The organism is Flavobacterium sp. AK-345 (assembly GCF_058310175.1).
The window spans coordinates 403700-461370 of the sequence record NZ_JBZEER010000003.1 but is presented as its reverse complement, the minus strand read 5'-3'; the positions used below and the strand labels follow the sequence as shown (position 1 = coordinate 461370).

54 protein-coding genes and 1 tRNA gene (2 of these 55 running past the window's edge) are annotated in these 57671 nt (G+C 33.2%); 27 read left to right on the top strand and 28 right to left on the bottom strand.

The features are described 5' to 3' along the window. Both AC4FQ3_RS08910 and AC4FQ3_RS08905 read right to left on the bottom strand, forming a co-directional pair. Nucleotides 1-395, bottom strand: partial view of a hypothetical protein gene (locus tag AC4FQ3_RS08910; RefSeq protein WP_491181626.1) — the 5' portion only. Its footprint begins 190 nt before the window's first position; only the first 395 of its 585 coding nucleotides appear in the window; the start codon lies at nucleotides 393-395; its stop codon lies beyond the left edge, outside the window. 67 nt (nucleotides 396-462) lie between these two features. Next, nucleotides 463-762, bottom strand: coding sequence for a hypothetical protein (locus AC4FQ3_RS08905; RefSeq protein WP_042563285.1), 300 nt, complete (start codon nucleotides 760-762; stop codon nucleotides 463-465). A gap of 130 nt (nucleotides 763-892) precedes the next feature. Between AC4FQ3_RS08905 and AC4FQ3_RS08900 the strand changes: the two genes are divergently transcribed. The 6 genes from AC4FQ3_RS08900 (at nucleotide 893) to AC4FQ3_RS08875 (ending at nucleotide 7282) form a co-directional block, all read left to right on the top strand. Continuing rightward, entirely contained in the window at nucleotides 893-1477 is a 585-nt protein-coding gene (locus tag AC4FQ3_RS08900; RefSeq protein WP_042563286.1) for an RNA polymerase sigma factor, read from the top strand. Nucleotides 1478-1479: 2 nt separating this feature from the next. Continuing rightward, nucleotides 1480-2199: a tetratricopeptide repeat protein gene (locus AC4FQ3_RS08895; protein WP_491181625.1), complete on the top strand. Its 720-nt coding sequence runs from the start codon at nucleotides 1480-1482 to the stop codon at nucleotides 2197-2199. A 119-nt stretch (nucleotides 2200-2318) separates the two neighbouring features. Continuing rightward, entirely contained in the window at nucleotides 2319-3971 is a 1653-nt protein-coding gene (locus AC4FQ3_RS08890) for a S41 family peptidase (protein WP_491181624.1), read from the top strand. A 312-nt stretch (nucleotides 3972-4283) separates the two neighbouring features. Next, nucleotides 4284-5063: a TatD family hydrolase gene (locus AC4FQ3_RS08885; protein WP_491181623.1), complete on the top strand. Its 780-nt coding sequence runs from the start codon at nucleotides 4284-4286 to the stop codon at nucleotides 5061-5063. Nucleotides 5064-5124: 61 nt separating this feature from the next. Continuing rightward, nucleotides 5125-6261 carry a 1-acyl-sn-glycerol-3-phosphate acyltransferase gene (locus AC4FQ3_RS08880; protein ID WP_491181622.1) on the top strand — a complete coding sequence of 379 codons (1137 nt, stop codon included), beginning with the start codon at nucleotides 5125-5127 and terminating at the stop codon, nucleotides 6259-6261. Further along, a complete protein-coding gene (locus AC4FQ3_RS08875) occupies nucleotides 6251-7282 on the top strand; it encodes an asparaginase (protein ID WP_491181621.1) in 1032 nt (343 codons plus the stop codon). The genes AC4FQ3_RS08880 and AC4FQ3_RS08875 overlap by 11 nt, the downstream gene beginning before the upstream one ends. Before the next feature lie 217 nt (nucleotides 7283-7499). On the opposite strand, the gene AC4FQ3_RS08870 is transcribed toward AC4FQ3_RS08875, so the two are convergent. Continuing rightward, a complete protein-coding gene (locus tag AC4FQ3_RS08870; RefSeq protein WP_491181620.1) occupies nucleotides 7500-8732 on the bottom strand; it encodes an MFS transporter in 1233 nt (410 codons plus the stop codon). Nucleotides 8733-8822: 90 nt separating this feature from the next. Between AC4FQ3_RS08870 and AC4FQ3_RS08865 the strand changes: the two genes are divergently transcribed. From AC4FQ3_RS08865 to AC4FQ3_RS08850, 4 genes are all read left to right on the top strand, one after another. Continuing rightward, on the top strand, nucleotides 8823-9698 hold the full coding sequence (locus tag AC4FQ3_RS08865; RefSeq protein ID WP_042563293.1) for a LysR substrate-binding domain-containing protein: 876 nt from the start codon (nucleotides 8823-8825) through the stop codon (nucleotides 9696-9698). 59 nt (nucleotides 9699-9757) lie between these two features. Continuing rightward, nucleotides 9758-9844, top strand: a tRNA-Ser gene (locus AC4FQ3_RS08860). A 214-nt stretch (nucleotides 9845-10058) separates the two neighbouring features. After that, nucleotides 10059-10418 (top strand): type II toxin-antitoxin system MqsR family toxin, encoded by a 360-nt coding sequence (locus tag AC4FQ3_RS08855; RefSeq protein WP_491181619.1) that lies wholly within the window; start codon nucleotides 10059-10061, stop codon nucleotides 10416-10418. Then, a complete protein-coding gene (locus AC4FQ3_RS08850; protein WP_491181618.1) occupies nucleotides 10415-11425 on the top strand; it encodes a type II toxin-antitoxin system antitoxin SocA domain-containing protein in 1011 nt (336 codons plus the stop codon). The genes AC4FQ3_RS08855 and AC4FQ3_RS08850 overlap by 4 nt, the downstream gene beginning before the upstream one ends. A gap of 55 nt (nucleotides 11426-11480) precedes the next feature. Here AC4FQ3_RS08850 and AC4FQ3_RS08845 read toward each other — a convergent pair whose 3' ends face one another. The 8 genes from AC4FQ3_RS08845 to AC4FQ3_RS08810 form a co-directional block, all read right to left on the bottom strand. Continuing rightward, nucleotides 11481-11987 carry a GNAT family N-acetyltransferase gene (locus AC4FQ3_RS08845; RefSeq protein WP_491181617.1) on the bottom strand — a complete coding sequence of 169 codons (507 nt, stop codon included), beginning with the start codon at nucleotides 11985-11987 and terminating at the stop codon, nucleotides 11481-11483. A gap of 79 nt (nucleotides 11988-12066) precedes the next feature. After that, on the bottom strand, nucleotides 12067-13026 hold the full coding sequence (locus tag AC4FQ3_RS08840) for a nitrilase family protein (protein WP_491181616.1): 960 nt from the start codon (nucleotides 13024-13026) through the stop codon (nucleotides 12067-12069). A gap of 70 nt (nucleotides 13027-13096) precedes the next feature. Beyond that, nucleotides 13097-13921: an AraC family transcriptional regulator gene (locus AC4FQ3_RS08835; protein ID WP_491181615.1), complete on the bottom strand. Its 825-nt coding sequence runs from the start codon at nucleotides 13919-13921 to the stop codon at nucleotides 13097-13099. 51 nt (nucleotides 13922-13972) lie between these two features. Then, nucleotides 13973-14401 carry an antibiotic biosynthesis monooxygenase family protein gene (locus AC4FQ3_RS08830; protein WP_491181614.1) on the bottom strand — a complete coding sequence of 143 codons (429 nt, stop codon included), beginning with the start codon at nucleotides 14399-14401 and terminating at the stop codon, nucleotides 13973-13975. Nucleotides 14402-14470: 69 nt separating this feature from the next. Next, the gene (locus AC4FQ3_RS08825; protein ID WP_491181613.1) at nucleotides 14471-15244 is read right to left on the bottom strand and encodes an AraC family transcriptional regulator; all 774 of its coding nucleotides are present in this window, start codon (nucleotides 15242-15244) and stop codon (nucleotides 14471-14473) included. A 91-nt stretch (nucleotides 15245-15335) separates the two neighbouring features. Continuing rightward, nucleotides 15336-16076 (bottom strand): SGNH/GDSL hydrolase family protein, encoded by a 741-nt coding sequence (locus AC4FQ3_RS08820; protein WP_491181612.1) that lies wholly within the window; start codon nucleotides 16074-16076, stop codon nucleotides 15336-15338. Between the two features lie 63 nt (nucleotides 16077-16139). Next, nucleotides 16140-16922 (bottom strand): DUF3050 domain-containing protein, encoded by a 783-nt coding sequence (locus AC4FQ3_RS08815; protein WP_491181611.1) that lies wholly within the window; start codon nucleotides 16920-16922, stop codon nucleotides 16140-16142. 86 nt (nucleotides 16923-17008) lie between these two features. Beyond that, nucleotides 17009-18187, bottom strand: a complete 1179-nt coding sequence (locus tag AC4FQ3_RS08810) for an acyl-CoA dehydrogenase family protein (protein ID WP_042563298.1) — start codon at nucleotides 18185-18187, stop codon at nucleotides 17009-17011. A 1510-nt stretch (nucleotides 18188-19697) separates the two neighbouring features. On the opposite strand from AC4FQ3_RS08810, the gene AC4FQ3_RS08805 reads away from it, so the two are divergent. Further along, entirely contained in the window at nucleotides 19698-20105 is a 408-nt protein-coding gene (locus tag AC4FQ3_RS08805; RefSeq protein ID WP_371197935.1) for a helix-turn-helix domain-containing protein, read from the top strand. A gap of 10 nt (nucleotides 20106-20115) precedes the next feature. Here AC4FQ3_RS08805 and AC4FQ3_RS08800 read toward each other — a convergent pair whose 3' ends face one another. Beyond that, entirely contained in the window at nucleotides 20116-20250 is a 135-nt protein-coding gene (locus AC4FQ3_RS08800; protein WP_491181610.1) for an rSAM-modified peptide, read from the bottom strand. 54 nt (nucleotides 20251-20304) lie between these two features. Further along, nucleotides 20305-20451, bottom strand: coding sequence for an rSAM-modified peptide (locus AC4FQ3_RS08795; protein WP_491181609.1), 147 nt, complete (start codon nucleotides 20449-20451; stop codon nucleotides 20305-20307). A 260-nt stretch (nucleotides 20452-20711) separates the two neighbouring features. Here AC4FQ3_RS08795 and AC4FQ3_RS08790 point away from each other — a divergent pair, with 260 nt between their 5' ends. The 10 genes from AC4FQ3_RS08790 (at nucleotide 20712) to AC4FQ3_RS08745 (ending at nucleotide 29474) form a co-directional block, all read left to right on the top strand. Continuing rightward, nucleotides 20712-22265 carry a vitamin K epoxide reductase family protein gene (locus tag AC4FQ3_RS08790; RefSeq protein WP_042563300.1) on the top strand — a complete coding sequence of 518 codons (1554 nt, stop codon included), beginning with the start codon at nucleotides 20712-20714 and terminating at the stop codon, nucleotides 22263-22265. 90 nt (nucleotides 22266-22355) lie between these two features. Further along, nucleotides 22356-22553 (top strand): hypothetical protein, encoded by a 198-nt coding sequence (locus AC4FQ3_RS08785; RefSeq protein ID WP_042563301.1) that lies wholly within the window; start codon nucleotides 22356-22358, stop codon nucleotides 22551-22553. Between the two features lie 52 nt (nucleotides 22554-22605). After that, nucleotides 22606-22785, top strand: a complete 180-nt coding sequence (locus AC4FQ3_RS08780) for a hypothetical protein (protein ID WP_042563302.1) — start codon at nucleotides 22606-22608, stop codon at nucleotides 22783-22785. Between the two features lie 39 nt (nucleotides 22786-22824). Next, nucleotides 22825-23043, top strand: a complete 219-nt coding sequence (locus AC4FQ3_RS08775; RefSeq protein WP_042563303.1) for a hypothetical protein — start codon at nucleotides 22825-22827, stop codon at nucleotides 23041-23043. Nucleotides 23044-23072: 29 nt separating this feature from the next. Continuing rightward, complete coding sequence (locus tag AC4FQ3_RS08770; protein ID WP_131494893.1) at nucleotides 23073-23321, top strand: hypothetical protein; 249 nt, start codon at nucleotides 23073-23075, stop codon at nucleotides 23319-23321. A 14-nt stretch (nucleotides 23322-23335) separates the two neighbouring features. Then, nucleotides 23336-23527 carry a hypothetical protein gene (locus AC4FQ3_RS08765; protein WP_042563305.1) on the top strand — a complete coding sequence of 64 codons (192 nt, stop codon included), beginning with the start codon at nucleotides 23336-23338 and terminating at the stop codon, nucleotides 23525-23527. A gap of 363 nt (nucleotides 23528-23890) precedes the next feature. After that, a complete protein-coding gene (locus AC4FQ3_RS08760; RefSeq protein WP_042563306.1) occupies nucleotides 23891-24070 on the top strand; it encodes a hypothetical protein in 180 nt (59 codons plus the stop codon). A 232-nt stretch (nucleotides 24071-24302) separates the two neighbouring features. Then, nucleotides 24303-26495 carry a peptidase domain-containing ABC transporter gene (locus AC4FQ3_RS08755; RefSeq protein ID WP_491181608.1) on the top strand — a complete coding sequence of 731 codons (2193 nt, stop codon included), beginning with the start codon at nucleotides 24303-24305 and terminating at the stop codon, nucleotides 26493-26495. 2 nt (nucleotides 26496-26497) lie between these two features. Continuing rightward, complete coding sequence (locus tag AC4FQ3_RS08750) at nucleotides 26498-27787, top strand: HlyD family secretion protein (RefSeq protein WP_463459148.1); 1290 nt, start codon at nucleotides 26498-26500, stop codon at nucleotides 27785-27787. Between the two features lie 43 nt (nucleotides 27788-27830). Then, nucleotides 27831-29474, top strand: a complete 1644-nt coding sequence (locus tag AC4FQ3_RS08745; protein WP_491181607.1) for a S41 family peptidase — start codon at nucleotides 27831-27833, stop codon at nucleotides 29472-29474. Nucleotides 29475-29527: 53 nt separating this feature from the next. Here the strand turns inward: AC4FQ3_RS08745 and AC4FQ3_RS08740 are convergent, their stop codons facing one another. The 4 genes from AC4FQ3_RS08740 to AC4FQ3_RS08725 form a co-directional block, all read right to left on the bottom strand. Next, on the bottom strand, nucleotides 29528-30235 hold the full coding sequence (locus AC4FQ3_RS08740; RefSeq protein ID WP_491181606.1) for a tRNA1(Val) (adenine(37)-N6)-methyltransferase: 708 nt from the start codon (nucleotides 30233-30235) through the stop codon (nucleotides 29528-29530). 142 nt (nucleotides 30236-30377) lie between these two features. Then, nucleotides 30378-30728 carry a four helix bundle protein gene (locus AC4FQ3_RS08735; protein WP_491181605.1) on the bottom strand — a complete coding sequence of 117 codons (351 nt, stop codon included), beginning with the start codon at nucleotides 30726-30728 and terminating at the stop codon, nucleotides 30378-30380. Nucleotides 30729-30865: 137 nt separating this feature from the next. Further along, nucleotides 30866-31390 carry a ribosome maturation factor RimM gene (rimM, locus tag AC4FQ3_RS08730; RefSeq protein ID WP_042563311.1) on the bottom strand — a complete coding sequence of 175 codons (525 nt, stop codon included), beginning with the start codon at nucleotides 31388-31390 and terminating at the stop codon, nucleotides 30866-30868. A gap of 15 nt (nucleotides 31391-31405) precedes the next feature. Beyond that, nucleotides 31406-31978: a 30S ribosomal protein S16 gene (locus tag AC4FQ3_RS08725; protein WP_042563312.1), complete on the bottom strand. Its 573-nt coding sequence runs from the start codon at nucleotides 31976-31978 to the stop codon at nucleotides 31406-31408. Between the two features lie 194 nt (nucleotides 31979-32172). Here AC4FQ3_RS08725 and AC4FQ3_RS08720 point away from each other — a divergent pair, with 194 nt between their 5' ends. Then, on the top strand, nucleotides 32173-32664 hold the full coding sequence (locus AC4FQ3_RS08720; RefSeq protein ID WP_491181604.1) for a DUF6252 domain-containing protein: 492 nt from the start codon (nucleotides 32173-32175) through the stop codon (nucleotides 32662-32664). 133 nt (nucleotides 32665-32797) lie between these two features. After that, nucleotides 32798-33157 carry an RNA-binding regulator gene (gene rbp, locus AC4FQ3_RS08715; protein WP_026982652.1) on the top strand — a complete coding sequence of 120 codons (360 nt, stop codon included), beginning with the start codon at nucleotides 32798-32800 and terminating at the stop codon, nucleotides 33155-33157. A 145-nt stretch (nucleotides 33158-33302) separates the two neighbouring features. On the opposite strand, the gene leuB is transcribed toward rbp, so the two are convergent. The 6 genes from leuB to AC4FQ3_RS08685 form a co-directional block, all read right to left on the bottom strand. Continuing rightward, nucleotides 33303-34364 (bottom strand): 3-isopropylmalate dehydrogenase, encoded by a 1062-nt coding sequence (leuB, locus tag AC4FQ3_RS08710; RefSeq protein WP_073394652.1) that lies wholly within the window; start codon nucleotides 34362-34364, stop codon nucleotides 33303-33305. A 104-nt stretch (nucleotides 34365-34468) separates the two neighbouring features. After that, a complete protein-coding gene (locus AC4FQ3_RS08705; protein ID WP_491181603.1) occupies nucleotides 34469-35989 on the bottom strand; it encodes a hydroxymethylglutaryl-CoA lyase-like TIM-barrel protein in 1521 nt (506 codons plus the stop codon). Between the two features lie 115 nt (nucleotides 35990-36104). Continuing rightward, nucleotides 36105-36701, bottom strand: a complete 597-nt coding sequence (gene leuD, locus AC4FQ3_RS08700) for a 3-isopropylmalate dehydratase small subunit (protein ID WP_026982656.1) — start codon at nucleotides 36699-36701, stop codon at nucleotides 36105-36107. 162 nt (nucleotides 36702-36863) lie between these two features. After that, the gene (gene leuC, locus AC4FQ3_RS08695; RefSeq protein ID WP_042563317.1) at nucleotides 36864-38258 is read right to left on the bottom strand and encodes a 3-isopropylmalate dehydratase large subunit; all 1395 of its coding nucleotides are present in this window, start codon (nucleotides 38256-38258) and stop codon (nucleotides 36864-36866) included. A gap of 525 nt (nucleotides 38259-38783) precedes the next feature. After that, nucleotides 38784-39704 (bottom strand): helix-turn-helix domain-containing protein, encoded by a 921-nt coding sequence (locus AC4FQ3_RS08690; RefSeq protein ID WP_491181602.1) that lies wholly within the window; start codon nucleotides 39702-39704, stop codon nucleotides 38784-38786. A 71-nt stretch (nucleotides 39705-39775) separates the two neighbouring features. Beyond that, entirely contained in the window at nucleotides 39776-40579 is an 804-nt protein-coding gene (locus tag AC4FQ3_RS08685; RefSeq protein WP_491181601.1) for an SDR family oxidoreductase, read from the bottom strand. A 328-nt stretch (nucleotides 40580-40907) separates the two neighbouring features. Between AC4FQ3_RS08685 and dnaE the strand changes: the two genes are divergently transcribed. Both dnaE and AC4FQ3_RS08675 read left to right on the top strand, forming a co-directional pair. After that, a complete protein-coding gene (gene dnaE, locus AC4FQ3_RS08680) occupies nucleotides 40908-45452 on the top strand; it encodes a DNA polymerase III subunit alpha (RefSeq protein ID WP_491181600.1) in 4545 nt (1514 codons plus the stop codon). A 178-nt stretch (nucleotides 45453-45630) separates the two neighbouring features. Then, nucleotides 45631-46602, top strand: coding sequence for an outer membrane beta-barrel protein (locus AC4FQ3_RS08675; protein WP_491181599.1), 972 nt, complete (start codon nucleotides 45631-45633; stop codon nucleotides 46600-46602). A gap of 282 nt (nucleotides 46603-46884) precedes the next feature. On the opposite strand, the gene AC4FQ3_RS08670 is transcribed toward AC4FQ3_RS08675, so the two are convergent. From AC4FQ3_RS08670 to AC4FQ3_RS08655, 4 genes are all read right to left on the bottom strand, one after another. Then, nucleotides 46885-47877: a Gfo/Idh/MocA family protein gene (locus AC4FQ3_RS08670; protein ID WP_491181598.1), complete on the bottom strand. Its 993-nt coding sequence runs from the start codon at nucleotides 47875-47877 to the stop codon at nucleotides 46885-46887. A gap of 456 nt (nucleotides 47878-48333) precedes the next feature. Further along, nucleotides 48334-50442 (bottom strand): prolyl oligopeptidase family serine peptidase, encoded by a 2109-nt coding sequence (locus AC4FQ3_RS08665; RefSeq protein WP_491181597.1) that lies wholly within the window; start codon nucleotides 50440-50442, stop codon nucleotides 48334-48336. A 131-nt stretch (nucleotides 50443-50573) separates the two neighbouring features. Next, complete coding sequence (locus tag AC4FQ3_RS08660; RefSeq protein ID WP_491181596.1) at nucleotides 50574-52781, bottom strand: TonB-dependent receptor; 2208 nt, start codon at nucleotides 52779-52781, stop codon at nucleotides 50574-50576. Between the two features lie 151 nt (nucleotides 52782-52932). Next, nucleotides 52933-53286 carry a hypothetical protein gene (locus AC4FQ3_RS08655; protein ID WP_491181595.1) on the bottom strand — a complete coding sequence of 118 codons (354 nt, stop codon included), beginning with the start codon at nucleotides 53284-53286 and terminating at the stop codon, nucleotides 52933-52935. A gap of 192 nt (nucleotides 53287-53478) precedes the next feature. Here AC4FQ3_RS08655 and AC4FQ3_RS08650 point away from each other — a divergent pair, with 192 nt between their 5' ends. Further along, on the top strand, nucleotides 53479-54213 hold the full coding sequence (locus AC4FQ3_RS08650; RefSeq protein WP_367891363.1) for a porin family protein: 735 nt from the start codon (nucleotides 53479-53481) through the stop codon (nucleotides 54211-54213). Here AC4FQ3_RS08650 and AC4FQ3_RS08645 read toward each other — a convergent pair. Then, complete coding sequence (locus AC4FQ3_RS08645) at nucleotides 54208-54813, bottom strand: hypothetical protein (protein ID WP_463459134.1); 606 nt, start codon at nucleotides 54811-54813, stop codon at nucleotides 54208-54210. The genes AC4FQ3_RS08650 and AC4FQ3_RS08645 overlap by 6 nt on opposite strands. A gap of 572 nt (nucleotides 54814-55385) precedes the next feature. Here AC4FQ3_RS08645 and AC4FQ3_RS08640 point away from each other — a divergent pair. Next, a protein-coding gene (locus AC4FQ3_RS08640) for a bifunctional UDP-N-acetylmuramoyl-tripeptide:D-alanyl-D-alanine ligase/alanine racemase (protein WP_491181594.1) crosses the window boundary here: on the top strand, nucleotides 55386-57671 show its 5' portion. Its footprint extends 183 nt past the window's final position; only the first 2286 of its 2469 coding nucleotides appear in the window; its start codon is at nucleotides 55386-55388; its stop codon lies off the right edge, out of view.

The window sequence follows — 57671 nt, the reverse complement described above, 5'->3', positions numbered from 1 at the left end:
GTTCTTTTAACGGTAATAATATCACCGGAGTTTACTAATACAGGCGTTATTGACTGGTAATCTAAAGTAGTTTGCGAAAAAGTATGTACTCCGCTATAGCTTGTATTTGCAGTTGTATTGATGACTTCCATAGTATAACCGCCGGTGTAAGTGGATGGATTTTGATATCCTACGCTGCAAATTTCTCCATTGGCATTAATCTGGATCGTATATTCATGCGTTTCCAAATCCATTGTTGTAAGGTCGTTATAGCCATTTGCAGCTGTAAAAGCATTTGTAATTAATGTAGAAACATAAGTTGTATCACATACATTATTTGTTGGGTTGTTGTCGTTATCACAGCTGCTTATTAAAGTTGCCGCAAAACAAAATATCAAAGTTTTAATTGTTTTCATGATTTCTAATTTTATAGTTTAGTAATAGATGTTTTTTGATGAAAAATTGTTACCCTAAATTTTTAATTTATTTCGAAAGACATTTTTCTTCAAATAAATTTCCGTCTTCATCAAGTGCGACTAGTATGTCTTTTTTCCGCGAAAGCGAAACAATTAAACAGATCCACACAACAGACCAAATTCCGAATGTGATAACTGTAAGGAAGAAATGAAACGGATGATTGATTTCTTTTTTTTCTTTGGATAAAACGGCATAAGGCAATTTTTCGTTATGCTCGATAATCACAAAACCGTTTCTGATTTTAGAAGAAAGGGTTTTATGAAATTGATCCAGATTTTTTTGATTTATTAATTGGTAACTTTCCATTTCTTTTAATTTTTAATTGTTTTTAAAAGAGTTTTATATTGCTATATCAACTTGATTTTATAATTGTTACCCCATTATTGAGAATTTATTTTGAGATTATTTTTACATTAGCTATTTAAAAGTTGTTTTTATGGGCAAAATCAAAATTCATCCCGATCAAAAATATATCGAAGGACTTGCGGCTAATAACTCGGCAATCATTCAGGAGATTTATAAAAAGTTCGTTCCCAAGGTTGTCTTTTATATAAAGAACAATTCCGGCGATCAGGATCATGCTCAGGATGTGGTTCAGGAAATCATGATTTTGCTTTTTAATCAGGCAAAAAACAAAACGCTGGAACTCACTTGTCCTTTTGATGCTTACTTTTTCTTGTTATGCAAAAGAAAATGGCTCAACGAATTGAAAAAAACATCTAATAAAGGGGTAACAATTCATGAAGATGTGGGATCTATAAATGAATGCGGAGTGGAATTGGTAGAGCAGACCGAACAATTTAATGAAAAACAACAGCTTTTTGATGCTATGTTTCTAAAATTGGGAGACAAATGTCAGGAATTATTAAAGTTGAGTTTTACCATTAAGTCGATGGAAGAAGTCGCCGAAAAACTCAATGTAACATACGGTTATGTTCGCAAGAAAAAATCGTTGTGCATTGGCCAGTTAACACAATGGATTCAGGAAAACAACAACTTTAAATCGCTAAAAAATAATTAGTCATGAACGAAGAACGTTACATAACATTCGATCAATATCTTCAGGATGAAATGACTGTTGGAGAGAAAAATAGTTTTGAAAAACAATTGGCAGAAGATCCTGAATTTGCTTCAGAATTTGAAACTTTTAAAAACGTACATCTTCAGCTGGAAACTAAATTTGGATATGAACAGGAAAGAGAAGCTTTCAAAGAAAATCTAATAAAAGTTTCAGATAAACATTTCAATAAACCAAAAGTAATTGCACTAAAACCTTGGTATTATGGTGCTGCGGCAGCGGCAGTAATTTTGATGGGATTGTTTTTTTATAATTATAGTCAAAAGCCTTCTTTTGAAGATTTTAATCATCCGGAATCGGCTTATTTTACAGAAAGAGGCAATGTTGAGGCAACGCTAAAACAAGCAGAAACAACATTTAATTCAAAGGAATATAAAAAAGCAATTCCGCTTTTTGAATCTATTTTGAAAGAAAATCATACACCGGAAATTCAATATTTTTACGGAGTTTCATTATTACAAGACAATCAAATCATAAAAGCCCAAAATGTTTTTAATCAACTAAAATCAGGAACTTCGGTCTATAAAGATAAAGCAACGTGGAATTTAGCTTTAATTAAATTAAAACAAAAAAATTACAACACTTGTAAAGAAATCCTGCTTACAATTCCTGAGGATTATGAAGATTATGTTGAGGTTCAGATTTTGTTGAGAGAATTGGAATAAATTATAAACTTTTGTCACTTTACGTAAACCCGTAATCGAATTTAGATTTTAATATCTAAATTCGATTTTTTTATTAAGAATTTACCACGATACCTTATGATTTTAATCCAAATTAACGAATGAAAAAAATTACTTTATTATTTCTTCTTGTTCTTTCTCAAACCATCTTTGGTGCTAAAATTACCGAAACCGAAAAACTTGCTGCAACCTGCAAAGTTTGGGGTTTTCTAAAATATTATCACCCAAAAGTCGCCAACGGCGATTTTAATTGGGATGAAAAACTTTTTGAGGTTTTGCCGAAAATTGAAAGCGCAAAAAACAAAGAAGAATATTCAGCAGTAATAGAAAAATGGATAGATGATCTGGGAGTTGTACCCACAAATAAACCTCTTGCTGATGATCCGAAAAAAGATTTTTTTAATGAAAATCTAAACTTAGACTGGATACAAAAAGACAAATTGTTTTCTAAAAGCCTTTCTAATAAATTGAAATTTATAACAGACAATAGATTTCAAGGAGCAAATCATTATGTAAACCGTGAAGGAAAAGAAGTCAGTTTTCAGTTTGTTAACGAGCCGGAATATGCAGAAGTTTTATGGACAAATAAAAATTTACGTCTTCTTACTTTATTCCGTTTTTGGAACTATGTAGAATATTTTTTCCCATATAAATATAAAATGGATCAAAAATGGGATGATGCTTTGGTTGAAATTTTACCACACATAAGTGCTTCGGCTTCTGAAAAAGAGTTTTTATTAGCAATGCGCGAAATATCTATTAAACTTAACGATACTCATGCAGCGACTTTTAATATGCAAATGATGCAGTATTTAGGCGGGGAGAAATATACTGCTTTTGGGACTAAATTCATAGATGATAAAGCCGTAATTACTACTATAGCAAATGATTCTTTAGCAAAGATTGACGATTTAAAAATAGGAGACGTTATCACTAAAATTGACGGCATAACGGTCGCTCAAAAATTAGACGAACTCCTAAAATATATGCAGGGTTCTAATAGGCCAGCGGCTATATTAAATGGGACCCTTGTAATGTTTACAGGAAATACAGATGATTTTGAAGTTGAATTTATTAGAGATAATGTCACTTCGGTAAAAAAAATACATCGTTATCCGAATGGAAAAATTAAAAGATCACCGCCAAAAAATAGTCCAAATTGGGAAATTCTGGAAAACAACATTGGTTACGTGAAAATGAATAAAGTACCAAAAGAAGAAGTGCCGGAAATGATGGAGAAATTAAAGAATACACAAGCTATAATTTTCGATGTTAGAAACAGACCTACATACACCGATTTTTTAGTTAGTGAATATTTAAATCCGGAACCGAAACCTATTTTGAGATTACTTTATCAGGATTTGAGTTATCCTGGACGTTACTATTTTAGTGATGAGATGGAAGAATGTGGTAAAATCAATACAGATTATTACAAAGGCAAAGTAATTGTTTTGGTAAATTCTGGAACTCATAGTTTTGGAGAACAAACAGCAATGAGTTTGCAAACGGCACCAAATACAACTGTTATTGGCAGTCAAACTTCTGGTGCCGACGGTCCAAATTATTACTTTAAGATTATCAAAGGTTTTGATTCCTCTTTTACTTCAGCAGGTGTTTTTTATCCAAATAAAAAAGAAACGCAACGCATCGGTATTGTTCCTGATATTGAAGTAAAACCAACTATTTTTGGTGCTCAACAAGGAAAAGACGAAGTATTGGATAGAGCTAAATTGTTTGCTAAAAACGGGAAATAAAAGTGAATATTAATTTGTCGCTTGCTTTGTTAGACTGAGCGATCCCGAAGCTTCGGGAGAAGTCCACAAAGAGAATCATCAGAGCTACCTTTGTCAAAGTTTAAAACTTTGACAAAGTTTTTATTCGTATTCAAACCTGACAGGGTTTAAAAACCTGTCGGGTTTACTTTGCGGCAAAGAGAAAAAAATCCGCGCCCAATCCGCGTTTTCACGAAGTGAATCCGTGTCACCCGTGTGCCATTTTTGTCATAACATTCAAATTGGGAAAGTTTTTAATATTGTCGTAATTTTGAACCTTTAAAAATTAGAAAATTGAATTCAACGACAATAATTACCGATACACATACCCATTTATATTCTGAAGAATTTGATCAGGATCGCGACGAAATGATTCAAAGAGCCATTGATGCCGGTGTAACCCGCTTTTTTATTCCTGCAATAGATGCCGCTGCAACACAATCAATGTACGATTTAGAGCAAAATTATCCGGATAATGTGTTTTTAATGATGGGTTTGCATCCCACTTACGTGAAAGATAATTATCTGGAGGAGTTGAAGCACGTTGAAGCTGAATTGGCGAAAAGAAAATTCTACGCCGTTGGTGAAATCGGGATTGATTTGTATTGGGATAAAACACATTTAAAAGAACAGCAAATTGCTTTTAAAAGACAAATCCAATTAGCAAAACAATACAAACTGCCAATCGTAATTCATTGTCGCGAAGCTTTTGATGAAATTTTTGCAATTTTGGAAGAAGAAAAATCAGATGATTTGTTTGGGATTTTTCACTGTTTCTCCGGAACTCACGAACAAGCTTTACAGGCAATATCCTATAATATGAAACTGGGAATTGGCGGAGTTGTAACTTTTAAGAACGGAAAAATTGATCAATTTTTAAATCAAATCGAATTAAAACATATCGTTCTTGAAACTGATTCGCCGTATTTAGCACCAATTCCGTATCGCGGAAAACGAAATGAAAGCGGTTATTTGGTAAATGTTATTGCCAAATTAGCCGATATATATGATGTTTCTGAAGAAGAAATAGCGACAATTACAACGCAAAATTCAAAAGACGTTTTTGGGATTTAACCCTATAGTTACTTAACTTTAGTTTTTTTTTTGTTCTTTTGCCCACTAAAAATAGATATTAATGCAGAAATTTGATGCCATTCGACCGTTTTATGATTCTGAAATAAATGAAGCACTTCATGATGTTGTCAATCATCCGATGATGAAAACCATGATGAACTTTACTTTTCCGGAAGTAGAAGATGAGGTTTGGAAAGAGCAGCTTAAGAAAACACATTCGATTCGTGATTTTCAATGCAACTTTATTTATAATACCATCCAAAAGGTTCTTGAAAAAAGTTCTGAAGGACTTACAACTTCAGGATTTGAGAAACTTGAAAAAAATACTTCTTACTTATTTATTTCGAATCACAGAGATATTCTTTTAGATACAACCTTATTAAATGTTTGTTTGTTCGAGCATGGTTTGGTAATGACAGCATCTGCAATTGGAGACAATCTGGTTAAAAAAGCATTTTTGAGCACATTGGCAAAACTGAATAGAAACTTTTTGGTTTTAAGAGGTTTAACGCCGAGAGAAATGCTGCAGAGTTCTAAATTGCTGGCAGAATATATGGGACAATTATTGCTTCGCGAAAATCGTTCGGTTTGGATAGCTCAAAGAGAAGGACGTACGAAAGACGGAAACGACGAAACTAACCCTGGCGTTTTAAAAATGATTGGAATGGGCTCTGATGAAGCCAATTTGATGGATTATTTTAAGAAATTAAGAATCGTTCCGGTTTCAATTTCATACGAATATGATCCTACGGATGTTTTGAAAATGCCGCAATTAATGGCAGAAGCAAACAATGAAGTTTACGTTAAAGATAAAAATGAGGATTTCATGACCATTTTGAGTGGTATTATGGGAACCAAAAAAAGAATACATATTTCTGTTGGTGATGTTCTGGATACAGAAATAGATAAGATTGTGGCTGAAAATGACAATGCCAACAAACAAGTTCAGGCGCTGGCACAAGTAATTGATGATTCTATCTTGAAGAATTACCAATTGTGGCCAACAAATTTTATTGCTTACGATATATTAAACGAAACTGATAAGTTCTCTCATTTGTACAAAGAAACTGAGAAATCACTTTTTGAGCGTCGTTTAGAAATGCGTATTGGCAGCGATAATCCTGTTACAAGACTAGGATTTTTATCAATGTATGCCAATCCAGTTGTTAATAAACTAAAGTATCAGGATGTCATCTAAAGCTAAAATACTTTTAATTTATACCGGCGGAACCATCGGTATGAGCAAAGATTTTGCAACTGGTGCACTCAAAGCGTTTAACTTTGATAAACTATTGCAGAACATTCCTGAAATTGAACAATTAGATTGCGAAATTGAAACAGTTTCATTCGAACACCCAATAGATTCATCGAACATGAATCCTGAAATGTGGACGAAAATTGCTGAAATCATCGAAGAGAATTATAATTCTTATGATGGATTTATAGTATTACATGGTTCAGATACAATGTCATATTCGGCATCTGCATTGAGTTTTATGCTGGAGAATTTGGCAAAACCGGTTGTGTTTACGGGTTCTCAATTGCCAATTGGTGATTTGCGTACCGATGCAAAAGAAAACCTGATAACGGCAATTCAAATTGCTTCTCTTCAGGAAAACGGAGAACCGGTTATCAAAGAAGTTTGCTTGTATTTTGAATATAAATTGTACAGGGGAAACCGAACTTCAAAAGTAAATGCAGAACATTTTAGAGCTTTTACAGCGCCTAATTATCCTGAATTGGTAGAATCCGGTGTTCATCTTAAATTAAACTCACATTTATTTCTTCCTGTAAAAAAAGAGGCGAAACTAATTGTCCATAAAAAATTAGACAATCATGTTGCTATAATAAAAATGTTTCCGGGAATGAGCGAAGTTGTTTTGTCTTCAATTCTTGAAATTAAGGATTTAAAAGGGATTGTTTTAGAAACCTATGGATCAGGAAATGCTCCAACCGAAGATTGGTTTTTAAATTTAATACAGAAAGCCATTCAATCCGGCCTTCATATTGTAAATGTTACACAATGTTCTGGCGGAAGTGTAAATATGGGACAATACGAAACAAGTACAAAACTAAAATCTCTGGGCGTTATTTCAGGAAAAGATATTACTACAGAAGCCGCAATTACAAAATTGATGTATTTGTTGGGTCATAATATTCCGCCAGCTGAATTTAAAGATGTTTTTGAAACGGCGCTGCGTGGGGAAATTTCATTATAAAATTATTTCACCATATAAGTGATATAAGTTCATTTTAGAAGAAGTTAAAAAAATGAATTGATTTCGTTTGTCAGATCGAGCGGAGTCGAGATGCTGCAAGTAGCTCCGTTCCTAATGTACCAGTCTTTGTCGAGTTTCTTGTGGAGATTTCTCGTTCCTCGAAATGACAAGATTGTAGATAGACGATTGGAATTTGGATTTAAAAAAATTGGAATTTTTAATCTTTATACTGAACCGGACAAGTTTCCAACTCTTCTTCAGCACTCTGTTTTTTATAATACACATAAACAATTACCGAAATAATACAGATAATTCCCTGAATGGCAACTGTATTTCTGGTTCCGATGATGTGTGAAACGTAACCAATGATTAAACTTCCTACCGGAATCATTCCCTGATAGGCCATTAAATAATAACTAATGCTTCTTGAACGCATATTAACGGCACTTTGCGTTTGAATGTAAATGTTTATAGATGAGGTTTGTGCCATCATCCCTACACCGCTCAAAGCCATGCAAATAAGCGCCACAGTTAAACTATTTGAATAGGCTAGTATAATGATGCTAAAACCTAATAATAAGCTCGCAGCAATCATTATTTTGCCCATAATATCAGATCTTTTAAGATTTGCCAGATAAATGGCTGATAAAATAGAACCAATTCCGGCTGCGCTTTCAAACCAGCTGAAAGTTTGGGCGTTTCCGCTAAAAATATCTTTTGCAAAAACAGGCATTAAAGTATTAAAAGAAATAACGAATAAGCTGCTGCACATTAGCATCAAAAGCATTTTTGCCATTTCTACTTCTTTTTTTACATAATCAAAACCTTCGATAAAATCTTCCAGCATTTTAAATTTATCTTTTGCTTTAATATGCGGAGTTATTTTCATCATTAATAAAGAAATTAAAACGGGAATGTAGCTAAGGAAATTTCCAATAAAACAAATGTCTTCGCCATATTGGTGTAAAATAATTCCGGCGAGAGCAGGACCTGCAATTCGGGCAAAATTATTCAAAGTAGAATTTAGGGCAACCGCGTTTGATAAATCTTCTTTATTGTCAACAATGTCAATCATCATCGTTTGTCTGCAAGTCATATCAAAAGAGTTTATAATTCCCTGAAAAAGACTTAATGCTAAAATAAAATTGATATTATATATTTTAAAGTAAATCAATAAAGCCAAAGCTCCAGCCTGAAACATTGCGAGAGACTGTAATAAAATCATGGCTTTGTGTCTGTCGTAACGTCCAATAATGCTTCCTGCTAATGGTGCCAAAAACAAAGATGGAATCATACTTAAAAAGGTAGTTAATCCTAATAAGAAAACAGAACCTGTAACACTGTAAACCATCCAGCTTACACCTGTTTTCTGTAACCACGTTCCAACAACAGAAACAGATTGTCCGTAAAAGAATAACTTGAAGTTTTTTGATCTTAACGCTTTAAACATAACCTTAAATATTTTTTACAAAGTTCGGGATTATGATTTCATTAGAAAAATTAATAATTTTACTGATAATAAGTATTTAAACTTATCGATATGGAGATTTATCAATTAGAATATTTTATTAAAACAGCCGAAGTCCTTCATTTTACAAAAGCTGCCGAATTATGCTTTGTAACGCAATCCGGTTTGTCTCAACAAATAAAAAAGCTTGAAGAAGAACTGGGAATGCCTTTGTTTGTAAGGATTGGTAAAAAAGTTCAACTTACCGAAGCAGGTTCTGTTTTCCTGGTTCATGCCAAACAAATTATAGAAAATGTACAAAGCGGCAAACAGGCGATTGACGATTTGAACCAAATGATTGGCGGCGAATTGCGAATTGGCGTAACCTATATTTTCGGACTTTTAGTTTTGCCGGTTGTAAATTTGTTTGCTAAAACATATCCGCATTTAAAAATTGTTGTTGAATATGGCACAACGGAACCTTTGGAACAAAAACTTTTAAACAACGAATTAGATTTGGTTTTGGTCATTTCTTCTAATGAAATTGAACTTCCTTTTCAAAAAGAGCCGTTGTTTAGGTCAAAATTGGTTTTGGCTGTTTCAAAAGCACATCCATTAGCCGTTTTAGATAAGATAACTTTTAAAAAAATAGAAGATCTTCCACTTATTTTACCGGTAAAAGGATTTAATTCGAGAGAGTTTTTGGATGAATTGTTTTTAAAAAACAATATGAAACCAAAAGTTTCGATAGAATTAAACGCAGTTCATGCTTTATTACGTTTGGTAGGCGATAGTGATTATTGGGCTACCATTGTGACAGAGAAAGCTTTACAAGGGTGGAATAATATAAAGGCAATTAACATTACGGGAGTTACAACGCAAAGGGATTCGTTTATGTTAACGATTGAAGGTGCGTATCAAAAGAAAGCCGTAAAACTGTTTATGGAAGAATTTAGAAAAAGCATGTAAGTAATCTTTGATTTTGTTTTTCTAACTCAGTTTTTTTTTTGTTCTTTGCAAACCAAAATAGAGAGGTGTCCGAGTGGTTTAAGGAGCTAGCCTGGAAAGCTAGTATATGGGTAACTGTATCGAGGGTTCGAATCCCTTCCTCTCTGCAAGATAAAACCGTAATTTCATTAAGAATGGAACTACGGTTTTTTTTATCTACAAACATGATTATTTTTCGAATCTAAAATAAAAGCTTTGCTTTTGCTCTACTATTTTTTTATTAGTCTTTAAAGTTGCAATAAGTATTAAAATGTGTTAATTGTGTTACTTTATGGTTGAAATTTTGTATCTTTAAATATATTTGCATACAATTTGATGTTAATGGCTTTAGAAAGAGAGGTAAAAGTTTTTTTAAATGAATTAAAACAATTCTTAAATATTTGGCCTATAGTATTTTTGCATAGACCTAAAAATAGTTTGCAACACCTTGCAGACATTGGTATTACAGCTAATAGACGTTTGGAAATCATTGTCAGTTTAGAAACAGAAGATTATTCCGAAGGACCTTTAAATGAAACTCAACAAAATGGAACAGATATGTGGGTTTTTGGCAAAACAGTTAAAAAAACAGAAATCTACATTAAATTAACTGTTAACAAAAAGACCAATAATATAATTTGTATTTCATTTCACATTGCAGAAGCTCCAATAAATTACCCCCTTAAAAGTAACATAAAATGAAAAGTCCTTTTACAAATAAAGAGATGATTTTACGAAAAGAAAAAAGTATTTTAATATTTCGTAATAAAGAATTTAGTTATGTGTTTCACTATTATTTATGTGAGGATACTAATGAAAAGATCACAACAACAGAATTAGATGAATTAAATATAAATCAAGTTTATAATCAATATAGAGATTTACATAATATTCCATTTCCTGATGAAATTTATAATATTAGAATAAAATACGAACTATCTGCAAATAAAATGTCATTGATATTAGGATTAGGACCAAATAGCTATAGACATTATGAAAAAGGAGAAGTTCCAAGCTTAGTTATTGGTAACTTAATTCAATCTATTATAGGGAATCATAGTGTTTTTAAACAATTAGTCGAGCGGAATAAAGATTTAAGAGACTCTGAGAAAGCAAAAATATTAGAGAGAATTGAATTTATAGAATCAATAGAAAACGATAAAAATTATCATATTGAAAAATATTTAAATTTATATTACGGCGATAACATCCCATGCTTAATGACTGGATATAAAAAAACTGATATAAATAAATTATCAGAAATGGTATTGTTTTTTACAGAAAAGCTACAGCCAACTATTACAGCAATGAATAAATTATTATTTTATTCGGACTTTTTAAATTATAAAAAAACAGCATATTCAATAAGTGGCACAACATATATGGCACATAATTATGGACCAGTACCAATAAAATTTCGTACAATTTACGAATACATGGCAGATCAACAGTTAATAGAACTTAAAGGAGAGGATTTTGGAAATGGTATAATTGGAGAAAAATTTTCACTGACAGAGTATAAAAGCTTTAATTCGGAATTGTTCAGTGAATTTGAATTAAAGATTCTTAATGTAATTGCAAATATTTTTAAAGGTATGAATGCTTCGCAAATAATGAAAGTAAGTCATGAAGAAAAAGCCTGGATTGAAAATGAAAAAGAGAAATCTTTAATAAATTACAATTATAGTTTTGACTTGTTAAATGTATAAATAAAGAAGCTGTCTGTGTTCTGAGGCAGCTTCTTTATTTTGTAGAAAAGATTAATTAAACTTTAATCTCAAACAAACTAAAAGAGCCTTCTTTATAATGTTCAGGTAATTCGCTTGTCCATTCGATGGTACTTATGCCTTTGTAGCCAAAACCACAACTCATATAGTATTTGTTTATTCTTTCGTTTCCACTGTGTGTGTCAAGTCTTATGTATGATTTGTTATTTTCTTTTGCATACGTTTTTGCCCATTCAACGATTTTTTTGACGTACGATTGTCCTCTGAATTTTGGATTTGTTGCAATACGATGAAGATAAATTGCAGGATCTGCACTCGCTTCTTTCCAGATTATTAAATCATTAAAAGTAATAACAAATGTACAGGCAATTTCATTTCCTTCTTTGATGATGAAATGTCGATTTTCTGCTATTTCTTTTTCGATAAGTGCTCTTTCAAAACCTCTCCAGCTTTTATTATTAACTGTTTTTTGATAAGACGTTGCTGCATTGTAGATATCAAAAACAGCATCGATATCTTCATTTTTTGTTTTAAAAAATTCCATTATTTGGTTGTATTCTGTAGATTTATGTATTCTGTAAAGATAAATCTTCGGGTATTGAAAGTTCTATAAATTATTAGTTTTAACTTTTTTTATCAGTTTTTAACCACACCACATTTTGCTGAGATTCGTGATTCTGCCCAATAATATCCCGATATAATTCTGGTCTCCTAGCTTTTATGTAACGATTTCCTCCAGCCTGACTTAGTTTTTCGGGAGTAATTATTGCTGTAGCAAAAGAGTTGTCAAAAGTTCTGCATTCGGCTAAAATATCTCCAAATGGATCAATAATCATCGAACAGCCATTTTTTAATTGATCGTCGTCCATACCAATTGGATTCGAGAATACGGCATAAATAGCATTATCATAAGCTCTTGCGGGCAACCATTTCATTAACCAATCCCGACCTTTCATTCCATCAAATTCTAATCGTAAAGAAGTTGGATCAGCTTCACGGTTTTCCCAAAGTTGAGGTGCAACAAAACCAGCTCCCGGTCGGGTAGAAGGTGTACACATTGTTACGTGTGGCATAAAAATAATATCGGCACCTAAAAGTTTTGTTGCACGAACATTTTCTATAATATTATTGTCGTAACAAATTAAAATGCCGCATTTCCAGCCCTTAATTTCAAAAATACAGTAATTATCTCCTGGGGTGAGATATGGATTTATAAACGGATGTAATTTTCTATATTTTGCGACTAATCCATTTTTGTCAACACAAACATAAGCTTTGAATAGATTATCATTTTTATCTTTTTCAAAAAGGCCTGCTAATATTATGATGTCATTATTTTTTGCAATCTCAGTGAGTTTTAAAATACTTTCCCCATTCGGAATAATTTCCGCCAAATTCAGCATCTGTTCTTTCGATAAGTGCCTTGCAAAGGTATATCCGGTGATAGAACATTCATGAAACGAAATTACATCACAACCCTCATTGGCTGCTTTTTTTGAAAGTTGTTCGATTACAGATAAATTATAGTTTTTATCGCCACTTTTATTCTCAAACTGAGTGGTTGCTATTTTTAGATTTTTCATACATTCTGCTATTTATTTTGGATCAAAAATAGCATTAGTAATATTCTATAAATTGTATAAAACCGACATTTTAAAATGTTGAAGCAGGAAAAGTTTTGATAAGATTATTGGCTAGTTTTCCGCTATTAAATAAATATTCCCGGGGTAATATTCCGGTATGTTTTCTAAAATCCTTTATTAAATGCGATTGATCTGAAAATCCGGCATCGTAACAAATCGCTGTCAGGTTTGTGGTGTCAGATTTATTTTTTAATAATTTTAGAAAATGATGTAGTCTTATAACGTTCCCAAATTTCTTCGGATTTAGACCAATGCATTCTTTGAATTTTCTTTCAAGATGTCTTTCGGTATAGCCGGTGTGTTCAACTAGTTGTTTTACAGAGAAATCTCCTTTGTTTGTAAGGATAAAATCCAAGGAATTATTTATTATAGATTGATTCGAAACCAGCTTGTTATTAATTAAGTTTCTAAAAAAATGATTTAAAAGTTCAACACGTGTTTGATTATTTTGCTGGAATAATTTTTCCTGAAGAGCAGTAACTTTTTGGTCAAAAACTTCTTCCACAGGAATAATAGAATCCTGAAATTCAGTGGCAGGAATTCCTAGTAATTGGTAAATTCCATTAGGCTGGAAAACGACAATGATTAAGGATGTTTCATTTTCAGAATAAATATCTTTAAAACCATGAAGCTGTCCGTATAAAAAAGAAGTTGGTAAATATTTTTTTACTTCATCATTATTAATTTCCGATATAAGTTTACTTTTTAAAGAAAATACCACACCAGTATTACCATCAGAAAACAGTCTAAGTTTTTGAATAGCAGTTGATGCATTATCTAAAAAAAGATAATGTTTGATATATGGCGATAATTCTTTTGATGGTGAAACTTGCATTGTTTAAATCTTAAAAAGCCAGCTTTTACAAAATTAAGTATATTTTACCGATTATGGTTTTACTGATTCTTTGTAAATATTTCTATCCATTGTGATGTTTAATCGGGTAAGCATTTCGGTAATATCAAAACCTTCTTTTTTATATGAAGCTTGGACCGCTTCTTTTGCTTTTTTCAAAACTGCTTCATTTTCCCAAACGGCAATAGTCATGAAAATTAAATTTCCGTGCTCGTCGGTACGTTCGTAAGCCTCGTCTTTTATAAATCCGTTTAAGTTTTTAATAAAGTTTCTGTTGATGTTTACTCTTTGTAAAAATTCTTGTTTTGATTTTTCGGGAACGATAAATTTATCGATAAAAATTTGTTTCATGTTTTCTGATTTTTTGGTTTCTATTTGCGAATTAATGATTGCTGATTGAGCATTTGTTTTAGAGCTAAACAATGTCAAAAAGATAATTCCGATTAAAAGATGTGTTTTCATAATTCTTGATTTTTTGTTGATGTAAAATTCAAGATTATAGAAACCAATAAATTGTAAAAAATCATTGATTTACCAGAAAGAAGGAAATTTAAAAAATTCAGACGGGGTTTGTCCTGTGAACAATTTGAAGTCCTTGTTGAAATGCGATTGGTCAAAATATCCAGCTTCAAATGCAAGTTCGATAAGGTTTTGGCTGTTTTGTTTTTGATCGATAATTGATTTAATCCTAACCACATAGCAAAACTGTTTGGGTGATGAACCAATTGTTTTTCGGAATCTTTTCTCAAAAGCATCCTGACTTATAAAAAGAGTATCTGCCAGATCTTTTATTTTAATAATGCCTTTTTTAGACTGAATTATAGCAATTGCAGCCGTGATTAACGAATCTGGTTTGTAATCGTGTAACCCTGACAAAAGGAATTGTTCTATTAAGGCAATTCTTTGATTATTGGTTTTTGCTTCGGCCAGGAGTTCTTCTATAATTGCTATTTTCTGTTGTGGAAAAAAGTTGTCTAAAGAAACACTTTGTTCGAATAATTCATGAAGTGGTTCTTTAAAAAAGGCTTTGGCTCCAACTTCTTTAAAATGAACAACAACTGTAGTAGTATTTTTGGAGTAATTGATTAATCGCGCCGATTTTCGAATACCCGAAATTGCAGAAAGAGGTAAACTTTCTTGATTGTTTCCTTTAATATAATTGACATCTCCTTTGCATCGAAAAGCAATCGTAAGCGCAGTACCCGGCAAAACCCTATTAACCAATTCATCCTGACTTTCGATAATTAGATAAGTGTTGATAAATGGCTTTAATTGTTCTGTTGGAATAAAATCTACAATTTTCATTTCTGCTGTAGTTTACTAATAGTAAAGATAAGGAAAACTGGTTTTAAAGTAAGTGTTCTGTATTTGAATGATTGCGTAGAAACATAAAAACCTAATCTTGCAAAGCCACTTTAACTTTTGGAAAAATACGCTCAACAAATAAAGTATAAGCTTCTTTTGACGGATGCAAGCCGTCTCCTGCAACTAACGAAGGAATTTGAATTCCTTTTTGTGTAATGTCTGTGATAGAAACAAAAGTAACTTCGTTTGCTTTGCAATAATTTTCGGCGAAGGAATTATATTGTGCTATTTCGGTTGAAATTTTTGTAGTTCCGCCAAACATCGTCCCAAAAGGAGTAAAGGCATAATCAGGAATTGAGAGTACTACAACATTTTTTTTATCGCCCTTTGCCAGAGCAATAGCTTTGTTCAATAATTCGGGAAATTCTTTTTCGTAAACCGAAAAATTTATGCCCTGATATTGATTGTTTACTCCAATTAAAAGCGTCACCAAATCGTAATTAGATTGTGGATTGTCTTCATTTATTGCCGAAATCAAATTTGAAGTTGTCCAGCCTGTTTTGGCAATTATTTTTAACGAAAATTTCGTTTCCGGATATATCGCTTCTAAACTTGTATTGAGTTGTTGCGGATAATTACAAGTTTCACAAACACTTTGTCCGATAGTATAACTGTCGCCCAAAGCCAAATATTTTATAGAACTTGCAAGTGGAATTTTAGGAATTGAAATTATTGGAGAATCTGAAGTTTCTGAACTTATTTCGTCAGAACTACAGCTTAAAAGGAAAACAGAAAAAACAACAGTAACTATTTGCTTGAATTGTGGTTTCATAATTTGTAGAAATTAGATGGTTCATTCTAAACAAATAGTTACGTTAAATATATTGTTTTGGTTTTATACCATTTCTGTTTTTAGCAGAATTTGTTCTTCAATGGCATTCCAAAGTCCGATTCGTTTTTCCAGGGCTAAAATCGAAATTTCTTCAACATCTTTCCATTTTTGGGCATCATCTTCACATAAATCAGAAATCATTTGCATCGCCATTGGCCCGTGCTCATCGGCATCAAGTTCGATATGTCTTTCAAAATAATAAAGCAATTTGCTTAAATCTGTTTCAGGAAGATTTTTTTGAAAGTTTTTCAGGATTTCAGTAAACATACTCGGAATCAGATCTTCTCTTCCAAAAGTAAAAGCAGCTGCAATTTCGTGTGGTTTACCTTGCTCGATAACTCTAAATGTAAAATCTAAAAACGCTTTTACATCAGGATGTAAAGAACTTTGTTTTATAGCGACAAAAATATTGTGCAATGAGTTTACTTCAGATAGAAATGTATTGATTCCGTTTGTATCGGCGCCGCAATCTTCCATGGCTTCAAGATACATTTCATAATGGCTTTGTCTTCTTCCGTCAATAGTCAAATCTGTTTCTTCTGCCAGGACAATTTCGTTGATTAAGTATCTGGTTTCAGGATTTTTTGTTGCAAACCACGGTGTAGTAGTACAGGTAAGTTTGGCTTGTAAAGCTTTCAACAATGACATAAAATCCCAAACTGCAAAAACGTGATTCTCTAAGAAGCTGTGCAAGTCATCAATGCTTTGAATTTTATTATATAAGGAATGTCTTAATAATTGATCTTTTTGTGGTTGAATGCTATTGTTTATAGTCTCAATATTCATTTGTGGAATTTTTTGCAAAGATAAAAAGCTTCTCGGTAAGAAGAAGCTTTTCGTATTGTTTTTGCAAATATTTTAATAGTTGTTTATTATTTAAATGCTGGAATTCCAGTTACATCCATTCCGGTTATCAATAAATGTATATCGTGGGTTCCTTCGTAAGTAATAACACTTTCAAGGTTCATCATATGACGCATAATCGAATATTCGCCTGTTATTCCCATTCCGCCCAGCATTTGTCTGGCTTCTCTGGCAATATGAATCGCCATGTCTACATTATTACGTTTCGCCATCGAAATTTGAGATGTTGTTGCTTTTCCCTCGTTTCTTAAAACGCCTAAACGCCAGGTTAGTAATTGTGCTTTTGTGATTTCGGTAATCATTTCGGCTAATTTTTTTTGTTGCAATTGTGTTCCTCCAATTGGTTTTCCAAACTGAATTCTCTCTTTTGCATAGCGCAAAGCAGTATCGTAACAATCCATTGCAGCGCCAATTGCTCCCCAGGCAATTCCATATCTGGCAGAATCTAAACAGCCAAGCGGAGCTCCCAATCCGGATTTATTTGGTAAAAGATTTTCTTTAGGAACTTTTACATTATCAAAAATCAATTCACCGGTTGATGATGCACGAAGCGACCATTTGTTATGTGTTTCAGGAGTTGTAAAACCTTCCATTCCACGTTCTACAATTAAACCGTGAATTCTTCCTTCTTCATTTTTTGCCCAAACAACGGCAATATCTGCAAATGGAGCATTCGAAATCCACATTTTGGCACCATTTAAAAGATAATGATCTCCCATATCTTTAAAGTTGGTAATCATACTTCCGGGATCAGAACCGTGATCTGGTTCTGTCAAACCAAAACAGCCCATAAACTCTCCAGTAGCTAGTTTAGGTAAATATTTCATTCGTTGTTCTTCGTTTCCATATTTCCAGATAGGATACATAACTAGGGAAGATTGCACCGATGAAGTAGATCTTACACCAGAATCGCCACGCTCGATTTCCTGCATGATTAAACCATAAGAAATTTGATCTAAACCTGCACCGCCATATTCTACCGGAATATAAGGGCCAAAACCACCTATTTCTCCAAGTCCCTTAATGATTTGTTTTGGAAATTCTGCTTTTTGAGCATATTCTTCTATAATAGGAGAAACTTCTCTTTTAACCCAGGCACGAGCAGATTCGCGAACTAATTTATGTTCGTCTGTCAATAAATCGTCAAGGTTGTAGTAATCTGGGGCTTGAAATAAGTCTGGTTTCATTTTTTGGTAGTTTTACAAAAACAAATTTACGCAATAAAAATATAACAAAACAAAAACATTTTGTTATATTTTTTTATTCATAAAATAAAATTATTAGGAAATTGGCAATTTAAATGTAGCTTATTGAAAATATATGCACTATTTTTGAATTCCAAAAACATAATAAATGAGGCTGATCATCTCTTTTTTACTTTTTCTTGTTCTCAATACTTCTTTTGCCCAACAAAAGAAGGAATTAACAGAACAGGAATATTTGCTCTTGCAGGATAAAATTCGGCTCAATACAAACAGAAACGTAGACAGCTCTTTTATATATGCATATAGAATGGAAAAGTCTAATAATAATAAGCATTTGGCTTTTGCTAATGCTTCACTTTCTTATTTATTTCAACTCAAAGATAACACAGTAAAATCTAAAGAAAGATATCTTTTGGCATTTAAATATTTGGATAAAATGCCTGAATCCAGAGACAAAACGCGTCTTAAATCTTATTTATATAATTACGGGGGATTAACAGAGTACAGGAGAGGTAACTATAGCAGAGCACTTGAAAATTATCAGCAAGGAATGAAACTCTCCATGGAACTGGATGATATTATTCAGATTGTAAAGTTTAAAGGTAATATTGCTTTTGTTAATGAAGCTGTTGGTAATTACCAGTTGGCGATTAAAAATTTACGACAACTTGATATTGTAGTCGATCAAAATGAAAATCTTTATTCAAAAGAACAATTCAATACTATAAAAAGTAATAATAATATTACTTTAGGAGGTTCGTACGAAAGCAGTTATATGAAAAATCAAAACAAAAAATATTTGTTAGATTCTGCTGCTTATTTTTACAAAAAAACAATTTCATACTCAAAAAATATTCCACTTAATAAAATAGCTGCTAAAGCAAGTTTGGGTAATGTTTACAATTTGAAAGGAGATTTTAAAAATGCTGAAAAAACCTATTACGACATTATATTCATTGCCAAACAAAACAATATTAGTAGAGGAATAACATTTGCCAATTATAATCTTGGTAATTTATATTACGAAACAAAAAAGTATGATAAAGCACTCGTTTTTTTAAATCGGGTGGATTCCATTGCTCAGGCCGACAATATTAAAGACGAAAATTTTTTAAAGGCAAATTACTATTTAGCTAAAATTTATAATATAAAGAAAGAACCTGAATTAGCTTATAAATATTCTAAAATTTATCTTGACAACTACGAAAAATCAGAAGCAAAGTTAAATAATGAGGCTTTAGAAGTTAATTACAAACTTGGCACTGTAGATTTGAGCGATGAAATGGTTGGTATTCAGGAAAAGTTTGAAAATGAAGTACTGCTAAACAAAGCATTAAGAGTATTTTACGTTTTATTGGTAATAGGAATTGTGTTTTTATTGATAAAAAACATAAGGGATAAAAACAAAGCGCATAAGAAAATGAATGCTTTAATTGAAGAATTTAAAGCCAATTTAGAAAAGAAAGAAAATCAAATAATTGCTCAAAATGAAGTGTATGAGCCTGAAATAGAAGACGTTCTCTTTAAAAAAGAAAATGTCAATTTGAGTATTGACGAAGCCAAAGAAAACAAAATAGTCGAAAAATTGTTGGCACTTGAGAATAAATTGGAGTATTTAAATCCCGATTTTACTTTATCGTATGTTGCTAAAAAAATTAAAACCAATACTACTTATTTATCCTATGTTGTAAATAAACGATTTGGTAAATCTTTTGGAGAATACTCAAATGAACTTAAAATTAATTACGTAATCAATGAAATGATTACAAATCACATGTATCGTAAATACTCTACTCAGGCTATTGCTGAAAGTGTAGGTTTTAAAAACGCAGTGTCTTTTGCCAAATCATTTCGCAAAAGAACTGGAGTATCTCCAGCTCAGTTTGCGAATAATATTTAATTTTTTCCAATTAAGGATTTCCATCCAAACCTTTTATTTTTGTTGGATCTACGTCCTCACCGTCGCCGCCTCGAACTGCTTTTTGTTGATTTTTAGATATTTTTTCCGTTCTAAAATCTTCGAATTTTGATTTTTTATTTATCATGATTTTTGTATTTATTAGGGTTGTTTTGTATGTTTTAAGTGTTTTTTTGTAAGTCTACGTATTCCCGTTATTCCCGATAGTTCCCCCTTTTGTTGGATCAGTTATGGGTTGTGGTTCATCTCCTCCTCGAACAGTTTTTTGCTGTTTTTTTGTCAATTTCTCTACTGCAAAATCTTCTAATTTTAATGTCGTACTTGTCATGTTTTTACGTGTTATGGTTATTGATATTTCAAAACTAGGCAAAAAGCAAAACCCTTAATCGAAAATGGACTTTTGGAGAATTTTATGAACATAAATTTAGTATAATTCTTTGATATACAAGGGTTTGTTGTGTTTATTCTGACTGATATAATTTATAAATTGTATGTAGTATAATTAATAAAATGTGTGCCTTTGGTGATTTTTTTCCAATAAAAACAACAATATTTGCATTGTCATTACGATTTAAAAGGCACAAAACGATGTTAAAATTAGTACAGAAATTTCTTCAAATTAATAAGTACTCGGAGGTGAAAAATGAGTTCAAAGATTTGTTTCTTTCTCATCCAAACTATCCAAGCTTATTTGCGATAACAGACTCGTTAGATTTGTTGTCTGTGGAGAATGCTGCTGTAAGAGTTTCGAAAGAACAAATCGAAAATTTACCATCCAATTTTTTGGCCTATTTTAAAGATGAACTGACTTTGGTTGAAAGAACAAAAGAATTTGTTCGAATTGATACAAATAAAAAAACAGGCCAAAAAATATCATACGATAATTTCCTTTTGGACTGGAATGGTGTAATCGTTGCAATTGAACCTAATAATGTTGTAGCAAGAGATAACTTTAGAAGTGAATATAAAGATGTAAAATACTTTATGCCTTTATTGATTTTATTTGGATTTTCATTTTTCTACAATACTTATAGTGTATTTAGTCTTGTATTTTTGATCACTTCACTTTTAGGATTGATCGTTAGTGTTTTTATTGTTCAGGAAAAATTAGGTTTTAAAACCAATATTATTTCAAAGTTTTGCAATTTAACCACTAATACATCTTGCAGTTCAGTTATTAATTTTGATAGCAATACTAATAAATGGATTAATTTTTCAGATTTACCTTTGATTTTCTTTGGTTCATCTTTCCTTGCTATTTTGTTGAGACCTTTAGATTCGACAATTTTTATAGGTTTTTTAAGTTTATTGGCGATACCTATTATTGTAACCTCAATTTGGATACAAAAATTTGAAATTCAAAAATGGTGTGTAATGTGTTTGGTTGTTTCATTTCTGATTTTTTCGCAAAGTATTATTTGGTTTTCCTCAGATTGGTTTACACTAAGTTTTAGTTTGACTAGTATATTTCCGTTTTTATTCGCATTGGTTCTTTTAACATCAGCCTGGTTATTAATAAAACCTGTTGTAAGGAATGTATTGAATAGCGATAACAATGTAAAAGAGCTTAAAAAATTTAAAAGAAATTATTCATTATTGAATTTCTTATCTAAAAAAATACCTAATGTAAATGGATTAGAAGACTTAAGAGGTTTGAATTTTGGAAACAGAAATGCCGGAGTTAAACTTTCGATAGTTTTAAGCCCTAGTTGTGGGCATTGTCATAAAACATTTCAGGAGGCATTTGATTTGGTTTTGAAATTTCCGGACAGAATATTTTTAAATATATTATTTAATGTTAATCCTGAAAATGCCGAGAATCCATATAAAATTGTTGTCGAAAGACTTTTAACAATAAATAGAGCAACTCCCGGCAAAATTGTGGAAGCAATTTCAGATTGGCATATAAAAAAAATGGAGCTTAAAAAATGGTTGAAAAAATGGCATACCGAACCAGTTAGTATGATGATCAATCAGGAAATACAAAAACAATATGAATGGTGTTCAAAAAACAATTTTAATTATACACCAGTTAAAATTGTAAATGAAAAAATATATCCAGAACAATACGAATTGAGTGAACTAAAATATTTCTTAAACGATTTTGTTGAAGAAGTAGAAGTTTTAGAAAAAATAGCTTAGCCCCTAACAATATCCATTGGCATGGATAGACAGAGCTTCAAATGTCTTAAAACTGATTGAAGATATTTATCCAAACAAAAAACTATTGTTATGCTAAAAAAGATTTTAAAACTAGAAGGAGCTTATGAGCTTACAAAAATGGAGCAAAAAAGTATTAATGGTGGAATAACAAAAGAATGTGCTGATGCAATTTTTGCTGGAATTTGTGTTCGAAAAGGCAATACTGCCTGCCCCGCAGATTTTCCTAATGCTACTAGCGGAGGATGTTGCTGTGGAGGTATAGATTAAAGAATCATTTGAGGTTAAACAAAAAACAAGTAACAATAAAAACCTAAATATCATGCTAAAAAACATTTTAAACCTTAAAGGAGCTAAAGAATTAAGTGCTAATGAGCAAAAATCAATTACTGGTGGTAATGCACCTGTTTGCGAAGAAGGTTTTGTAGCAAAAAGATGTACAGAGTTTGGAACGGTGCCTTCTTTTTGGCTTTGTGTACCAATTGGTACTACTGCTTGTTAAAATAATAAAAAAATTTAACGAATCTAATAACCTTTAATCATGAAGAAAAGACTTTTAAGCTTAGTTGGCGTTCAGGAATTAACTACTGGAGAAAAAAAATCGATTAAAGGAGGTTCAGAGCCTAATAACAACTTACAATGTGATGCATGGAATTCTGTAGGTTTAAAGACTTATGTTGAATGTCGAGCTTATTTTCCTCTTGAGATAAATTGGACAGGCGGAGTTTGTAATGTTTTTGGACCACCATGTGGATCGTAATTAATGATAATAATATAAACTATAGTGTTATGTTAAAAAATATTATAAATCTGGAAGGAGTTCAAAGGTTAAGTACAATAGAGCAAAAGAACATTTTTGGAGGATTACCTGTTCAGCCAGCTAATTGTGCCTGCTTTTGTTACATTGGAAATAAAAATGTTAATGCATATTGCTATTCATTATGTCCAAATGGATCAGTCCCTGGGATAACAGAAGGCAGCACCGGAAATTGTGGTTACCCTTTTCCTTTGCCACCAGCGCCTCCGGGAATAGAATAATTTAAAATAAAATCATGTTAAAGAAAATTTTAAACTTGGAAAGTGCTCAAAAAATAACCAAAATGGAGCAAAAATCAATGAAGGGAGGAATTCCGGAATGCTGGGTTTATGCAATTGAAGCAGGATGTTTACTAATGTCGGTTGGCGAAAATTGTCCTTTGGATATGGAGTCAGGTATTTGCGAATCAAACAGACTTTGTTGCTAGTTTTCTTAAACAATAACAATAAACAAGTAATAACGATAAAGCCTTATTAGAATTTAGTCATGTTTTTTTTAATTTGTAGGCGCTCGATCGTGGAACATTGAGCAAATATCCCCACATTGATGATTGGTGTCGGGATTCTCAGGAAAGGTGGCCACTGAGTTGGTTTTAATTGGTTAGGGCTAACCAGTGCCATATCCTAGAGAAAATTGTATTACTTAAATTTTACACTTTTTTAGATAAAGAACAGAGAGGATTATTTCTCTCTGTTTTTTTTTGAGATAAATTAATCTGTAGAAAAACAGACAGAAACTTCAACTGTCTTAAAAGGATTGAAGTACTAATCAAAATCAAAAAAACCTAATTATGAAAAACCTAAAAGATTTAAAAGGTGTTGAAGTTTTAAGTAAAAATGAACAAAAAAGTATAACAGGAGGAGGTGGTCCCATAGCTTGTTATTGTCCTGATGGTACTTTTGCAGGGATAGCTACAGAAGGTGAAGGCTGTGGAGGTGTTATTGACCACAATTGCCCATTAGAATCATAAATATTTAAAACAATAAATATTTTAAGAGTAAAAATAAAAACTTTGTTATTTAGTTAACAAGGTTTTTTTGTTTTTTATTCATGTAATATTCTGATATATAAATAATTATATTTTTTTTGAAATTAGTAAATTTGATTAAAATTGAAATTGTGATTTAATACATTTCAGATCATTATTTTTCTTTTTTTAAGAATTTTTGTATAATATTGCTTTAAATAAACCAAATTTATAATTGAAAAAATTCACCAATTACAAACAAGCAGATTATAAAGATTGTGGCCCTACATGTCTAAAAATAATAGCAAAGCATTACGGCAAAACAATCCATATTCAGGAGTTACGCGATAGTAGCGAAACAACTCGTGAAGGAAGTAATTTGCTTTTTCTGAGCGATGCTGCCGAGAAAATTGGTTTTAGAACTTTGGGAGTAAAACTAAATGTAAAAAGGCTGGAAGAAGCCCCATTGCCTTGTATTTTGCATTGGAATAAAAACCATTATGTGGTTCTTTATAAAATTAAAAAAGGGAAATATTATGTTTCTGATCCGGGTTTTGGATTGATAGAATATAATGAAAAAGACTTCCTTAAATTTTGGATAGGAAATAATGCAGATGAATCAACTCAGGAAGGAATCGCATTACTGGTGGAAGCAACTCCAAAGTTTTTTCAATCAGAATTTGATAAAGAAGAAAATAAAGGGTTAGGGTTTGGATTATTGGCACAATATGTTTTGCGCTACAAATCATTTTTGGTGCAATTAAGTATCGGTTTATTGGCCAGCAGTTTATTACAGCTTATTTTTCCGTTTTTAACCCAAAGTATTGTTGATATTGGGATACAAAACCAGAATATTCATTTTATTTATTTGATCCTTTTTGCGCAGTTATTTCTTTTTGCCGGAAGAACAGGTTTAGAACTCATTAGAAGCTGGATTTTACTCCACCTTTCTACCCGAATAAACATTTCATTAATATCGGATTTTTTCATTAAACTGATGAATCTTCCAATCTCATTTTTCGATGTACGTATGACGGGCGATATCATGCAGCGTATCAATGATCATCGACGAATTGAACGAATTCTGACGACATCATCCTTAAATGTATTATTCTCTGTAATTAATATGTTTGTAATGGGAGGTGTTTTGGCTTACTTTAATCTCCAGATTTTCTTTGTGTTTTTTGCCGGAAGTATTCTTTATTTTGGATGGATTACTTTATTCTTAAAAAGGAGAGAAGTGCTGGATTATAAACGTTTTGCCGAAGTTTCTCAAGAGCAAAGCAAAGTAATGGAACTTATTAACGGAATGCAGGAAATTAAGCTGCACAATGCCGAAAAACAAAAACGTTGGGGGTGGGAGTATGTACAGGCAAGACTTTTCAGGGTTTCGATTAAAGGATTGGTTTTAGAACAAACACAAACCATTGGATCTTCTGTGATCAATGAATTGAAAAATATTTTCATCATTTTTTTATCTGCAAAATTAGTTATCGATGGTTCAATTACTCTTGGGATGATGCTGGCCATCAGCTCGATTGTTGGAAGTTTAAACGGGCCAATTACGCAGCTTATTGAATTTGTCAGAGAACTTCAGGATGCCAAAATATCACTAGCGAGATTATCTGAAATCCATGAAAAGGAAGATGAAATACAACAAGAAACAAATCAAACAAATGATGTTCCTTATGATGCTGATATTGATATAAAAAACCTTTCGTTCCGATATTTAGGATCTGATATTCCGGTACTGGAGAATTTAAGTTTGGTAATCCCGGCCAATAAAGTCACCGCAATAGTTGGCGTTAGCGGAAGCGGAAAAACAACACTCATGAAATTATTACTCAAATTTTATGAGCCTAATACAGGGGAAGTCAATATTGGAAACACACAATTAAAAAATATTTCTCAAAAAGCATGGCGATCTAATATTGGGGCCGTAATGCAGGAAGGTTTTATTTTTAGTGATACCATTGCCAATAATATTGCCATTGGAGTAGATAAAGTTGATAAAGAACGATTGGTTTATGCCGCAGACGTAGCCAATATAAAAGAATATGTAAGCGGTTTACCACTAGGTTATAACACAAAAATTGGTTCTGAAGGTTTAGGAATGAGTACCGGACAAAAACAGCGATTATTGATAGCCAGAGCCGTTTATAAAAACCCTGAAATTTTGTTTTTTGATGAAGCAACTTCGGCTTTGGATGCCAATAATGAAAGAGAAATTATGCGAAAACTTGATATTTTCTTTAAAGATAAAACCGTAGTTGTGATCGCACATCGATTAAGTACAGTTATGAACGCCGATCAAATTGTGGTTTTAGACAAAGGAAAAATTATTGAAATTGGCTCACATTCGGCTTTAGTAGAACAAAAAGGAAATTATTTTGAGTTGGTTAGAAATCAATTGCAATTAGGAAATTAATCATGGCAGAAGATACATTTGAATTAAGAAGTGAAGAGGTTCAGGACATTCTCACCAAAGTACCACATTGGATGATACGTTGGGGAACAGTTTTGATATTCGTGATACTTTTCATGTTGTTTTTTGTGTCCTGGTTTATTAAATATCCGGATGTTGTAAATACCGAAATTGTAATTACAACCAATATTCCGCCAGAAAAGATAGTTTCAAAAACATCAGGACGTATTGAAGCGATTTTGGTTAAAGATAAATCGATAGTAGAAAAAAACACAACACTTGCCATTATCGAAAATACAGCCAATTATAAAAATGTGTTTTTATTGAAAAAAATAGTTGATGAATATAATATCAACGATCCAAAAAAAGAATTTCCATTTGCTTTACTAAAAAACACACAGTTAGGAGAAATTGAAAGTGCTTATGCCGTTTTTCAGAAAGATTATCAGGCGCAGCAATTAAATGAAAGTTTGCATCCGTATGAAGTAGAGAACAGAGCGCAGATTTCTGAAAAAATTCAGATAAAAGAAAGATTGGATATTCTGCAGCAGCAAAAAATATTAAATGAAAGCGAGTTGCAGCTTCAAAAAAATGAAATTGCCCGTTTTGAAACTTTATTCAATAAAGGAATTATTTCGGCACAGGAAATGGAGGCCAAAAAATTAGGTTATCTGCAGGCTCAAAAGAGTTACAAGAGCCTTTTAACGTCTATTTCTCAATTAAGATCTGCTTTGATTGATAATACAAAATCGAGCCAGAGTTCTCACATAAACAGCACTAAAGAAGAAGTTAATCTGGAACGCGGTATGGCGCAGTCTTTCTATCAGCTCAAAAAAGTAATAAAAGACTGGGAACTTAATTATACCTTGAAATCATCGGTTAGCGGTGTTGTTACTTTTTTGCAGGTTTGGACAGAAAATCAAACGATAAATACGGGTGATAATGTGTTTTCGATAATTCCCGACGCTAAAAATGGTTTTGTCGGAAAAGTAAAAGCTCCAGCTTTGAATTCAGGAAAAATAAAAGTAGGGCAGAAAGTAAATATTCGTCTGGCAAATTTTCCAGATAGAGAATTTGGTGTATTGTACGGAAAAATTCAGAATATTTCGCTGGTTCCGGATAAAGACGGAAATTTATTATTAGATGTTGCTCTTCCAAACGGATTAAAAACCTCTTATAAGAAACAAATTGTGTTTCAACAAGAAATGAAAGGAAGTGCAGAAATTGTAACAGAAGATTTACGATTACTCGAAAGAATACTGTATCAGTTTAAAAGTATTTTCGAGCAGGTGTAGAATTATTTCCCCAAACTATTGACTAACCAAACCAATTTTTCATATGAAAAAGATTCTATTGATTGTTTTTTTTCTATTATGCCAATATTCCTTTTCAAAGCCTGTCAGCGAAACTCAAAAATTAGCTACAACTGCAAAAATTTGGGGATTTCTAAAATATTATCATCCAAATGTTGCTGACGGAAGTAAAAATTGGGATGATCAATTGTTTCAGATTTTACCCAAAGTAGAAGAAGCAAACTCTGCAGAAGCATTTTCTTTAGTGATAGAGAATTGGATTGCTTCATTAGGGGAAGTGAAAATATATGAAGTAATAAATTCAAAAAGAGAGTATTTTGACAAAAACTTTGATTTGTCGTGGATAAACAAAAATGATTTGTTTTCTAAATCACTTTCTAAAAAATTAAAATTTATAGAAGAAAACAGAATTCAAGGTAAACAGTATTATGTAGATTTTGTTCATAATGGCGGAATGCCTTTACAGTTTAATAATGAAGTAAAATATACTGATTTTAAATGGACCGATAAAAATTTACGTCTTTTGGCACTATTTAGATATTGGAATTATATAGAATATTTTTTTCCTTACAAATATCAAATGGATGAAAATTGGGATAAGGTATTAGTTGAAATGCTGCCCAGATTTTTTGCCCCTGAATCTGAAAAAGATTTTGTCTTAGCGATGCGTGAAATTTCTATAAAGCTGAATGACACTCATGCTTCAACACAAATGCCTCAATTATTTGAATATTTTGGAGATAAATTTATTCCCGCAGATGTTAAAATTATTGATGAAAAGGCGATTGTTGTTGATCTGAAAAATGACTCATTGGCAAAAATCAGTGATATAAGAATTGGTGATGTAATTACAAAAGTTGAAGGAAAAACAATTGGTGAGATTCTAAAAGAAAATTGGAAATATATTGAAGGATCAAATAATCCTTCAATATTGAAAAACGCTTACTGGGCCATTTTTAATGGAAAATCACCTTCTTTCGAAATTGAATTTGTCAGAGATGGAAAAACACAGGTAAAAGCTGTAAATCGTTATAAATACCAGGATTTAAAAATTCAGTTTCCACAAAAAGAGAAGTGGAAAATTTTGGAAGGTAATATTGGATATGTTGATTTTGATGCTCTTGATGCAGAAGATGTTCCAAATTTAATAGCAGAACTTAAAAATACAAATGCAGTTATTTTTGATGATAGAACAAGTCCCCATGATGTCATGTTTGCAATTTCAGACTGGCTAAATCCTCAACAAAAAAAGTTCGCCAGATTTCTTGATCCCGATGTTAGCTATCCGGGACGATACTTTTGGAGAAATGAAGGGGAGGCATGCGGAAAAAATAATCCGGATTATTATAAAGGGAAAGTTATTGTTTTAATAGATGAAAAAGCCGTTAGCCATGCTGAATTCACAGCTATGAGTTTAAAAACAGCTCCTAATGTAACTTTAATAGGAAGTCAGACCGGTGGTGCCGATGGAGGAAATTATAGATTTCCTATCATTAAAGGATTTTCTACCTCATTTACTTGTTATGGCGTTTTTTATCCAAATAAAAAAGAAACACAACGAATTGGGATTGTTCCGGATATTGAAGTAAAACCTACTATTTTAGGAATTCAAAATGGTAAAGATGAAGTTTTGGATAGAGCACTATTTTTCGCTAAAAATGGTAAATAATAGATAGATTACAATTAATCTTTTTTAAAGTTTTGAACTTTGAAAAAATTGCTTTACATCTTCAAATAAAAATCCTTAGTCAATTCAATATACTCCGGAGTATAAACATGCCTGCTGATTTCGATAATTAATTCGTCGATTTCAATTTCTGAAGTTTCATTTCGACTAAAAGCCAATAAACTACGTTTGATTTCAGAAGTTGGAGTTCCTTTTACGCGGGTAATTTTACTCGGGTATAATTCAGATTCTTTGGCTAAGGCAATAAAGTTTTTTTCTTCTTTGAATGGAATGATTAAAGCAAAAATTCCGTTTTCAGAAAGTAATAAATCAGCAGCTTCAATTAGTTCTTCAAAAGGCATTGCGTCTTGAAAACGTGCCAAATCGCGTTGCTCGTTTTCGGTTTTGTAATCTTCGGCATAAAAAGGAGGATTTGAAACAATCAAATCATATTCATCTTCCGGTTCTTCGATAAATTCGTCCAGACCGGCATGAAAACAAAATAAACGATCTCCCCAAGGCGAGTTTTCAAAATTATCAACGGCTTGTTCGTAAGCTTCTTCATCAATTTCAAGAGCATCAATTTGTTCAGCAGAAGTACGCTGAGCAAGCATTAAAGCAATTATTCCGGTTCCGGCACCAATATCTAAAATACTAAACGGATTATGATGAATTGGAGCCCAAGAACCTAGTAAAACACCATCTGTTCCGACTTTCATAGCGGTTTTGTCTTGTTCGATAGAAAATTGCTTGAATGAAAACATAATATTAAATTCCAATTTTTTAAATTCCAAATTCCAACTCTGAAAAGGCAAAATTCCAAAAAAAGAAATTCCAAATTCCAATTGCAAAAGGAGTAAAACTATGTGTTTTTGAATTGCAAAAGTAAGATTAAAATCTCAATAATTATTTTGAAGTTTTAGTGATTATTACAGATAAAATTTTTCGTAATTCTTCTACTTCAAATAATAAGGAATCTGAAAGTGTTTTTTGGTCTGGATTTAATTCATGAAGTAATCGTAGCCAAAATTTGGATTCTTTGGCTTCTTTTCGGGATATTTTAAGTCTAAATATTAAATCTTTGTCTCCGAGCTTTTCGTTCGCTTCAATATAGTTCGCCCCAATAGAGCCGGAAGATCTTATTAATTGTTTTCCATCTTCAATATTTGATGTTGTTTTAGATAAAGTTCTAATGTATGCTCGACACTCTTTTGCAAATAAAAAAGTTCTTTCCTCTAAATCGTAAGGTTTAGTCATAGTATAAATTCCAATATATAGAATTCAAAGATAGTTTGAATACTTTATATTTTGAAAGTTTTTTCTTTCATTTTAATTGAAAATAAAATTTTCCTTTCAAGGTTGGAATTTGGAATTTAAAAATTTGGAATTTCTTATTAAAGGTACATTTCAACAAGCCCTTCAGGCAAGTTCATGATTACTTTTTTGTTCTCACGATCAATTTTTACAAGAAAATGATCAATCATCGGAATTAGCATTTCGACCTCGCCATTTAAAACTTCAAAAAGAGGTTGGGCTGTAGTATCGTTTACGGCAGCAATTTTTCCAAAAACGCCTAAACGCTGGTCTTCAATTTCGAAACCAATAACTTCGTGGAAATAAAATTTGTTGCCGGAAAGTTTTGGCAACATACTTAAAGGAAGATAAATAGCATTTCCCATAATGGCATCTGCATCTTCTTCTGTATTCATGTCTTCAAAACGAATTCTTAGAAAGTCGTTCTTATGCAATGAACTTTTTTCAATAAAAAAAGGAACCAGATGTTTATTGCATTCAATAAACACTGATTCCAGATTTTCGTATAACTCAGGTTCGTCCGTGTCTAAATAAGCCAGAACTTCACCTTTGAAACTAAATTTTTTAGCGATTTTACCTAAATAAAAACATTCTTCTTTACGCATTCTCGCTAGCTAAAATTATGCTTCAGTTGTTTCGTTATTTTCTTCAGCAGCAGGAGCTTCTTCAGTTGTAGCTTCTGCTTCAACTTCAGCAACTTCTTCTTCAACTGCAGGAGTTTCAGCAGCGATAGCATCAGCTTCAGCCTGAGCTGCAGCAGCTAAACGTTTAGCATTAACTTCTTGCTCTGCTTTAAAAGCTTTAGCTTTAGCATCAGCTTGCGCTTTTGTTAAACCGTCTTTTTTAGCATCAACTTTTCCAGCTTTAGCATCTAACCAAGCAGATAATTTAGCATCAGCTTGCTCTTGAGTTAAAGCACCTTTACGGATACCTCCATCAAGGTGGTGTTTCAATAAAGCACCTTTGTAAGAAAGAATTGCTCTTGCAGTATCAGTTGGTTGTGCACCATTGTGTAACCATTTAACTGCACTATCAAGGTTTAAGTCGATAGTTGCCGGGTTAGTGTTTGGATTGTAAGTACCGATTTTCTCTAAGTATTTACCATCTCTTTTTGAGCGTGCATCTGCAGCTACAACCCAGTAAAAAGGTTTTCCTTTTTTACCGTGTCTTTGTAATCTAATTTTTACTGACATAATCGTATGATTAAATTTTGAGGTACTCGACCTCTGTTAATTAAGGGCGCAAAGATATAATTTTTTTCTGAATTGTGCGTTCGAAAGAGTATTAAATATGTTAAAGTAAATTTCCTTAATTTTTTGTTGTATTTAATGAGGTTTTTAAAATATTTATATCCAATGCAATATTTTTGTCTTATAAATTCATTTCTATGAAAAAGTACCTTTATTTGTTTTCATTAATTTTTATGATCATCTCTTGTACCGAAGATGTGAAATTCAATAATCCGGCATTTCAAACCTTAAAAGACAATGTTTTTTGGAGAGCCCAAGATTATAAAGCATATACAACAACGACAGGTAATTTAATTATAGAAGGATATTTAGGATTTGAAAAAGTAACATTGCAAACTAATTCTCTATCACCGCAAACCTATACTCTTGGCAAAAATGATATTTCCAAAGCATCTTATTCTAATACTCTTTCAACACAAACAGAAGAGTTTACCACAGGTACTAATATAGGAAATGGCCAGATTGTGATTACTGAGTATAATACTGAAAACAACACTATTTCAGGAACATTTAAATTTACCGCAGTAAATACTAATGCCGAAAACACTGAAAAAACACAGATCAATTTTTCTGAAGGGGTTTTTTATAAAGTGCCTGTTTCTGTTAGTTCTAATTTCAATGCTAATTAACATTTTAATAATCAGTAGCCATTTTTATTGAATTCTGCTTTTTAAAATCAAAATAAAAACATAAATAAACTAATATATAGTAGATTAGAGAAAAATAAGACTACATTTGCTACATTATTATAAATAAGTACATATGAACATTTTTGTTGGAAGTCTTCCATTCAGTATTGAGGAAGCAGATTTAAGAGAGTCTTTCGAGGCTTACGGAGCAGTAGATTCAGTTAAGATCATTACTGATAAATTTACAGGAAGAAGCAAAGGTTTTGGTTTTGTTGAGATGCCAAACGATGCTGAAGCTCAAAAAGCAATTGATGAATTGAACGGAGCTACTGTTCAAGGTCGTGCAATTGTGGTTAATAAATCTGAACCGAAACCTGAAGGTGAAAGAAGAAGCTTCAACAATAACAGTCGTGGTGGAGATTCACGCGGAGGTTATGGTGGAGGAAACAGCCGTGGTGGAAATGACCGTGGTGGTAACAGAGGAGGATATTAATATTTTTTTCTAAATATATAAAAGGGATCAACGAAAGTTGATCCCTTTTTTTATGCGGTGAAATTTGTTTCAAGTTTCAAGTTTATTTTGTTTCACGTTCCAATAACCTGAAACCTGAAACAAAATAAAACCTGAAACAAATTAATTATAAGTTTGCTACAAGCCAATCTCCAACTTCGCTGGTTTTGTAAGCTTTTGATCCTTTTGGTGCTAAATCTTCTGTAACAATTCCTTGTTCTAGTGATTTATTTACAACTGCTCTTATCGCTTCGGCTTCGTCTTTTAAACCAAAAGCATCTTCGAACATCATTGCTGCAGATAAAATAGTCGCTAAAGGGTTAGCAATATTTAATCCTGTAGCTTGAGGATAAGATCCGTGGATTGGTTCGTATAATGAAGTGTGTTCTCCAACAGACGCAGAAGGCATTAATCCCATTGAACCCGAAATTACAGAAGCTTCATCAGTTAAAATATCTCCAAATAAATTTTCAGTAATCAATACATCATAAGAGTTTGGCCATTGAACCAAACGCATGGCTACGGCATCAACAAATTCATATGAAACAGTAACTTCAGGGTAATCTTTTTCCATTGCCTGAACTGTTTCTCTCCATAAACGTGAAGTTTCCAAAACGTTTGCTTTATCAACGCAACACAATTTTTTGCTTCTTGTCATAGCTAATTCAAAACCTTTTTTAGCCAAGCGCTGCACTTCGGCTCTTGTGTAAACACAATTGTCAAAAGCAGTTTCTCCGCCGTCTCTTCTTCCTTTTTCTCCAAAGTAAATTCCGCCTGTTAATTCTCTTAAGAAAACCAAATCAGTTCCTTCAATTCTTTCTCTTTTTAAAGGAGAATTATCAATTAAAGAAGGAAAAGTAAAAGTAGGACGAACATTAGCAAATAACCCTAATTTTTTACGCATTAACAATAATCCCTGCTCCGGGCGAACTGGCGCACTTGGATCGTTATCGTATTTTGGATGTCCAATTGCTCCAAACAAAACTGCATCGGCTTTCATACAAACTTCATGAGTTTCATCAGGATAAGGAACTCCAACTGCGTCGATTGCACAAGCTCCTGTTAAAGCTGGTGTCCATGTTATTTCGTGATTGAATTTTTTGGCAATAGCGTCAGATACTTTTACGGCTTCATTAATTACCTCAGGACCAATTCCGTCTCCTGCTAAAAGGGCTATATTAAATTTCATTTTTTATATGTTAGGTTATTTATTTTAGGTTCAAAGTTACAAAGGTTCAAAGAGGCAAAGGTTTTTACTTTGTGCCTTTGTTGCTTTGAACCTTTGTAACTTTATCAAGCAATTACATTCAGCATCTTTTGAGTTGCAATAATTGCGGCAACGGTTTGATCAGAATCTAATCCTCTGGTTTTAAATTCTTTTCCGTTGTTTGTCCAGGTTATAATCGTTTCGCATAAGGCGTCAGAGCTACTTCCGGGCGGAATTCTTACTGCATAATCAATTAATTTTGGAAGCGTTAATTTCTTGCTTTTGTAAATTTTAGACAAAGCATTCATAAAAGCATCAAACTGACCGTCGCCCTGAGCACTTTCTTCGATAATCTCATCATCAATTTTTAGCAGCAAAGTTGTAGACGGACGCATTCCTTTTGAATGCATTAATACGTAAGATTCAATTGTAATTTTATCCTGATAAGTATGACTGTCCAAAACATCTGAAATAATGTATGGAAGGTCTTCTTTTGTTACCGTTTCTTTTTTGTCGCCAAGCTCAATTATTCTTTGCGTAACCAATTTTAAATCTTCCTGATTTAATTTTAATCCTAATTCCTGAAGATTTTTTTCGATATTGGCTTTGCCAGAAGTTTTTCCGAGAGCATATTTTCTTTTTCTTCCAAAGCGTTCCGGAAGCAAATCATTAAAATATAAATTATTTTTATTGTCACCATCGGCATGAATTCCGGCAGTTTGCGTAAAAACATTATCGCCAACAATTGGTTTGTTTGCAGGAATTCTATAGCCTGTAAAAGTTTCTACCAATTTGCTTACCGTATAAAGAGAAGTTTCTTTGATGTTTATACTTACCTCTGGTAAATAATCATTTATAACGGCAACCGTACTTTCGAGCGGTGCATTTCCAGCTCTTTCTCCCATTCCGTTTACGGTTACATGAAGTCCGTTTATGCCGGCTTTTATGGCTTCCATAACATTGGCGATACTTAAATCGTAATCGTTATGAGCGTGAAAATCAAAATGAATCTGTGGATATTTTGCTCTTATTTTTGAAATAAATTCAAATGTTTGAGACGGAATTAAAACCCCCAAAGTATCCGGAAGTAAAATTCTTTTAACGGGTTGTGTTGCTAAAAAATCCAGAAATTGAAAAACATATTCAGGAGAATTTCGCATTCCGTTGCTCCAGTCTTCCAGATAAACATTGGTTTCAATATCATTTTCTTTTGCTAAAGCAATGATTTGGGCAATTTCAGAAAAGTGCTGTTCCGGAGTTTTTTTTAATTGATGCGTTAAGTGATTCATTGAACCTTTGGTCAACAAATTCTGCACTTTTGCTCCGGCTTTTTTCATCCAGTCTATAGAAACACCTCCGTCTACAAACGAAAGCACCTCAATACGATTAATATAGCCTCTCTCGGTTGCCCAGGATGTAATGCCTTTTACGGCCTGAAATTCGCCTTCGCTCACGCGGGCAGATGCAATTTCGATTCTATCAATATTTAATTCTTCCAACAACAATTGTGCAATGGTCAGTTTTTCTGCAGCAGAAAAAGATACTCCCGAGGTTTGTTCACCATCACGGAGCGTCGTATCCATTATTTCAATTTTTCTTTTTTCCATATTGATATTCTAAATTTCTTTAGAAGTAATTTTAGTTGTGTTGCTTTGGTTTAACTTATAAAGACCCGACAGATTTCAAAAACCTGTCGGGTCTCATAGGACTGAACCTGATTTTTTAGTAAGGAAGTTTATCGGCGAAAGCCACAATATCTTCTTTAATATTTTGTAGATAATCAATGTCATCAAAGCCATTAATCATGTTGTTCTTTTTGTATCCGTTAATCGCAAAAGATTCTGATTGACCAGTTGCCAATAAAGTAATGGTTTGGTTTGGCAAGTTGATTTCTAATTCTGTTTTAGGATCAGCTTCTATTGCTTTAAAAATAGTATCAGCAAATTCCGGACTAACCTGAACTGGCAAAACACCGATATTTAGACAGTTTCCTTTAAAGATATCAGCAAAGAAACTAGAAACTACGGCTCTAAAACCGTAATCGTAAACTGCCCATGCAGCATGTTCTCTAGAAGATCCTGAACCAAAGTTTTTTCCTCCAACCAGGATTTTTCCGCTATAAGTTGAATCGTTTAAAACGAAATCAGCTTTTGGAGTATCATCTCCGTTATATCTCCAGTCTCTAAAAAGATTATCTCCAAAACCTTCACGTTTTGTAGCTTTTAAGAAACGTGCCGGGATGATTTGATCTGTATCTACGTTCTCAATTGGCAACGGCACTGCGCTGCTGGTAAGTATATTAAATTTATCGTATGCCATTTTAATTTTAGATTTTTAGATTTTAGATTTTAGATTTTTCTCTCTGAGATGAATTCCTAACCGCTAAAATTTTTGTATTAAATAATGTAAATGAATTTTTATTTGAAGAAATTTAGATGAAGATCACTCGCAACAAGAAATCTAAAATCTAAAATCTCCAATCTAAAATAACTCGCGCGGATCTGTCAATTTTCCTGTAACAGCCGCAGCCGCAGCCATAATTGGGCTTGCTAAAAGCGTTCTTGAACCTGGACCCTGACGACCTTCAAAGTTTCTGTTTGATGTACTTACTGCATATTTTCCAGCAGGAACTTTATCATCATTCATAGCCAAACAAGCAGAACAACCCGGTTGACGTAATACGAACCCAGCTTCTGTCAAAATATCTAAAATACCTTCTTCTTTAATCTGAGCTTCAACAACGTGAGAACCCGGAACTAACCAAGCGGTAACATTATCTGCTTTTTTTCTTCCTTTTACAATTTCGGCGAAAGCCCTGAAATCTTCAATACGGCCGTTTGTACAACTTCCCAAGAAAACATAATCAATTGGTTTTCCAATCATCACATCATCTTCATGGAAGCCCATATAAGCAAGCGATTTTTTGTAAGTTTCCTCACCGCCTTCAACCTGGTTGGCGTTAGGAATATGTTTTGAGATACCAATTCCCATTCCTGGGTTAGTACCATAAGTAATCATTGGTTCAATATCTGAAGCGTTGATGTTTAATTCAGCATCAAAAACAGCATCAGCATCCGTTTTTAAAGTTTTCCAATATTCAACTGCTTTCGTCCATGCTTCGCCTTTTGGAGCGTAAAGTCTTCCTTCAAGGAAATCAAAAGTTTTTTGGTCAGGTGCAATCATTCCACCACGGGCACCCATTTCGATACTTAAGTTACAAACCGTCATACGGCCTTCCATAGACATGTTTTCGAAAACATCTCCGGCGTATTCAACAAAATATCCGGTTCCTCCAGAAGTAGTTAATTGTGCAATAATATAAAGTGCAACGTCTTTTGGACCAACACCTTTGCTTAATTGACCGTTTACGTTAATACGCATTTTCTTTGGTTTTGGCTGCATAATACATTGCGTAGAAAGAACCATTTCCACCTCAGAAGTTCCGATACCAAAAGCAATCGCTCCAAAAGCTCCGTGAGTAGACGTGTGAGAATCTCCACATACAATAGTAGCACCTGGCAAAGTAATTCCGTTTTCAGGACCAACTACGTGTACAATTCCATTTTTAATGTGACCTAATCCCCAGTGCGAAATTCCGTATTCGGCAGCATTGTCTTCAAGCGCTTTAAGCTGATTTGCAGATAATGCATCTTCAACTGGTAAATGTTGGTTTATGGTTGGTGTATTGTGATCTGCAGTTGCAAAAGTACGCTCAGGGTAAAGAACCTTAACGCCTCTGGCTTTTAATCCTAAAAAAGCAACAGGACTCGTAACTTCGTGAATGAAATGGCGGTCAATAAAAAACACATCTGGTCCATCTTCAATTTTACGCACTACATGTGAATCCCATACTTTGTCAAATAATGTCTTACTCATTTTTATTTTTTTTAATTGTAATTTCTATAATCACAGCAATTCCTGTTTATTAAATAGCAAAACAAAAGTAAAAAAAGATACAAATGCGTCAATTTCAATATTTCATTATATACGATACCCAAAGCAAAATACAAATTGCGAATAGGCTTTTGTGTATTAAATTTTGGCAGAAAAATGATTTAGAAATTGATTTTGATTTTCTTTTTTAGCTTTAATTTTGTTTAATTGCTCTTTGTTTTAATAGTTTGCAAATTTATCTTATAATCACTATAAAATATAATAATTAATTTGAAAATATGTAACAAAATGAATAAAAATAGTAATAATTGTTATTTTTGATTTCTTTTTGAAATGGATGCTTTTATGGATTATGAACGCTTTTAAGCTGTTTTTTAAGCCACTATTTAGACTCAATAAAATGTCTAAATACTACGACATCCAAGAAGTGTATTTTTATGAAATTTTATGTTTTTTAAAATAAAAACTATGTTTTTGACGAGAATGTTTTTAGGATAATTTTGAAGATTAGTTCAGTGAATTTTTAAATTCTAAAGGTGTCAGGCTGGTTTTCTTTTTAAATAATTTACTGAACGATTGAGGATATTCGAAACCCAATTGATAGGCTATTTCTGCCACTGAAAGATTGGTGGAAATCAGAAAGTCCTTAGATTTTTCAATTAGTTTTGAATGAATGTGCTGCTGTGCATTTTGTCCGGTTAAATTGCGAAGCATGTCGCTAAGGTAATGCGTAGAAACATTAATTTGTGAAGCCAAAAAATCGACTGTTGGTAATCCGTTTTTTAAGGTTTCGGCATTATTGAAATAATTATCGAGAGTCTCTTCTACTTTAAGTAATAAATCACTGCTGATTGTTTTTCGGGTAATGAATTGACGTTTGTAAAAGCGATTGCTGTAATTAAGCAAAACATCAATATACGAAACAATAACATCCTGGCTCATTTCGTCTATTGCGGTATGAAGTTCGTTATCAATGCTTGTTAATAATCCTATAATAGTTGTTTTTTCTGTGTCAGAAAGATGCAATGCTTCATTGGTATCATAGGAGAAGAAACCGTATTTTTTGATGTTTTTCCCTAAAGGATAATTTCTAATAAAGTCGGGATGAAAAAACAGTGTAAATCCGAAATATTCGGCTCCTTCTTCATTATCGGTAAAAATCAATTGATTGGGCGATGTAAACATTAATCCGCCTTCATTAAAGTCATAATAACTCTGGCCGTATCCCATTTTTCCATTGGTCGAATATTTATAGGATATTTTATAGAAATCAAGCAAAAAGGCATTATTTGTCAACTCAGCATTTATAACCAGTTTGGTATTATCCACCAGACTAATCATTGGATGTAGTGGTTTTGGCAGATTAAATAAACTATGAAACTGCGATATAGAAGAAAGTTTTGACGGATTATTATTTTTCTTTTCCATGATATAAAGGTATAAAAAATCAAAAACGAATACCGCACAGATTGTCAAAACCTGAGCGGTATCAGTATAAATTATGCTCCCAAAAATTGTTTGCCAAAAGCGGTGCGAAAAACTTCGTCGCCTTGTTCCAGTCTTTGTTGGTAAAGCGCTTTGGCATCTTCTCCGGCGACATATCTCAATTTGGTTTTTCCATCCGTTGCTGCTTCAAAAACAACTTCGGCAATTTGTTCAGCAGTCGATGCCATTTCAAACATGGTATCAACATTTGCAAACAAGGCGTTTGTCATTGCTTCATATTCTGGTTTAGATCCAGAATCAAGTGAGCCGTGCAGAAATTCTGTTTTAATACCGCCAGGAGAAACGGTTTTTATGTTTACCCCAAACGGATTCAATTCATAAGCCATACTTTCGCTCCAGCCTTCAAGACCCCATTTTGTTGCGTGATATACAGATCCTAACGGAAAAGAAATCAATCCGCCAATAGAAGTAGTTGAGATAAACAAGCCGCTTTTTCTTTCTCTGAAATACGGGATAAAAGCATTCGTAACACGAATTACCCCTAACAAATTAGTGTTAAGTTGTTTGGTAATCTGATCGTCGTTAAAACTTTCCAAAGGACCAATCAATCCATAACCTGCGTTGTTAAAAACAACATCAATATCACCCAATTCAATAGCTTTTTGAACCGTGCTTAGTATCTGATCATAATTGGTAACATCTAATGATAATAAGGTCACGTTTTTTAAACCCGAAAGTTCTTCTTCCTTTTCAGGATTTCTCATTGTTGCGATTACATTCCATCCTTGGTTGTGGAATAATTTTGCTGTAGCTTTTCCTAATCCGGATGAAGCGCCTGTGATAAAAATTGTTTTCATAATAATTTGTTTTAATTTGATGAAGCAAAGTTCAGGCGAGAGCAGCGGTTAAAAGTGTTCATTTTGGACCAATGAGTATCCAAAATGAATAATCGAAGTTTTTAACATCAAATAACCGAAATTTTATCATTTTTATTGGTTTTTAACAGTTTCTAATAATGATTTTGATTAATGCTTTTTGTTGATAATTCGTTTTTCATTAGCCTAAAAAAAACGTAAATTTGAACTTCCTCCATTTTCTATAAGGCAAATTTATATCCTCCATATAATCAATTATTTATATGGAAAAAATTTGGAATTTGGAGTTTAATTTTTGTATTTTAACTCTATGTATTTAATATTCGATACCGAAACAACCGGATTACCAAAACGCTGGGATGCTCCCATTACCGATTCTGATAACTGGCCTCGCTGTATTCAGATCGCCTGGCAGCTGCATGACGAAATGGGACAGCTTATCGAACATCAGGATTATTTGGTAAAACCTGACGGATTTAATATTCCGTATGATGCCGAACGTATTCACGGAATTTCAACTGAATTGGCTGAAGCCGATGGAATCACGTTGGTCGAAGTTTTGGAGAAATTCAATATCGCTTTAAGCAAAACCAAATTTATCGTTGGTCAGAATTTAGGTTTCGACGTTAATATTATGGGAGCCGAATTCCATAGAATGGGTGTTGATTCTCCAATGAGTACAATGCCGGTATTAGATACTTGTACCGAAGTTACCGCTTCGTTATTACAACTTCCCGGAGGTCGTGGAGGAAAATTTAAACTGCCAACCTTAACAGAATTACACAGTTATCTTTTTGATAAACCTTTTGCAGAAGCGCACAACGCAACTGCCGACGTTGAGGCAACGACGCGTTGTTTCTTAGAGTTAATTAGAAGAGAAGTTTTTACCAAAGAAGAACTGGATGTTCCAAAAGAATATTTTAAGGAATTTCAAGAGAGAAATCCACAGGAATTTCCGTTAATTGGGTTAAAACACATCAATTTAAAAGCAGCTTCTGATAAAATCAGAGAGCAAATAAAAGCTTTACAAGTTGATGAGGTACAAACTACAGTTTCAGACTCTGAAAGAGCCGATTTTAAAGCTGCAAAATATGCGCATTTACACAACCATACGCAGTTTTCGGTTCTTCAGTCGACTATAGGTATTGGGAATATTGTTGCAGCTACAGCCAAAAACAAAATGCCGGCAGTAGCCATGACAGATACCGGAAACATGATGGGAGCTTTCCATTTTGTAAGTGCTGTTATGAACCACAACAAAGCAGCTTCGGGTAAAAACAAAGCCCTGGTTGAAGCCGGAGAAGAACCAACGGAGACCGAAATTAAACCAATTGTAGGCTGTGAATTTAATGTTTGTGATAATCACTTAGATAAAAGCAAAAAAGACAACGGAAATCAGGTTGTATTATTAGCCAAAAACAAAAACGGTTATCATAATCTGGCAAAAATGTCGTCGATTGCATTTACAGAGGGGTTTTATTATGTTCCAAGAATTGATCGAAAAATCATCGAAAAATACAAGGAAGACATCATGGTTTTGTCCGGGAATTTATACGGCGAGATTCCGAGTAAAATTCTGAATGTCGGTGAAAACCAGGCCGAAGAAGCTTTGATTTGGTGGAAAGAACAATTTGGCGATGACTTTTATCTGGAAGTCATGCGACACAATCAGGAAGATGAAAATCGTGTAAACAAAACCCTGATTGATTTTGCTCAGAAACACAATGTCAAATTAATTGCGACAAATAATACTTATTATTTAAATAAAGAAGATGCCAATGCACACGATATTTTATTGTGTGTAAAAGACGGTGAAAAACAAGCAACGCCAATTGGCCGTGGTCGTGGTTACCGTTACGGATTGCCAAATCAGGAATATTATTATAAGTCGGAAGAAGAGATGAAAAAACTCTTTGCCGATTTGCCGGAAGCCATTATCAATATTCAGGAGATTGTAGATAAGGTAGAAGGTTATTCACTTTATCGTGATGTATTGCTTCCAAAATTTGATATTCCGGAAGAATTTGTTGTTCCCGAAGATGAAGCTGACGGAGGTGTTCGAGGTGAAAATAAATACCTGCGACACCTAACCATGGTGGGCGCGAAAAAACGATATGGCGAAATCACAGAATCTATTCAGGAACGTCTGGATTTTGAGTTGTTAACGATTTCGAATTCCGGATATCCTGGTTACTTTCTGATCGTTCAGGATTTTATTGCTGAGGCCAGAAATATGGATGTTTCGGTAGGACCCGGACGTGGATCGGCGGCTGGTTCTGCCGTTGCCTATTGTTTAGGAATTACAAACATTGACCCGATTAAATACGATTTGCTTTTTGAGCGTTTCCTGAATCCGGATCGTGTATCGATGCCCGATATTGATATCGATTTTGATGATGAAGGTCGTGGCCGAGTTATGGATTATGTAATCAATAAATACGGTAAAAATCAGGTTGCACAAATTATTACGTATGGTAAAATGGCAACCAAATCGGCGATTCGTGATACGGCGCGTGTATTGGATTTGCCTTTATTTGAAGCCGATAGAATTGCAAAACTGATTCCGGCAATGATGCCTTCAAAATGGAATTTGGCGCGTTTTATTTCTGAAAACGAAGACGATGTTAAAAAAGCCCTTCGATCTGATGAATTCGATAACGTAAAAGAATTAATCGCTATTGCCAATGAAGATGATTTGGCCGGAGAAACAATTCAGCAGGCAAAAATTCTTGAGGGATCCATGCGAAACACGGGAATTCACGCTTGTGGTGTAATTATTACGCCATCGGATATTACGAATTTCGTTCCCGTAACCACAGCAAAAGATTCTGATTTATATGTAACACAGTTTGATAACTCGGTTGCAGAAAGTGCAGGATTGCTAAAAATGGACTTCTTGGGTCTGAAGACCCTTACGCTGATAAAAGATACCGTAAAACTGGTAAAATACAGAACCGGAATTGATCTGGATCCGGATACTTTTCCGATTGATGATGTGGAGACTTATGCGCTTTTCCAAAGAGGAGAAACAGTTGGAATCTTCCAATACGAGTCGCCCGGAATGCAGAAATACATGAAAGATCTGAAGCCAACGGTTTTTGGAGATTTAATTGCCATGAATGCCTTGTACCGTCCGGGACCTTTGGAGTATATTCCATCTTTCGTTCGAAGAAAAAACGGCGAAGAGGAAATCAAATACGATTTAGATGCCTGTGAGGAATATTTAGGTGAAACATACGGAATTACGGTTTATCAGGAGCAGGTAATGCTTTTGTCGCAATCGCTGGCAGACTTTACAAAAGGTGAGGCCGACGTTTTGCGTAAAGCGATGGGTAAGAAACAAAAAGATGTACTTGATAAAATGAAACCTAAGTTTGTCGAGCAAGCGGCAAAAAAAGGTCATGATGCAAAAATTCTGGAGAAAATCTGGAAAGACTGGGAAGCTTTTGCGAGTTACGCCTTCAACAAATCACACTCAACTTGTTATGCCTGGATTGCTTATCAAACGGCATATTTAAAAGCACATTATCCTGCAGAATATATGGCAGCGGTTCTTTCGAATAATATGAATGATATTAAACAAGTATCGTTTTTTATGGAAGAATGTAAACGTATGGGCTTGCAGGTATTAGGTCCAGATGTAAATGAGTCGTATTACAAATTTACTGTAAACGATGATTATGCTGTTCGTTTTGGAATGGGGGCAATTAAAGGTGTTGGTTCCGGAGCAGTTGAAACTATTGTAGAAAACAGAAAAGACGGAAGATATAAATCGATTTTTGATTTGGCGAAGCGAATAGATTTGCGTGCTGCTAACAAAAAAGCAATTGAAAATCTGGCTCTTGCCGGAGGTTTTGATTCGTTTGAAGGAACGACCAGAGCACAATATTTTCATGATGATGGCGACGGAATTACGTTTTATGAAAAAGCGATGCGTTACGGATCGAAGTTTCAGGAAAACGAAAATTCATCGCAGGTAAGTTTGTTTGGAGAAACCAGTGAAGTGCAAATTGCAGAACCGGTTGTCCCTCCTTGTGAAGACTGGAGCACGATGGAAAAACTGGCAAAAGAAAAAGAGGTAGTTGGAATTTATCTTTCCGGACATCCTCTTGATGATTTTAGATTTGAAATGAAATACTTCTGCAATGCACGATTGGAAGCATTGAAGAGTATGAACGAATATGTGGGTAAAAACCTGACTTTTGCAGGCATCATTCATAACGTACAACATCGTGTAGCAAAGAACGGAAAAGGCTGGGCAGTATTTAATTTAGAAGGATATGATGAAAGTTTTGAGTTTAAGATTTTTGGTGAAGAATATTTAAAGTTCCGTCACTTCCTGATTCAGAACAATTTTGCATTCCTGAAAATATTGATTAAAGACGGATGGGTAAATCACGATACAGGTAAAAAATCAGAGCCAAGAATGCAGTTTGTTGAAATTAGACAGCTGCAGGACATACTTGAAGCCTTTGCTAAGAAATTAGTTGTATTGTTGAATATAAAAGATCTTCAAACAGAATTTATCCATAAACTAAGCCATTTATTTAATGATAATAAAGGAGATAATTCAGTGACTTTTGAAATCATGGAATTAGAAAAAATTAAGCGTTTAGTTGAGGTAGAAACAACCAATGAGTTTGAAGAAACCGAAGATGCTGTTTTTGTTGATGAAAGTGAAAATGACGATAACGAAGTCGCACTAAGCGAAACTAAAATGCAGGAAGTAAAAGAAGTAGAGGAAATAAAGGTTGTAACCAAATTAACAATGCCGAGCCGACGATTAAAGATCAGGATTTCGACAGAGTTATTGCAGGAATTAGAAAAAATGCAGGTAAATTTTAAGCTGAATTAAATTTTAACAGTTAAAATTTAGAAGAATGCATTTTTTTTAAGTTAAAATTATGCGTGCATAATAGTTTTTTAGTAATATTGCTCAAAATTACAACGTTTTCGTACAAAGGGAAGTATCACAGAGTACAGGAATATGTTAAATTATTATAAGTTTGTATAAATTAATTAAAATCAGAATTATGAAAAAGAGCCTATTTTTATTAGGATTATTAGTTTGCTCTATGGCCACAATGGCGCAAACAGAAACAGCAGATAAACCAGAAAGCTGGTATTTTAAATTAGGTGCATCTTATTTTAATCAAACTGCTTCTACTGAATTTCCAGTTGTTGGTGGTCAATTGCCAAATAGAGATGTATATGAAGGTACTTTAGCAAATAATAAATTAGTATCAAGAGAAAGTGTTACAGGTTCTTTTGGACAAGGATTTAGAAGTGGAATAACTGCTGGTTATAGATTCTCTACACGTTTGGGAGTTGAAATGTCAGCTAATTATTATGTAAGTAATGAAAAAACGATGTCTCAAACTACTAATAGACTTGCAAATCCAACTACTGCTAGTGCTACAACTCCAGCTACTTATGTAAGTTTTACTGCTGAAGGAGAAATTAAAGCTTTTGATTTAGCTCCTGCAATTGTAATGTTTTTAGGTGAAGCTCACGGTTTTGAACCATATACAAAAGTTGGAGTTATTGTCCCAATTCACGGAACATTAGATATTAAAACTGATAGACAGTATACTACGTTTGTAGGTGCTACTCAAGTTGCTTCAACTGACGCTTATTCCAAAGATGTAGTTAAGCCCAATCCAACACTTGGATTTATGGCAGCTTTAGGTACATCTTATAAGTTAGGAAAACATATTTCTGCTTTTGCAGAATTAGAATACCGTAACTTTACTGTACACGGAAAAACTAAAGAAACTACAATCTATACTGAAAACGGAGTTGATAAATTAAACACTACAACAAGTTTTAGGGCAGGTACCACAGCTTCAAATCACACACATTATGTTGATCGTTTAGATGTTAACTCTAATAATGTTTTGACTAATCCTAATGGTGTTGATCAAAATAAACCAATGGACGAATTAAGTTCTTATGTTGGAATTTCTGGTTTAGGTTTGACTTTAGGTCTTAAATACAGTCTATAATTTTCTAAAGAAATTAGTTTAAATAAAAAGAGGATATTCGTTAGGGTATCCTCTTTTTTTGTGCTTTTTTGTCATTTCGTCGAATGATAAAACTGTGTAAATAATTGTTGGTTTATTTAAATCCATCTGCAGCATTTGAATTTCCTCCAGCTTTAGCTGGAGGAAATTGTAAAAGATAAAAAAGGCTTTAGCCAAAAAATACAAGGTTTTTAGCTAAAGCCTTTTGATATTAATTCTTTCACCTCCAGCTAAAGCTGGAGGCAATTCAAAAAAATGTAATGATTATTTCAAACCTCTAAACTCCTTCAAAACTTCATCAATAACCCAGGTTGTTCTTGCTCCGGAAGTTCCTTTAGAAGGAGAAACTCCTTCATTACCTAAAAGTTCTGCAACAACAGTTTCAATAAAGGGCTGCTGAATATGTAATGGATTTTCAATCGTGATACTTTCTTTTTCACCGTTTGCATATTGAATATGTATTGGGTCATTTCCAAAAGTAGAGAAAGAAATTTTTCCTTTATCACCTACAATTTCAGTATTATCGTAACGTTCAAAACTGGCAAAATTCCATAAACCCGTTCCGTGAATTCCATTTTCGAATAAAAACGACATCGAAACCGAATCTTCTGCAGGATACGCCTGAAGCTGTGAACTTGCATGTCCGCGAACCGATTTAATCGGACCCAAGACAAAATCAAGAAAATCTAAAGTATGACAAGCCAAATCGACAAAAATTCCACCGCCCGAAATATGAGGTAAAACTGTCCATGGCAAGTTGATCTCGTCGTCGTAACGTTCTTCAAACGGATGATACAAAACGCAATTTACGTGTCGTATAGTTCCTATTTTATTTTGATCGATTAGTTCTTTTATTTTTAAAAATCTTGGTAAACTTCTTCTGTAATATGCCACAAAAAGCGGAACATTATGTTCTTTGCAAACGCTGATCATCTCGTTGCATTCTTCAAATGTCAAAGCCATTGGTTTTTCAACATATACCGGTTTTCCGGCTTTGGCACACAAAATGGTATATTCTTTATGAGAAGATGGAGGAGTAGCAATATAAACAGCATCGACTTCAGGATCATTTATTAAATCTACGGCATTCGAATACCATTTGGGAACATTATGACGTTTGGCGTAATCTTCGGCAAGAGCGGCGTCTCTTCGCATTACAGCAACTAACGCTGAGTTTGGACTTTTTTGAAATCCTGGCCCGCTTTTAACTTCAGTTACATTTCCACAACCTATTATTCCCCATTTTACAATTTTCATTTGTTGGTTTTTTAGTTTTCTCAAATTTAAGAGAAAAGAATTGGTTAAAAAAGGTTCGCCACGAATTCACGAATTATTTTTTCACGCAGATTTTAAAAAGATTTAAAAAGATTTAAAAAGATTCGTGCAGATCTTATTTTTCAAATTAAATAAATCTGCTCAAATCTGCAGAATCTGCGTGAAACAAATCTTAAAAAAGTTCGCTGCGAATTTCACTAATTTTCACTAATTCTTTGCGGTTAAAAGTTTGCCACAGATTAAAAGATTCTCACAGATTAATGCAAAAATTTACCATGAATGACACGAATTTAATTAGTGAAAATTCGTGAAATTCGTGGCAAAAAAACTTTACAGATTTTAAAATCATTCTAATCCCCTAATCTGTGGCAAAAAAACAGCCACAAACTCACAAAAATAATTCGTGAATTCGTGGCTATAAAAATTATAGACTAAAGTTTACTTTTTCGGTAAAGCCTTAAATCCCATATTGTAAAGCGTGAACGCCTGAATATCTACATTTTCCTGAATTGTTGCCGCAACAGATTTTCCTGCTCCGTGACCCGCTTTTACATCAATACGAATCAAAACAGGATTATCTCCGGTTTGTTTATCCTGCAATTCTGCAGCAAATTTAAAACTGTGTGCCGGTACAACGCGATCGTCATGATCTCCTGTTGTTACCATTGTTGCTGGGTAATGAACTCCTTTTTTTACATTTTGTACTGGCGAATATCCTTTCAAATATTCAAACATTTCCTTATTGTCCTGCGCTGTTCCATAATCGTAAGCCCAACCTGCACCGGCAGTAAAAGTATGGTAACGCAGCATGTCCATAACGCCTACGGCTGGTAATGCTACTTTAATTAAATCAGGACGTTGTGTCATTGTTGCGCCTACTAATAAGCCTCCGTTAGAACCTCCGCGAATCGCTAAGAAATCAGATGAGGTATATTTTTGTGCAATTAAATATTCCGCAGCAGCGATAAAATCATCAAATACATTTTGTTTGTGCAATTTTGTTCCCGCGTCATGCCATTTTTTGCCGTATTCGCCACCGCCTCTTAAATTGGCAACCGCATAAACACCTCCATTTTCCATCCAGACAGCATTTGCAATACTAAATGCCGGAGTTAAACTAATATTGAATCCACCGTAACCATAAAGTATCGTTGGGTTTTTACCGTCTAGTTTTGTTCCTTTTTTATAAGTAATGATCATCGGGATTTTTGTTCCGTCTTTTGAAGTGTAGAAAACCTGTTTAGATTCATAATCTTCGCTTTTAAAATCTACTTTAGGTTTTTGATATACTTCTGATTTGCCTGATTTTGGATCAAAAGAAAAAATACTTCCCGGAGTTGTATAATTGGTAAAACTGTAATACAACACTTTTTCATGTTTTTTTCCTCCAAATCCGCCGGCAGTCCCTACGGCAGGAAGTTTGATCTCACGAACTAATTTTCCGTTATAATCATATTGCAAAACCAATGAAACAGCATCTTTTGTATAATTGGCAAATAAATATCCGCCGCCTGTTGAAGGTGCTAAAACATTTTCTGTTTCTTTGATAAAATCTTTCCAGTTTTCAGGTTTCGGATTGCTGAAATCTACAGAAACGACGCGTTTATTTGGCGCATTAAAATCGGTTTCGATGAATAATTTACTTCCTTCGTTATCAATAATAATATTGTCGCTGTTAAAATTATCAACAATAGTTATAATTGGACTGTTTGGAGTGGTCAGGTCTTTTATGTAAAGCTCATTTCCATAAGTAGAATTGGCTGCTGTAATTACCAAATAATGGTTATCTTCGGTAACATATCCGCCCACATATCTACGTTTTTGATCGGCACCAAAAATGACTTTATCTTCTTTTTGAGAAGTTCCTAACTTGTGGAAATACAATTTATGCTGATCTGTTTTGGCAGATAATTCACTTCCTTTTGGTTTGTCGTAACTAGAATAATAAAATCCTTCGTTTCCTAACCATGAAACACCGCTAAATTTTACATCAACTAAAGTATCTTCAAGGACTTTTTTAGACAAAGCATCAATAATGATTACTTTTCTCCAGTCGCTTCCGCCTTCGGAAATAGAATATGCAGCTTTATTTCCATCTTTAGAAAAATCTAAACCGCCAAGTGAAGTTGTTCCGTCTTTAGAGAAAGTATTCGGATCCAGAAAAACTTCTTCTTTGCCTTTTTCATCTTTTCTATAAATAACCGATTGATTTTGAAGTCCGTTGTTTTTAGAAAAATAAGTAAACTTTCCTTCTGTATACGGAGCGCCTATTTTTTCATAATTCCAAAGTTTTTCCATTCGTTTCTTTAACTCTTCACGAAACGGAATTTTATCCAAATAGCCATACGTAACTTCATTTTCGGCTTTTACCCAGGCACCGGTTTCAGCAGATTTATCGTCTTCAAGCCAACGATACGGATCGCTAACTTTAGTATCGAAATACACATCAACAGTTTCGCCTTTTTTAGTTTCGGGATATTTAATATTATTTTGCCCAAATGAAATCCCTGCAGTAGTAATAGCCATTATAAGAATTGTTTTTTTCATAGTTTAGGTTTGTCAGTTGTAACAAAAATAGTACTTTTTGTGGTAAAAAAATAAACCATATAAGTAATATAAGTAAATCTAAGCAGGCTTAAATTAAATGAACTTATATGACTTATATGGTTTAAAAAAAACTATATGTTGAAGTTTACTCCTAACACGATATTTCTTCCAATGTTTGGAATTCCGTCTGTTTTTAATCTCGAAAGATGTGCGATATAAGTTTTATCGAATAAATTGTTTCCGTTCAGGTTTACATCAAAAGCAGTTTTACCCAATTTTACTGTTCCTCCAAAACCTAAATTTACTAAAGTATATCCTTTTGAAGCCGTTTCAAAACCACTTACATTACTTTGATCAAATGTTGAAGAAACGTTTAAAGAAGCATATCCTTCTTCGAACCAATTTTTGATTTTAAATTCCGTTCTTAGCGTATTATTCCAGTTGTTTGCCGGAATCAAAGGCAAATAATCATTGTTGTCTTTTTTACCCGTAACCGTTTCAAAACTAGTTTCAAAATGCAGCCAGTCTAAAGGATGCGGGTGAAAATGCAATCCAACCTCACCTCCGTATAATTTTGCATTATCCTGAATATAGGCAAAAACGTCATTATCGTCTAAAACATCTCCGGTTGGCGAAGTATAAATGTAATTGTTGATGTGATTGTAAAATCCGTTGATAAAGAATTCAAAATGCGAATTTTTATATTCTAAATTCAAATCAGTCTGAACATTTTGTTCAGTTTTTAAATTAGCATTTCCAATTTCATAACGGTTTGTTCCTTCATGAACTCCGTTTGAAGTCAACTCAGCTAAATTTGGTGCTCTAAAACCAGTCGCAACATTTAATCGAAGTGTAAGCGGTTCAGCCAGTTTTGTTTTATATCCTAAAGAAGCATTAAAACTGTCAAATGATTTGTCTAAAGGAAGAAAATAACCTTCTTCGCCTTCAGTTCCGTGCGCTTCAGAAGTTACGTTTCTGTTGTCAAAACGCAATCCGGCTTGTAAAACGCTGTTATTCCATTCGTAATTGGCAGTTCCAAAAACACCAAAATCATTCGTTGTAGCATCCGGAATCAAATATTCTTCACCAGAGTTTTTGTTCGTTTGATGCATTCCCTGAACACCTAAAATCGTTTCAATTTTACCAAATTTCGGAAAATGATATTTTGCATTATAATTTAAAGTATTCAGTTTCATGTGTAAAGAAGCCTCATTGCTGTCTTCAAATTCGCTTCTGTCATTTGAAATGTAGCCCAAATCAACATCTAGTTTCGAATTTTCGAAAAAGATTACATTGTTTAAACTCAACAAATGATTGAAAATTCCCTGTCTCGGAAATTGTGTGTCTTTGCTTGAAGATTGTTCACCAATTCCGTCTTCCGGAATTCCGATATCCAGTTTGTTGTAGTTGTATCTTAAAACACTAGAAAAGCTGGAATTACTGTATCCAATTCCGGTTTTAAAATCGGTTTCATTATAACGTGAATTCGTTACGCGATCGCCATCGGCAATTTTATAATCAGAATGTGTGTTGTAACTTCCTCTAGCTAAAAATTTCCAGTTGTCTGTAGAAGTTTTTAATCCAATAGATGAATTACTTCCTTGTGTATTTGTGAAATATTTTTGACTGAAATTAGCTTTAAAAGTTCCGGCATCGGCAAATTTCTCAGGATTAAAATATAAAACTCCTCCCAAAGCATCAGAGCCGTATAATAAAGAAGCCGGTCCTTTGATAACTTCAACACTTTCAATTCCCGCATCGTTTAAACCTAAACCATGTTCGTCTCCAAATTGTTGATTTTCAATTCTTACACCTTGAGAATACACCAAAACACGATTTCCGCTTAAACCCCTAATAACCGGTTTTCCGATAGAAGTTCCGGTAGAAATTTGCGAAACTCCGGGAATCGTTGCCAAACCTTCAATTAAAGTCGAAGTTCCTTTTTGTTGTAAAGTTTTGATACTTTCATGCTCGACTTTCATTACGTTTTGCGATTGCAATTTGTTGAAAGGAGTTGAAACGACTACTTCATCCATTTCAAAAATAGATTCGGTAAGAATTATATCTAAAGTGTTGTCTTTTAATATTTTGGAAATAGTTTTGTTTTGAGTTGTATATCCAACAAAAGCAAAAGCAAGTCGTAAACTTCCGTTTGGAAGATTTTTAAATTCATATTTTCCGTTTTCGTCAGTGGTCGTTCCTCTGTGCAATTCAGGCGCATACACAGAAACGCCGGGCATGGCTTGGTTTTCAAGATTTGTTACGGTTCCTGAAACAGAATTTTGAGCCGAAAGCAGGCTCGAAAACCCTAAAATAAGGGCTAATATTATTTTTTTCATTTGAAAATGATGCTATAGTTAATTGATTTTTTCTTTAAACTAAAACATGAAATCAAAGTAAACTTGCCAATCCTGATACATTTTCAAGATGGAAAACTTGCCTGTTTCGCATTAGAATAAAGACTTTTTTGATTTTTTCGAATAATCGAAATTAAGAAACTAAAGCTGTGGGCGGACCACGTAATAAATAAGCACTTTCTGAAAATGAAAATATTTTTTCTGAACGTGTAAAGAAATAAGGAATTTCTTTGTGTAAAGTATAAAGTTGAAATGAAAATTCTTCGGGAATAATATAACTTCCAAAAGCAAAATGACAAACATAACACAAATCATAATCATGATGCTGATGTGTTATTTCTCCGTTTGGATCACTATAATCATGATGACATTGTTTCTCTGAAAGCTGCTTTACAATATGCTCATAACTGTGTATCGACTGAAACAATATTGAGAACAATACTGTCAGCGCCAAAGAAACACTTAATATGAGCTGCTTTTTTTTCATGCATGACAAAGGTATAAAAGAGCAATGAATAATCGATTTGTTTTTTTGATTCTATTACTGATTTATTGAAAATAGTGCAATGAAAGAATTTATTCGTAGCGAAAAAAAGAATAATTTCGTGTTAATTCACTTCTTGAGCCAGCATTATATTATATTTGTAAGTGAAATAAATCAACTCTAAAAAACGTTTACTTGAGAACATCCTTAAAACCAAAATACGATATGCGATTCCTTTTTAGTTGTTTATTTATAATGTCGTTTTTTAGTGTTTTTTCTCAGGAAGAAACAAAACCTAAAATAGAACCGATTGTAAAAATCGATTCATTATATCGTGAAGATCAGTTTTATTTTTCGATCACTTATAATTTGTTAACCCAGATTCCGGAAGGCCTTAAACAAAATAAATTTTCTGCAGGACTTTCTATGGGATTTCTGCGTGATATGCCTATCAACAAAAAAAGAACCGTTGCAATTGCCACAGGTTTAGGATTAAGCTATCAGAATTATTTTCAAAATCTTACTATTTCTAAACTGCCGGACGGAGGATTGGCTTATGCAGTAAGCGACTACAATGATATTACTTCAAATAGATACAGACAATATTTGGTCGATCTTCCAATAGAATTTCGATGGAGAAATTCCACTTATGAAAGTTATAGATTTTGGAGAATTTATGGAGGATTTAAAATTAGTTATGTCTTTTCTAATAAATCTGTTTTAGATAATGGCGAAGAGACGTATGTAGTTAAAAATAATCCGAATATAAATAAAGTTCAATATGGCGTTTACCTCGCTGCAGGTTACAATACCTGGAATGTTTACCTAAATTACGGATTAAACCCTTTGTTTAAAGACGTCATTACTACTTCGGGACAAAAAATAGATGTTAGAACCTTAAATGCGGGATTGATATTTTATATTTTATAACCACAGATATAAAAAGAGCATTTGCGGAAATATACCAAGTGCCAAACCAATAAGCAGCTCTTTATTTGTGTGCGCTTCCATAACTAATCTTGATGATGCTACAATTCCGGTCAGGAAAACCATCAACGCAGTCCAATAAGGATTTTGCATTTGCAAGTGAATGCTTAATCCAATAACAAAAACAGTAAATCCGCTGATTGCCATCATGTGCAAACTTGCCTTTATTTTGAAAAGTGATCCTATTAAAGCCAAAATTGTACTGAACAAAGCACCAAGAAAAAAGAAATGTAATTCAGGATAACGCATAATAACAATGCTTCTTTTTACCAATAAAATATAAAGAAAACATTGTAAAATAAGTGGAATTTTCCGCTGCGAAGTTTCATGGACCATTACAGATTTTACATGTCCCGTTGAGCGAAGGAGCATAAAAAATAATATGGGAACCAAGATCGTAATAATCAGAATTTGAAACAAAACATAATATTTCTCCTGATTTGTAAAAATGTCACCTTTACAAAACAAATAAAATAAAGTAGCATACATCGATATAAAAATCGGATGCAATATATAGGAGAATATAGGCAGTATTTTTTTCAAAATCTTTAATTTGAGGTCTTCACAAATATAGGGAAATATTTTTTTTTGCCGCGAATTACACGAATTTTCACTAATTCTTTACGGTTAAAAAAATGTTAACCACAGATTCAAAGATTCTCACAAATTGTGAAAATCATTTTTAATCCTTTAGTCTGTGGCAAATAAAAATTCGTGCTAATTCGTGAAATTCGTGCGAACTTTTTAATCTGTAGTAAAAAAAAACTAAAAACAATTAGTGAAAATTTCTGAAATTCGTGGCGAACCTATTTCAATATTTGTTTCACGCAGATTCTGCAGATTTTGGCAGATTTAATAAATAAAAATCTGCGTGCATCTGCTAAAATCTTTTTTTAAATCTGCGTAAAAAATAATTCGTGCTAGTTTGTGCAATTCGTGGCAAACCTATTTCAATATTTGTTTCACGCAGATTCTGCAGATTTAGCAGATTTGATAAATAAAAATCTGTGGGCATCTGCTAAAATCTTTTTTAAATCTGCGTGAAAAATAATTCGGGAAAATTTGTGAAATTAGTGGCAAACCTTTTTTTAAATTTGACAAAAGAAATTTCCAAAATGAGCATAAATTTAAAAAACCTTATATCAGTTCTTGAAGCCAGATGGATTGGCTCGGAAGCTGCTATTTTTATCGATCATATTTCGATTGACAGCCGTTCGTTGCAAAACGGATCGCAAACTTTATTTTTTGCCCTATCAGGTGTAAATAATGATGCTCATTTATATATTTCAGAACTTATAGACAAAGGCGTTCAGAATTTTGTTGTGCAGTATATTCCTGAAAATTGCGAGGAAAAAGCTAATTTTTTGGTTGTAAAAAACACTTTAAATGCACTACAGCATTTTGCGGCTTATTACAGACATCTTTTTGATTTTCCAATCATCGGCCTGACCGGAAGCAACGGAAAAACGATTGTAAAAGAATGGCTTAATTTTTTACTAAGTCCGGATTATAATATTATCAGAAGTCCAAAAAGTTATAACTCACAAGTTGGTGTTCCGCTTTCTGTAATTGCGATAAACGAAAAACACAACCTGGGTATTTTCGAAGCTGGAATTTCGACGGTTAATGAAATGGACAAACTCGAAAAAATTATTAAACCAACAATTGGCGTACTGACCAATATTGGCACGGCGCATGATGAAGGTTTTTTGAATTTAGTACAAAAGATTGACGAAAAACTACTTTTGTTTAAAGATTGTCCGGTAATTATTTATCAAAAAAATGAAATTGTTGATTCCTGTATGTCACAATTTGCAGCAGAATATATGCTTCATCCGCGAAAACTTTTTTCATGGAGTTTCAGGGATCAAACCGCTGATGTTTTTATTCTGAAAAAAGAAAACAGAAACGATAAAACACGTATTGAATATCAATATAAAAATGAAATTTTCGATCTTGAAATTCCGTTTCAGGATTCTGCTTCAATAGAAAATGCTATTTCCTGTTTGCTGGTTTTGCTTCATTTTGAGTATGATTCTGCAACAATTCAAAATCGCATGCAAATGTTGTATCCGGTAGAAATGCGCCTGGAAGTTAAAAATGGAATCAACAATTGCAGTATTATTGATGATAGTTACAGCTCTGATTTTCAATCGCTGAAAATTGCGTTGGATTTTCTGGAAAGTCAAAAAAAGAACGCTTCAAAAACGGTTATTTTATCAGATATTTTTCAAAGCGGATTTTCAAATGAAGAGCTATATTCGAAAGTTGCCCAGCTTATTTCAGACAATAAAATCAATCGCGTAATAGGTATTGGTTCGACTATTTCATCTTTTGCAGACAAGTTTTCAAATTGCATAACGTTTCAAAATACAGCCGAATTTATTGCGTATTTTGAAAGCCTGAATTTTGCCAATGAAACTATTTTAATAAAAGGGGCAAGATCATTTCAGTTTGAAGAAATCGTGACTTTATTAGAAGAGAAAACACATGAAACGATTCTTGAAATTAATCTCGATTCTATTAGTCATAACTTAAATTTCTTTAAATCAAAACTGGCCAATGATGTAAAAATCATGGTAATGGTCAAAGCGTTTGGTTATGGAAACGGTGGTTTGGAAATTGCCAAATTGCTGGAACATCATAAAGTCGATTATTTGGGTGTGGCTTTCGCCGATGAAGGAATCTCGCTTAAAAATGGCGGAATTAAATTGCCAATTATGGTTTTAAATCCAGAATCGACCAGCTTTCCTTCGATTATTCAGTATCAGTTAGAGCCTGAAATTTATAGTGTAAAAGGATTAAATGCCTTTTTAAAAATCGCACGAGAAAAGAATCTAAAAGATTTTCCGATTCACATAAAACTCGATACCGGAATGCATCGTTTGGGTTTTGAAGAAAATACATTAACCGAATTAATTGAAACCTTAAAAGGAAACACAACCGTTAAAGTGCAAAGTGTTTTATCACATTTGGCAACAAGTGACGATATGAATCATTATGATTTTGTGATTTCTCAGATTAAGTTATTCGAAAAATTATCATCAAAATTAATATCAGAATTAAATATCAATCCAATTCGTCATATTTTGAATACTTCGGGAATTAGCAATTTTCCTGACGCGCAATTTAATATGGTCCGTTTAGGAATTGGTTTATACGGAGTTTCAAACGATCCGACAGAACAAAAATATCTGGAAAACGTTGGAACTTTAAAATCGATTATTTCTCAGGTTCGCACAATTCCGGCAGGCGATAGCGTAGGCTACGGACGCCGTTTTATGGCAGAGAAACCCACTAAAATCGCAACAATTCCAATTGGCTATGCAGACGGAATTTCACGTTTGTGGGGAAATGAGGTAGGTTATGTTGTCATTAAAAATCAAAAAGCCTCAATTGTA

Excerpts from the sequence above, each read along its gene's own strand:
- AC4FQ3_RS08775 (WP_042563303.1), top strand. The coding sequence starts at position 22,825 with ATGAAGAAAAGACTTTTAAGCTTAGTTGGCGTTCAGGAATTAACTACT.
- AC4FQ3_RS08665 (WP_491181597.1), bottom strand. The coding sequence starts at position 50,442 with ATGAAAAAAACAATTCTTATAATGGCTATTACTACTGCAGGGATTTCA.
- AC4FQ3_RS08800 (WP_491181610.1), bottom strand. The coding sequence starts at position 20,250 with ATGATAAATAAAAAATCAAAATTCGAAGATTTTAGAACGGAAAAAATA.
- rbp (WP_026982652.1), top strand. The coding sequence starts at position 32,798 with ATGAACATTTTTGTTGGAAGTCTTCCATTCAGTATTGAGGAAGCAGAT.
- AC4FQ3_RS08835 (WP_491181615.1), bottom strand. The coding sequence starts at position 13,921 with ATGCAAGTTTCACCATCAAAAGAATTATCGCCATATATCAAACATTAT.
- AC4FQ3_RS08725 (WP_042563312.1), bottom strand. The coding sequence starts at position 31,978 with ATGTCAGTAAAAATTAGATTACAAAGACACGGTAAAAAAGGAAAACCT.
- AC4FQ3_RS08890 (WP_491181624.1), top strand. The coding sequence starts at position 2,319 with ATGAAAAAAATTACTTTATTATTTCTTCTTGTTCTTTCTCAAACCATC.
- AC4FQ3_RS08795 (WP_491181609.1), bottom strand. The coding sequence starts at position 20,451 with ATGACAAGTACGACATTAAAATTAGAAGATTTTGCAGTAGAGAAATTG.
- rimM (WP_042563311.1), bottom strand. The coding sequence starts at position 31,390 with ATGCGTAAAGAAGAATGTTTTTATTTAGGTAAAATCGCTAAAAAATTT.
- AC4FQ3_RS08850 (WP_491181618.1), top strand. The coding sequence starts at position 10,415 with ATGAAAAGTCCTTTTACAAATAAAGAGATGATTTTACGAAAAGAAAAA.
- AC4FQ3_RS08815 (WP_491181611.1), bottom strand. The coding sequence starts at position 16,922 with ATGAATATTGAGACTATAAACAATAGCATTCAACCACAAAAAGATCAA.
- leuC (WP_042563317.1), bottom strand. The coding sequence starts at position 38,258 with ATGAGTAAGACATTATTTGACAAAGTATGGGATTCACATGTAGTGCGT.
- AC4FQ3_RS08770 (WP_131494893.1), top strand. The coding sequence starts at position 23,073 with ATGTTAAAAAATATTATAAATCTGGAAGGAGTTCAAAGGTTAAGTACA.
- AC4FQ3_RS08875 (WP_491181621.1), top strand. The coding sequence starts at position 6,251 with ATGTCATCTAAAGCTAAAATACTTTTAATTTATACCGGCGGAACCATC.
- leuD (WP_026982656.1), bottom strand. The coding sequence starts at position 36,701 with ATGGCATACGATAAATTTAATATACTTACCAGCAGCGCAGTGCCGTTG.
- AC4FQ3_RS08870 (WP_491181620.1), bottom strand. The coding sequence starts at position 8,732 with ATGTTTAAAGCGTTAAGATCAAAAAACTTCAAGTTATTCTTTTACGGA.
- AC4FQ3_RS08670 (WP_491181598.1), bottom strand. The coding sequence starts at position 47,877 with ATGAAAATTGTAAAATGGGGAATAATAGGTTGTGGAAATGTAACTGAA.
- AC4FQ3_RS08780 (WP_042563302.1), top strand. The coding sequence starts at position 22,606 with ATGCTAAAAAACATTTTAAACCTTAAAGGAGCTAAAGAATTAAGTGCT.
- AC4FQ3_RS08660 (WP_491181596.1), bottom strand. The coding sequence starts at position 52,781 with ATGAAAAAAATAATATTAGCCCTTATTTTAGGGTTTTCGAGCCTGCTT.
- AC4FQ3_RS08830 (WP_491181614.1), bottom strand. The coding sequence starts at position 14,401 with ATGAAAACACATCTTTTAATCGGAATTATCTTTTTGACATTGTTTAGC.
- AC4FQ3_RS08810 (WP_042563298.1), bottom strand. The coding sequence starts at position 18,187 with ATGAAACCAGACTTATTTCAAGCCCCAGATTACTACAACCTTGACGAT.
- AC4FQ3_RS08675 (WP_491181599.1), top strand. The coding sequence starts at position 45,631 with ATGAAAAAGAGCCTATTTTTATTAGGATTATTAGTTTGCTCTATGGCC.
- AC4FQ3_RS08760 (WP_042563306.1), top strand. The coding sequence starts at position 23,891 with ATGAAAAACCTAAAAGATTTAAAAGGTGTTGAAGTTTTAAGTAAAAAT.
- AC4FQ3_RS08855 (WP_491181619.1), top strand. The coding sequence starts at position 10,059 with ATGGCTTTAGAAAGAGAGGTAAAAGTTTTTTTAAATGAATTAAAACAA.
- dnaE (WP_491181600.1), top strand. The coding sequence starts at position 40,908 with ATGTATTTAATATTCGATACCGAAACAACCGGATTACCAAAACGCTGG.
- AC4FQ3_RS08750 (WP_463459148.1), top strand. The coding sequence starts at position 26,498 with ATGGCAGAAGATACATTTGAATTAAGAAGTGAAGAGGTTCAGGACATT.
- AC4FQ3_RS08900 (WP_042563286.1), top strand. The coding sequence starts at position 893 with ATGGGCAAAATCAAAATTCATCCCGATCAAAAATATATCGAAGGACTT.
- AC4FQ3_RS08705 (WP_491181603.1), bottom strand. The coding sequence starts at position 35,989 with ATGGAAAAAAGAAAAATTGAAATAATGGATACGACGCTCCGTGATGGT.
- AC4FQ3_RS08790 (WP_042563300.1), top strand. The coding sequence starts at position 20,712 with ATGTTAAAATTAGTACAGAAATTTCTTCAAATTAATAAGTACTCGGAG.
- AC4FQ3_RS08655 (WP_491181595.1), bottom strand. The coding sequence starts at position 53,286 with ATGAAAAAAAAGCAGCTCATATTAAGTGTTTCTTTGGCGCTGACAGTA.
- AC4FQ3_RS08745 (WP_491181607.1), top strand. The coding sequence starts at position 27,831 with ATGAAAAAGATTCTATTGATTGTTTTTTTTCTATTATGCCAATATTCC.
- AC4FQ3_RS08735 (WP_491181605.1), bottom strand. The coding sequence starts at position 30,728 with ATGACTAAACCTTACGATTTAGAGGAAAGAACTTTTTTATTTGCAAAA.
- leuB (WP_073394652.1), bottom strand. The coding sequence starts at position 34,364 with ATGAAATTTAATATAGCCCTTTTAGCAGGAGACGGAATTGGTCCTGAG.
- AC4FQ3_RS08740 (WP_491181606.1), bottom strand. The coding sequence starts at position 30,235 with ATGTTTTCATTCAAGCAATTTTCTATCGAACAAGACAAAACCGCTATG.
- AC4FQ3_RS08845 (WP_491181617.1), bottom strand. The coding sequence starts at position 11,987 with ATGGAATTTTTTAAAACAAAAAATGAAGATATCGATGCTGTTTTTGAT.
- AC4FQ3_RS08840 (WP_491181616.1), bottom strand. The coding sequence starts at position 13,026 with ATGAAAAATCTAAAAATAGCAACCACTCAGTTTGAGAATAAAAGTGGC.
- AC4FQ3_RS08765 (WP_042563305.1), top strand. The coding sequence starts at position 23,336 with ATGTTAAAGAAAATTTTAAACTTGGAAAGTGCTCAAAAAATAACCAAA.
- AC4FQ3_RS08880 (WP_491181622.1), top strand. The coding sequence starts at position 5,125 with ATGCAGAAATTTGATGCCATTCGACCGTTTTATGATTCTGAAATAAAT.
- AC4FQ3_RS08820 (WP_491181612.1), bottom strand. The coding sequence starts at position 16,076 with ATGAAACCACAATTCAAGCAAATAGTTACTGTTGTTTTTTCTGTTTTC.
- AC4FQ3_RS08895 (WP_491181625.1), top strand. The coding sequence starts at position 1,480 with ATGAACGAAGAACGTTACATAACATTCGATCAATATCTTCAGGATGAA.
- AC4FQ3_RS08685 (WP_491181601.1), bottom strand. The coding sequence starts at position 40,579 with ATGAAAACAATTTTTATCACAGGCGCTTCATCCGGATTAGGAAAAGCT.
- AC4FQ3_RS08865 (WP_042563293.1), top strand. The coding sequence starts at position 8,823 with ATGGAGATTTATCAATTAGAATATTTTATTAAAACAGCCGAAGTCCTT.
- AC4FQ3_RS08785 (WP_042563301.1), top strand. The coding sequence starts at position 22,356 with ATGCTAAAAAAGATTTTAAAACTAGAAGGAGCTTATGAGCTTACAAAA.
- AC4FQ3_RS08690 (WP_491181602.1), bottom strand. The coding sequence starts at position 39,704 with ATGGAAAAGAAAAATAATAATCCGTCAAAACTTTCTTCTATATCGCAG.
- AC4FQ3_RS08825 (WP_491181613.1), bottom strand. The coding sequence starts at position 15,244 with ATGAAAATTGTAGATTTTATTCCAACAGAACAATTAAAGCCATTTATC.
- AC4FQ3_RS08905 (WP_042563285.1), bottom strand. The coding sequence starts at position 762 with ATGGAAAGTTACCAATTAATAAATCAAAAAAATCTGGATCAATTTCAT.
- AC4FQ3_RS08720 (WP_491181604.1), top strand. The coding sequence starts at position 32,173 with ATGAAAAAGTACCTTTATTTGTTTTCATTAATTTTTATGATCATCTCT.